This is a genomic window from Paraburkholderia sp. BCC1884 (genome assembly GCF_900996225.1).
In the GTDB taxonomy this organism is placed as follows: Bacteria; Pseudomonadota; Gammaproteobacteria; order Burkholderiales; family Burkholderiaceae; genus Paraburkholderia.
Map to the genome: position 1 here is coordinate 1 of NZ_CAAJGL010000068.1, position 57,671 is coordinate 57,671.

The 57,671-nt window shown below is 61.6% G+C and carries 47 protein-coding genes and 1 pseudogene (1 of these 48 running past the window's edge); 24 read left to right on the forward strand and 24 right to left on the reverse strand.

Annotated features, from left to right (window positions below; all coding sequences use genetic code 11):
* The 4 genes from FQ705_RS06910 to acnA form a co-directional block, all read left to right on the forward strand.
* Positions 1-429 (forward strand): citrate/2-methylcitrate synthase (locus tag FQ705_RS06910; protein WP_313955661.1); only part of this gene is annotated, 429 nt, incomplete at its 5' end.
* Positions 430-533: 104 nt separating this feature from the next.
* Entirely contained in the window at positions 534-1,040 is a 507-nt protein-coding gene (locus tag FQ705_RS06915; RefSeq protein WP_144138732.1) for a hypothetical protein, read from the forward strand.
* A gap of 23 nt (positions 1,041-1,063) precedes the next feature.
* Positions 1,064-2,515: a bifunctional 2-methylcitrate dehydratase/aconitate hydratase gene (locus tag FQ705_RS06920; RefSeq protein ID WP_144138735.1), complete on the forward strand. Its 1,452-nt coding sequence runs from the start codon at positions 1,064-1,066 to the stop codon at positions 2,513-2,515.
* Between the two features lie 40 nt (positions 2,516-2,555).
* Positions 2,556-5,273 (forward strand): aconitate hydratase AcnA, encoded by a 2,718-nt coding sequence (gene acnA / locus FQ705_RS06925; protein ID WP_144138738.1) that lies wholly within the window; start codon positions 2,556-2,558, stop codon positions 5,271-5,273.
* 148 nt (positions 5,274-5,421) lie between these two features.
* On the opposite strand, the gene FQ705_RS06930 is transcribed toward acnA, so the two are convergent.
* The 6 genes and pseudogenes from FQ705_RS06930 to FQ705_RS34920 all read right to left on the reverse strand — a co-directional run.
* Entirely contained in the window at positions 5,422-6,285 is an 864-nt protein-coding gene (locus tag FQ705_RS06930; RefSeq protein WP_144138741.1) for a hypothetical protein, read from the reverse strand.
* Positions 6,282-7,061 carry a hypothetical protein gene (locus FQ705_RS06935; protein WP_144138744.1) on the reverse strand — a complete coding sequence of 260 codons (780 nt, stop codon included), beginning with the start codon at positions 7,059-7,061 and terminating at the stop codon, positions 6,282-6,284. The genes FQ705_RS06930 and FQ705_RS06935 overlap by 4 nt, the downstream gene beginning before the upstream one ends.
* 304 nt (positions 7,062-7,365) lie before the next feature.
* The gene (locus tag FQ705_RS06940) at positions 7,366-7,974 is read right to left on the reverse strand and encodes a response regulator transcription factor (RefSeq protein ID WP_144138747.1); all 609 of its coding nucleotides are present in this window, start codon (positions 7,972-7,974) and stop codon (positions 7,366-7,368) included.
* 247 nt (positions 7,975-8,221) lie between these two features.
* Positions 8,222-9,304 (reverse strand): OmpA family protein, encoded by a 1,083-nt coding sequence (locus tag FQ705_RS06945; RefSeq protein ID WP_144138749.1) that lies wholly within the window; start codon positions 9,302-9,304, stop codon positions 8,222-8,224.
* 94 nt (positions 9,305-9,398) lie between these two features.
* The gene (locus tag FQ705_RS06950) at positions 9,399-16,121 is read right to left on the reverse strand and encodes a YadA-like family protein (protein WP_409934708.1); all 6,723 of its coding nucleotides are present in this window, start codon (positions 16,119-16,121) and stop codon (positions 9,399-9,401) included.
* A 426-nt stretch (positions 16,122-16,547) separates the two neighbouring features.
* Positions 16,548-16,685: pseudogene (locus FQ705_RS34920) on the reverse strand (ESPR domain-containing protein); the annotation flags it as partial.
* A gap of 548 nt (positions 16,686-17,233) precedes the next feature.
* Here FQ705_RS34920 and FQ705_RS06955 point away from each other — a divergent pair.
* The 13 genes from FQ705_RS06955 (at position 17,234) to FQ705_RS07015 (ending at position 29,309) form a co-directional block, all read left to right on the forward strand.
* On the forward strand, positions 17,234-17,515 hold the full coding sequence (locus FQ705_RS06955) for a Flp family type IVb pilin (protein ID WP_144138755.1): 282 nt from the start codon (positions 17,234-17,236) through the stop codon (positions 17,513-17,515).
* Between the two features lie 24 nt (positions 17,516-17,539).
* The gene (locus FQ705_RS06960) at positions 17,540-19,060 is read left to right on the forward strand and encodes a pilus assembly protein TadG-related protein (protein ID WP_144138758.1); all 1,521 of its coding nucleotides are present in this window, start codon (positions 17,540-17,542) and stop codon (positions 19,058-19,060) included.
* Between the two features lie 2 nt (positions 19,061-19,062).
* Positions 19,063-19,953 carry a hypothetical protein gene (locus FQ705_RS06965; protein WP_144138761.1) on the forward strand — a complete coding sequence of 297 codons (891 nt, stop codon included), beginning with the start codon at positions 19,063-19,065 and terminating at the stop codon, positions 19,951-19,953.
* Complete coding sequence (locus FQ705_RS06970) at positions 19,950-20,663, forward strand: hypothetical protein (RefSeq protein WP_144138764.1); 714 nt, start codon at positions 19,950-19,952, stop codon at positions 20,661-20,663. The genes FQ705_RS06965 and FQ705_RS06970 overlap by 4 nt, the downstream gene beginning before the upstream one ends.
* A gap of 1 nt (position 20,664) precedes the next feature.
* Positions 20,665-20,847 carry a hypothetical protein gene (locus FQ705_RS06975; protein ID WP_144138766.1) on the forward strand — a complete coding sequence of 61 codons (183 nt, stop codon included), beginning with the start codon at positions 20,665-20,667 and terminating at the stop codon, positions 20,845-20,847.
* Between the two features lie 20 nt (positions 20,848-20,867).
* Positions 20,868-21,944 carry a Flp pilus assembly protein CpaB gene (gene cpaB / locus FQ705_RS06980; protein ID WP_144138769.1) on the forward strand — a complete coding sequence of 359 codons (1,077 nt, stop codon included), beginning with the start codon at positions 20,868-20,870 and terminating at the stop codon, positions 21,942-21,944.
* Between the two features lie 23 nt (positions 21,945-21,967).
* Positions 21,968-23,668, forward strand: coding sequence for a type II and III secretion system protein family protein (locus tag FQ705_RS06985; RefSeq protein ID WP_144138772.1), 1,701 nt, complete (start codon positions 21,968-21,970; stop codon positions 23,666-23,668).
* Between the two features lie 21 nt (positions 23,669-23,689).
* Positions 23,690-25,564: an ATPase, T2SS/T4P/T4SS family gene (locus tag FQ705_RS06990; RefSeq protein ID WP_144138775.1), complete on the forward strand. Its 1,875-nt coding sequence runs from the start codon at positions 23,690-23,692 to the stop codon at positions 25,562-25,564.
* A 10-nt stretch (positions 25,565-25,574) separates the two neighbouring features.
* Positions 25,575-26,423: a type II secretion system F family protein gene (locus FQ705_RS06995; RefSeq protein WP_144138778.1), complete on the forward strand. Its 849-nt coding sequence runs from the start codon at positions 25,575-25,577 to the stop codon at positions 26,421-26,423.
* 3 nt (positions 26,424-26,426) lie between these two features.
* Positions 26,427-27,308, forward strand: a complete 882-nt coding sequence (locus tag FQ705_RS07000) for a type II secretion system F family protein (RefSeq protein ID WP_144138780.1) — start codon at positions 26,427-26,429, stop codon at positions 27,306-27,308.
* The gene (locus tag FQ705_RS07005) at positions 27,305-27,655 is read left to right on the forward strand and encodes a DUF192 domain-containing protein (protein WP_144138783.1); all 351 of its coding nucleotides are present in this window, start codon (positions 27,305-27,307) and stop codon (positions 27,653-27,655) included. The genes FQ705_RS07000 and FQ705_RS07005 overlap by 4 nt, the downstream gene beginning before the upstream one ends.
* Before the next feature lie 62 nt (positions 27,656-27,717).
* Entirely contained in the window at positions 27,718-28,464 is a 747-nt protein-coding gene (locus FQ705_RS07010) for a TadE family protein (RefSeq protein ID WP_144142247.1), read from the forward strand.
* Between the two features lie 188 nt (positions 28,465-28,652).
* Positions 28,653-29,309, forward strand: a complete 657-nt coding sequence (locus tag FQ705_RS07015) for a lytic transglycosylase domain-containing protein (protein ID WP_313955663.1) — start codon at positions 28,653-28,655, stop codon at positions 29,307-29,309.
* Between the two features lie 25 nt (positions 29,310-29,334).
* Here FQ705_RS07015 and FQ705_RS07020 read toward each other — a convergent pair whose 3' ends face one another.
* The 5 genes from FQ705_RS07020 to FQ705_RS07040 form a co-directional block, all read right to left on the reverse strand.
* Entirely contained in the window at positions 29,335-29,610 is a 276-nt protein-coding gene (locus tag FQ705_RS07020) for an Hpt domain-containing protein (RefSeq protein WP_186307807.1), read from the reverse strand.
* Positions 29,611-29,732: 122 nt separating this feature from the next.
* The gene (locus tag FQ705_RS07025; RefSeq protein ID WP_144138787.1) at positions 29,733-30,374 is read right to left on the reverse strand and encodes a response regulator transcription factor; all 642 of its coding nucleotides are present in this window, start codon (positions 30,372-30,374) and stop codon (positions 29,733-29,735) included.
* A gap of 43 nt (positions 30,375-30,417) precedes the next feature.
* Positions 30,418-31,476 (reverse strand): OmpA family protein, encoded by a 1,059-nt coding sequence (locus FQ705_RS07030; protein ID WP_186307808.1) that lies wholly within the window; start codon positions 31,474-31,476, stop codon positions 30,418-30,420.
* A gap of 228 nt (positions 31,477-31,704) precedes the next feature.
* On the reverse strand, positions 31,705-35,478 hold the full coding sequence (locus FQ705_RS07035; RefSeq protein ID WP_144138790.1) for a DUF748 domain-containing protein: 3,774 nt from the start codon (positions 35,476-35,478) through the stop codon (positions 31,705-31,707).
* A 239-nt stretch (positions 35,479-35,717) separates the two neighbouring features.
* Positions 35,718-37,136 carry a DUF1254 domain-containing protein gene (locus FQ705_RS07040; RefSeq protein ID WP_144138793.1) on the reverse strand — a complete coding sequence of 473 codons (1,419 nt, stop codon included), beginning with the start codon at positions 37,134-37,136 and terminating at the stop codon, positions 35,718-35,720.
* Between the two features lie 313 nt (positions 37,137-37,449).
* Here FQ705_RS07040 and FQ705_RS07045 point away from each other — a divergent pair, with 313 nt between their 5' ends.
* The 3 genes from FQ705_RS07045 (at position 37,450) to FQ705_RS07055 (ending at position 42,961) form a co-directional block, all read left to right on the forward strand.
* A complete protein-coding gene (locus FQ705_RS07045) occupies positions 37,450-38,103 on the forward strand; it encodes an FMN-binding negative transcriptional regulator (RefSeq protein WP_144138796.1) in 654 nt (217 codons plus the stop codon).
* A 129-nt stretch (positions 38,104-38,232) separates the two neighbouring features.
* Positions 38,233-40,827 (forward strand): heavy metal translocating P-type ATPase, encoded by a 2,595-nt coding sequence (locus tag FQ705_RS07050; protein ID WP_144138799.1) that lies wholly within the window; start codon positions 38,233-38,235, stop codon positions 40,825-40,827.
* A gap of 160 nt (positions 40,828-40,987) precedes the next feature.
* Positions 40,988-42,961 carry a methyl-accepting chemotaxis protein gene (locus tag FQ705_RS07055; protein WP_144138803.1) on the forward strand — a complete coding sequence of 658 codons (1,974 nt, stop codon included), beginning with the start codon at positions 40,988-40,990 and terminating at the stop codon, positions 42,959-42,961.
* A 31-nt stretch (positions 42,962-42,992) separates the two neighbouring features.
* On the opposite strand, the gene FQ705_RS07060 is transcribed toward FQ705_RS07055, so the two are convergent.
* The gene (locus FQ705_RS07060) at positions 42,993-43,646 is read right to left on the reverse strand and encodes a glutathione S-transferase family protein (RefSeq protein ID WP_144138806.1); all 654 of its coding nucleotides are present in this window, start codon (positions 43,644-43,646) and stop codon (positions 42,993-42,995) included.
* Positions 43,647-43,865: 219 nt separating this feature from the next.
* Between FQ705_RS07060 and FQ705_RS07065 the strand changes: the two genes are divergently transcribed.
* Positions 43,866-45,323, forward strand: coding sequence for a polyhydroxyalkanoate depolymerase (locus FQ705_RS07065; RefSeq protein ID WP_144138809.1), 1,458 nt, complete (start codon positions 43,866-43,868; stop codon positions 45,321-45,323).
* 13 nt (positions 45,324-45,336) lie between these two features.
* Here FQ705_RS07065 and FQ705_RS07070 read toward each other — a convergent pair whose 3' ends face one another.
* From FQ705_RS07070 to FQ705_RS07100, 8 genes are all read right to left on the reverse strand, one after another.
* The gene (locus FQ705_RS07070) at positions 45,337-45,771 is read right to left on the reverse strand and encodes a cupin domain-containing protein (protein ID WP_144138811.1); all 435 of its coding nucleotides are present in this window, start codon (positions 45,769-45,771) and stop codon (positions 45,337-45,339) included.
* Positions 45,772-45,888: 117 nt separating this feature from the next.
* Positions 45,889-46,500: a flavin reductase family protein gene (locus tag FQ705_RS07075; protein ID WP_144138814.1), complete on the reverse strand. Its 612-nt coding sequence runs from the start codon at positions 46,498-46,500 to the stop codon at positions 45,889-45,891.
* A gap of 220 nt (positions 46,501-46,720) precedes the next feature.
* On the reverse strand, positions 46,721-47,596 hold the full coding sequence (locus FQ705_RS07080) for a 3-hydroxyacyl-CoA dehydrogenase family protein (RefSeq protein ID WP_260854504.1): 876 nt from the start codon (positions 47,594-47,596) through the stop codon (positions 46,721-46,723).
* Between the two features lie 191 nt (positions 47,597-47,787).
* A complete protein-coding gene (locus tag FQ705_RS07085) occupies positions 47,788-48,081 on the reverse strand; it encodes a hypothetical protein (RefSeq protein ID WP_144138819.1) in 294 nt (97 codons plus the stop codon).
* Positions 48,082-48,516: 435 nt separating this feature from the next.
* Positions 48,517-48,675 (reverse strand): hypothetical protein, encoded by a 159-nt coding sequence (locus tag FQ705_RS34000; RefSeq protein ID WP_186307809.1) that lies wholly within the window; start codon positions 48,673-48,675, stop codon positions 48,517-48,519.
* A gap of 190 nt (positions 48,676-48,865) precedes the next feature.
* Positions 48,866-49,174, reverse strand: coding sequence for a hypothetical protein (locus tag FQ705_RS07090; protein ID WP_144138821.1), 309 nt, complete (start codon positions 49,172-49,174; stop codon positions 48,866-48,868).
* 231 nt (positions 49,175-49,405) lie between these two features.
* Positions 49,406-50,797: a hypothetical protein gene (locus FQ705_RS07095; RefSeq protein ID WP_144138824.1), complete on the reverse strand. Its 1,392-nt coding sequence runs from the start codon at positions 50,795-50,797 to the stop codon at positions 49,406-49,408.
* Between the two features lie 131 nt (positions 50,798-50,928).
* Positions 50,929-51,615, reverse strand: coding sequence for an MgtC/SapB family protein (locus FQ705_RS07100; RefSeq protein ID WP_144138827.1), 687 nt, complete (start codon positions 51,613-51,615; stop codon positions 50,929-50,931).
* Positions 51,616-51,785: 170 nt separating this feature from the next.
* On the opposite strand from FQ705_RS07100, the gene FQ705_RS07105 reads away from it, so the two are divergent.
* Positions 51,786-52,895, forward strand: coding sequence for an AGE family epimerase/isomerase (locus FQ705_RS07105; RefSeq protein WP_144142252.1), 1,110 nt, complete (start codon positions 51,786-51,788; stop codon positions 52,893-52,895).
* A gap of 53 nt (positions 52,896-52,948) precedes the next feature.
* Here FQ705_RS07105 and FQ705_RS07110 read toward each other — a convergent pair whose 3' ends face one another.
* Entirely contained in the window at positions 52,949-53,224 is a 276-nt protein-coding gene (locus FQ705_RS07110) for a hypothetical protein (RefSeq protein WP_144138830.1), read from the reverse strand.
* Positions 53,225-53,442: 218 nt separating this feature from the next.
* On the opposite strand from FQ705_RS07110, the gene FQ705_RS07115 reads away from it, so the two are divergent.
* Entirely contained in the window at positions 53,443-53,646 is a 204-nt protein-coding gene (locus tag FQ705_RS07115) for a cold-shock protein (RefSeq protein WP_007178724.1), read from the forward strand.
* Positions 53,647-53,757: 111 nt separating this feature from the next.
* Here FQ705_RS07115 and FQ705_RS07120 read toward each other — a convergent pair whose 3' ends face one another.
* Complete coding sequence (locus tag FQ705_RS07120; protein ID WP_144138833.1) at positions 53,758-55,380, reverse strand: methyl-accepting chemotaxis protein; 1,623 nt, start codon at positions 55,378-55,380, stop codon at positions 53,758-53,760.
* A 270-nt stretch (positions 55,381-55,650) separates the two neighbouring features.
* Between FQ705_RS07120 and FQ705_RS07125 the strand changes: the two genes are divergently transcribed.
* Positions 55,651-56,085: a PaaI family thioesterase gene (locus tag FQ705_RS07125; RefSeq protein ID WP_144138836.1), complete on the forward strand. Its 435-nt coding sequence runs from the start codon at positions 55,651-55,653 to the stop codon at positions 56,083-56,085.
* Positions 56,086-56,104: 19 nt separating this feature from the next.
* On the opposite strand, the gene FQ705_RS07130 is transcribed toward FQ705_RS07125, so the two are convergent.
* A complete protein-coding gene (locus FQ705_RS07130; RefSeq protein ID WP_144138839.1) occupies positions 56,105-56,953 on the reverse strand; it encodes an ureidoglycolate lyase in 849 nt (282 codons plus the stop codon).
* A 65-nt stretch (positions 56,954-57,018) separates the two neighbouring features.
* Positions 57,019-57,671: the 3' portion of an SDR family oxidoreductase gene (locus FQ705_RS07135; protein WP_144138842.1), read on the reverse strand. Its footprint extends 91 nt past the window's final position; the window shows 653 of its 744 coding nt (coding positions 92-744); the start codon falls outside the window, past its right edge — the gene reads right to left on this strand; it ends in the stop codon at positions 57,019-57,021.

A 57,671-nucleotide genomic window follows, 5' to 3' on the forward strand; every position in this document is an offset into this window, starting at 1 on the left:
CGCTATCAAACGCCGGACGAAGCCGAAGCGGACATCCGCAAGCGCGTCGACAACAAGGAAGTGGTGATCGGTTTCGGTCACCCGGTGTACACGATCTCCGACCCGCGCAACAAGGTCATCAAGGAGATCGCGAAGAAGCTCTCGAAAGAAGCGGGCAACAACAAGCTGTTCAGCATCGCCGAGCGGCTGGAATCGGTGATGTGGGAAGCGAAGAAGATGTTCCCGAATCTCGACTGGTTCAGCGCGGTCTCGTATCACATGATGGGCGTGCCGACGGCCATGTTCACGCCGCTCTTCGTGATCGCCCGGACGGCCGGCTGGAGCGCGCACATCATCGAACAGCGGATCGACAACAAGATCATCCGACCGAGCGCGAATTACACCGGACCCGAGAATTTGAAGTACGTGCCGCTAAATAGGAGAAAATAGCGGTCGCTGTGCGCTTTCATAGCGCGTGCAGTTCAACCTCGCGGTTGCCAGGACCGGTAGCCCGCGCAATGTTTAACTGAAACTAGATAGAAAGGTTTTCTCCCATGAAAAAATTGATGATCGCCGCCGTGATTGGCGCCCTGTCCACGACGATGCTGACCGTCGCGACTGACGCTGCCGCGCAAACGGCGACCACCACCACGAAGCCGGCGACCAAGGCGGTTGCAAAGCGCCCGCAGCCGAAGCGTCTGATCAAGCGCAAGGTCAATCCGGCCAAGGAAGCGAAGGTCGATCCGGTACCGGACGGCGCAGAAAAGTGGTCGTGCAACGAAGGCCTGTCTTTCGATCTGAAAGGCGACATGAAGCGTGACCAGATCGTCACGGTTCATTGGGCGAACAAGAACTACAACCTGCCGCGCGAAACGACCACCACGGGCGCTGACCGCTTCCACGACGCAGCATCGGGTATGGATCTGGTCGTGATCCCGACGAAGGCCATGCTGTTCTCGGACAAGGACAGCTCGCGTCTGGCCGACGAGTGCAAGACGGCAGCCATGACGGAAGGCGCACCGGCTCCGACGCAATCGAACGCAATCAACAAGAGCAACTAATTTCCCTCATCAGGAATACCTCGATGTCCGCTCCGATTTCCAACGTACGACCCGACCCGGACGCAGTCCTGGTCGATATCGTCGATTACGTTCTGGATTATCAGATCGACAGCGCGCTCGCGCTGGAAACCGCGCGGCACTGTCTGATCGACACGCTCGGCTGCGGACTCGAGGCGCTCACCTACCCGGCTTGCACCAAGCTGATGGGACCGATCGTGCCGGGCACGATCGTCCCCAACGGCGCGAAGGTGCCGGGTACGTCGTTCCAGCTGGACCCGGTTCAGGCCGCCTTCAACATCGGCGCCATGATCCGCTGGCTGGACTTCAACGACACATGGCTTGCCGCCGAATGGGGGCATCCGTCGGATAACCTCGGCGGGATTCTCGCGACAGCCGACTGGCTCTCGCGCACGGCCGTCGCAGCCGGCAAAAAGCCGTTGGCGATGAAAGACGTCCTGATCGGCATGATCAAGGCGCACGAAATTCAAGGCTGTATCGCGCTCGAAAACTCCTTCAACAAGGTCGGGCTCGATCATGTTTTGCTGGTCAAGCTCGCGTCGACGGCGGTGGTCGGCCAACTGATCGGCCTCACGCGCGACGAGCTGATCAACGCGGTATCGCAGGCGTTTGTCGATGGACAGGCGCTGCGTACTTACCGTCACGCGCCGAATACGGGCTCGCGCAAATCGTGGGCCGCCGGCGACGCCACCTCGCGCGCGGTGCGCCTCGCGCTGATCGCGAAGACTGGCGAGATGGGCTATCCGTCGGTACTCACCGCGAAGACCTGGGGCTTTTACGATGTCCTGTTCAAGGGCAACGAATTCAGGTTTCAGCGCCCCTACGGCGCGTATGTGATGGAAAACGTGCTCTTCAAGATTTCTTTTCCGGCAGAATTCCACGCGCAGACCGCCGTGGAAGCGGCGATGAAATTGCACGCGTTACTCGGGGTCCGGGGCAAGCGCATCGAAGACATCAGCAGGATCACGATCCGCACGCACGAAGCGGCGCTTCGCATCATCGACAAGAAGGGCCCACTGAACAATCCGGCCGACCGCGATCATTGCATTCAGTACATGATCGCCGTGCCGTTGATCCATGGCCGCCTGACGGCCGCGGATTATGAAGATTCGATCGCGCAGGACGCGCGCATCGATGTGCTGCGCGCCAGGATGACATGCGTCGAAGACGCGCAGTTCACGAAGGATTACCACGATCCTGAGAAGCGTTCGATCGCCAATGCACTGACGATCGAATTCAACGATGGGTCGTCATTCGAAGAAGTCGTAGTCGAATACCCGATCGGTCATAAGCGTCGTCGCGAAGACGGGGTTCCGTTGCTGGTCGAGAAGTTCAAGACCAACCTCGCGCGCCGCTTTCCGGTCAGGCAACAACTGGCGATTCTCGACGTGTCGCTGGACCAGGCGCGGCTCGAAGCCATGCCGGTCAATGAATACGTCGATCTGTACGTCATTTAGTTAAGTACTGTAGTTCCGCGATCAAACCAAGGAAAACACCATGGCCCACAACCTCCACAAAACGCTCAAGGAATTCGACAGCGGTTCCGGCAAAGGCAAGTTCTACTCTTTGCCGCAACTCGGTAAGGCACTGAACATCAAGATCGACCGCCTGCCGGTTTCGATCCGTATCGTGCTGGAATCGGTGCTGCGTAACTACGACGGCAAGAAGATCGCCGAAGAACACATCACGCAACTCGCGAACTGGAAGCCGACCGCTGCGCGCGTCGACGAAATCCCGTTTGTGGTGTCGCGCGTCGTGCTGCAAGACTTTACCGGTGTGCCGCTGCTCGCTGACATCGCTGCCATGCGCGGTGTCGCCAAGCAAATGGGCAAAGATCCGAAATCGATCGAACCGCTGGTCCCGGTCGATCTGGTCGTCGATCACTCGGTGCAGATCGATCACTTCCGCGAAAAGAACGCGCTCGATCTGAACATGAAACTGGAATTCCAGCGCAATAACGAGCGCTACCAGTTCATGAAGTGGGGCATGCAGGCATTCGACACGTTCAAGGTCGTGCCGCCGGGCGTCGGTATCGTTCACCAGGTGAACCTGGAATACCTCGCACGCGGCGTGCACAAGAAGGCCGAAGGCACGGATACGGTGTACTACCCGGATTCGCTGGTCGGCACCGACAGCCACACCACGATGATCAACGGCATCGGCGTAGTGGGCTGGGGCGTGGGCGGTATCGAAGCTGAAGCCGGCATGCTCGGCCAGCCGGTGTACTTCCTGACGCCGGACGTCGTTGGCGTCGAACTGAAGGGCAAGCTGCGCGAAGGCCTGACGGCAACCGATCTGGTTCTGACGGTGACCGAACTGCTGCGCAAGGAAAAGGTCGTCGGCAAGTTCGTCGAGTTCTTCGGCGAAGGCACGAAGTCGCTGTCGCTGCCGGACCGCGCAACGATCGGCAACATGGCACCGGAATACGGCGCAACCATGGGCTTCTTCCCGGTCGATGAAAAAACCATCGACTACTTCAAGGGCACGGGCCGCACGGACGCAGAAATCTCCGCCTTCGAAAACTACTTCAAGGCCCAAGGCCTGTTCGGTATTCCGAAGGCTGGTCAGATCGACTACACGAAGGTCGTCACGCTGGACCTCGGCACGGTGACGCCGTCGCTGGCCGGTCCGAAGCGTCCGCAAGACCGTATCGAAATCGGTCACGTGAAGTCGACTTTCAGCGACCTGTTCTCGAAGCCGGTGGCAGAAAACGGCTTTGCGAAGAAGGAAGCCGATCTGGACGCGCAATACACGACGACCAACGGCGTCGACGTGAAGAACGGCGACATTCTGATCGCCGCGATCACGTCGTGCACGAACACGTCGAACCCGAGCGTGCTGCTGGCCGCTGGCCTGCTGGCGAAGAAGGCTGTCGAAGCTGGTCTGACGGTCGCTCCGCACATCAAGACGTCGCTGGCGCCGGGATCGCGTATCGTCACCGAGTACCTGACGAAAACCGACCTGCTGAAGTACCTCGACAAGCTCGGCTTCACGCTGGCCGCTTACGGTTGCACGACCTGTATCGGTAACGCGGGCGACCTGACCCCGGAACTGAACGAAGCGATCACGAAGAACGACATCGTCGCGGCGGCTGTGCTGTCCGGCAACCGTAACTTCGAAGCGCGTATTCACCCGAACATCCGCGCCAACTTCCTGGCCTCGCCGCCGCTGGTCGTCGCTTACGCAATCGCCGGCAACATCACGCGCGACCTGATGACCGAACCGGTCGGCAAGGGCAAGGGCGGCAAGGACATCTTCCTGGGCGACATCTGGCCGACCAGCGAAGAAGTCAACGAACTGCTCAAGTTCGCGCTGGACGCCGACGCGTTCCGCAAGAACTACGCGTCGCTGACCAAGAAGGGCGACCTGTGGAGCAAGATCGAAGGCGAAGAAGGTCAAGTCTACGACTGGCCGAAGTCGACCTACATCGCCGAGCCGCCGTTCTTCGGCAAGGACTTCTCGATGACGCCGGCTGACAGCATCGCTGCGGTCACGAACGCGCGCGCGCTGGGCATCTTCGGTGACTCGGTCACGACCGATCACATCAGCCCGGCTGGTTCGATCAAGGAAGACTCGCCGGCAGGCAAGTGGCTGAAGGCAAACGGCGTGCAGAAGGCCGACTTCAACAGCTACGGCTCGCGCCGCGGCAACCACGACGTGATGATGCGCGGTACGTTCGCGAACGTCCGGATCAAGAACCTGATGATCCCGGCGAAGGCAGACGGCACGCGTGTTGAAGGCGGCCTGACGATTCACCAGCCGAGCGGCGAACAGGAATCGATCTACGACGCAGCAATGAAGTACATCGACGCCGGCACGCCGACCGTCGTGTTCGCCGGTGAAGAATACGGCACGGGCTCGTCGCGCGACTGGGCAGCGAAGGGTACGCAACTGCTGGGCGTGAAGGCCGTGGTCGCACGCAGCTTCGAGCGGATTCACCGTTCGAACCTGGTCGGCATGGGCGTTCTGCCGCTGCAGTTCAAGGGCTCGGATAGCGTGCAATCGCTCGGCATCACCGGCGAAGAAACGTACGATATCGAAGGCCTGGGCGCGGACTTCAAGCCGCAACAGGAAGTGACGCTGGTGATTCGCGGCAAGGACGGCAAGGAAAAGCGCGTTCAGGTGCTGCTGCGTATCGACACGCCGATCGAAGTCGATTACTACAAGCACGGCGGGATTCTGCCGTTCGTGCTGCGTTCGCTGCTGGCTGCTTAAGCTCAGCGCTCACGCAGACGGCTTAGCTGTTTTGCAGGGGCTGCATCCTGTGGAGGATGCAGCCGACTTTGGAAGCCCGACCTTTGGTCGGGCTTTTTTTTCGGCCATTTGGCGGGGTGATTCGGACTGGCTCGTGTTGGGTTGATGGCTACTTTTTCGCGCGGCCGGTTTGGAAGGCATCGGGGTTGTCGGTGATGCGCTGCTGGGTCATGCGGGTGCTCCAGTTTTCGTCAGGCGATCTGGCGACGCGAACCATTTGCGCGCGATGGCGTTGCTGGACTGCCCAGTTCATCAGCGCGGCCTGTTCGGCTGCGTCATTGTTTCTGACGGATTTCGCGGGCCATTCTGGTTGCACGGAGGCCAATGGACGCGCCTTGGCCCGCATGACATGGCTGGTGGCGATCCGCTGCGCTGCATGGGCTTCGGCGATGCGCTGGGGTTTCATCGCCCTCGGCCGTGTTAGCTGCTTTGCGGCGGAGTAGTCGGGAGCGGCGGCTACTGCGACCTTAGGTGTCGGCGCAGGGAGGAGTGGTGCGCTCGCGATCGGGGCGGCGGTCGTCGAAATGACCGGCCTTTCAGGAATTTCCTTTTCCTTGTTTGCCTGGCGTACCGAGCAACTGACCAGCAGCCAGGCCAGCACGATGCTGCATCCTGCGACGATCGCAGCGCCGAGCATGTAGTCCGACCGGGTCGAGCTCGGCCGAGCCGGACCGATGGCCAGATAGCGCTTGGCTTCCTCAAGCGCCGCGTCGATGCTGCGGGTATCGACGCGGCGTTGCACCGGCGCCTTGTAGAACAGAATGTGCTTCGGAGCTGTCGGCGCCGCGCGTCGGCTGGCGTGTGCGGGGCGCGGCGGCGGTTCAGGAGGTCGTGCGGGACGGGCCATCCACGCCCCTTCGCTCGCGCGACCGTCGGCTTGCCACGACCTGCCGAACGGTGGCGGCAAGCCACCGGTTTTTGGCGGCGTCGGCAAAGCCAGCTTACCCTCGACCAGAAGGAGCGACTGCGTCATTGCCGGTCGCTCCCGGCGGTTTTCGCGGCTTCGTCGAGTTGCGTCATGAGCGTTTGCAGGCGGGTGGTCAGGACGTCGATCGTGCAGCCTTCCGGCTCGGCAGATGTTGCGCCGGCCTCACGCAGCGCGGTTGCCACACTCTTCGCCCCCACCAGTCCCGTCGCGCCGCTCAATTTGTGCAAGGTTGAACGCATCGCAACGCGATAGTCGTTCCTGCACGCGCGCATGCACGCGAGATCGTCCTGCATCGCCCGATGCCAGCCGCGCAGAAATGTCTTTAGATCGATGCCTTCCTTGACGAGCGCATCGAGATAGGAACGATCGAATAATTCTTTGGACGGCGATTCATGCTTCGCGGACGGCGACACGACACTTCGACTCTCCTGTTTCGCGGACGGACCGTCGATAGGCATGTCAAGCTGCTTGATGGCGTGGATGGTGAACGGCGCTTCGAAGGCGGCATGGCCATGCTCGACGCGCAGGGTGCCGCGCATGCGCTCCGCGAGCATGCGGCAAAAGGCGAGCGCGGGATCGAATGCGGAATCCGCCTGCCTCGTGGAGGCGGGAGCGGGTGCGAGATGAAGCCCGCTTACGTCGATCAGAACGCGCTGCGAGCCGGCGTTGAGCGGCTCAGTGCGCACGGCGACGATGACGTCTCGATTCTCACGCGACGCGAGCACCGTATCGATCATGTGAAACACAATCTGACCGAGGCGGCTTGCGTCGGCCAGAATAACGGGGGATTGTGAGCCATCCAGATTGACGCTCGGCTTCACGCACCCGTGTTCTGGGGATGACTGGAACAATGCCGTAACGGCATTGATTAACGGCAGTAGATCCGTGGCGCTTTCGTCCAGAGCAACCGAAGGCGACGCGTGCGACTCCAGCACAAGCGCGTCTCGTACCACCCGGGACCAAACCTGGACGGCGGAGCGGATCATGACAATGACGGCCCGCTGGGTATCCGAAGCCGTCGCCGGGTCAAGCGAATTCACTAGCGCGCTCAAGGCGGATAAGGGCGGCAAAACGTGCCCCAATGACAGCCCCGGCGGGCACCCCATGTTCATTTCCGTTACTCGCTCAATCGATCAGCTTATGGAGCGACGCGAACTCGATCATTCCGGCGAGTGAGGACAAGCCAAGCTTTTCCTGGACGCGAGTTTTGTAGGTACTGACGGTCTTGTCGCTCAAGCCAAGATTGGCCGCGATATCTCTGTTACTGACTCCACGCGCAAGATATTGCAGAATTTCGACTTCGCGTGGAGACAGGCTGCTCAGGCCTGAGTTTTCAGCCCGGCCGACGGCGTCTGCGGGAAAACAGTCGTAACCATACAGGACCGTTTTTGCAGCGGTGACCAGCTCGCCTATTTCGCGCGATTTGCCCACATAACCATTAGCGCCAGCCGCTCGCGTGTATTTGGCCATGACATTTTCCGGCTTGGCCGACAAAACCAGAATGCGCACTTTACCGTCCTGCAGACGAATACGTCGAATCATGGACAATCCATCCAGACGCGGTAAATCGAGATCGAGAATCACCAGATCCGGACTGATATCGAGCGTCATTTTCAGACCCTCTTCACCATCACCACATTCTCCGACCACCTCCAGTTCGGCGTCCTCCCGGAGCACAGCGACGATGGTCTCGCGGATCATCGGATGGTCATCGATAATCAAAATTCTTTTCATGTCACTGCCTCAATCAGCGTAATTCACCATTCTACTTAATCATCGTCCAATCGATTTCCCCCTATATCGTCGACATTTGCCAATTTAATTATCGATTTATCCGACCAAATATGTTGAATCTTCCCAAGCGGAATGAAGACAGCATTCAGAATGTCGTCAATTAAAAACCCGTTGTGACGTATTAATACGTCACAACGGGCGAATAAAGCAACGCGGATAAACCGCTAAATCCGCGACTTGTGACTTGTTATTGATCCTGGCCGGGCTTGGCAACGGCACGTTTTCCGCCGCGTGCAAAATCAAGTTCCACTCGACGGTTCGGCGCAAGGCAATCCACCAGCGCCTGATGGCCCCGGTTACTACACTGCACGAGCGGGTTGTCTTTGCCCATACCCGTCGCGGTCATCGGGATCGTCACGCCGCTGCTTTGCAGATAACGTCGCACCGTTTGCGCCCGTTTCGTCGAGAGTTGGCGGTTGTACGCGTCACTGCCAAGACGATCCGTATAACCGTCGATACGGATAGCCGTAACGTCGTCAACCTGCTTGAGGTCGTGTACCAGTTGATCCAGCTTGCCCTTGCCCGCCGGCAACATGCCTGCCAGGTCGCCACGATCGAACTTGAAAGTGGCGTCGGCCGACAATGTCATCTTCTCCGGAATAGGAGAGGCCAAGGGAGCTGCGACTGGCGGCGGAGTACACGCCTCAAGCGCCGCGCCGATTGCTGGCAGGCCTTTTTCGACGCCATCCACAATGCGTTGGCTCGCGTCGAAGTCGCGTGTCCATGCTTCGTGGCCGGCGTGGATCAACTCGACTTCGGAACACGCCGTCAGGCGTTGCGCTTCCGGACATTGCGCGAACCTCGGCGACGTTTTGGCCGCCAGCACCAGCTTCCACAGATCGGGGCGCACCACCGCGCTCGTACGCAACTCCTGATTGTCGACGGACAGACCCTGACTGGTTTCCAATGCAGTAGTCAGCCGGTTCGCCTCGAGTAGCGCCTCCTCGACGAAACCCCAGCCATCGTGGCTCGAACGTTCGTCGCGAGCCGCGTTGACCCAGCATTGCGCCTTGTCCCCAAAGTAGTTGTTTTTGCGTTCGCCAAGCGCATTCAGGCGTGTCTGGATCGACGTGAGCGCCGCGCCGTTCTTCGCGCCGCCGTATGTTTTGATCCACGCGTCCGTGACAGCGCCGGAGGGCTGATCCTGCGACGCGCTAAATCCGGTCTGCAGAACCGTAGGGTCCTGGATCTGCAGCCGGTCGCGCGTCGCCGACGACGAACATCCTGCGACCATCGCGGCAAGCGCGATAGCAATCAATGAATACTTCATGTCTGTTTCTCATAGAAAGAGGGTCGCACGGAAGCTTCCCGTGCGACCCAGACAGCTAACGTCTCAAGTTCTAGTCAAGGCCAGTTGGCCAGGCTTAGTTGCCGAGGACGATGCCGATGCCGGCGCGGACGATGGTGCTATTGCCGCCCGAGGTGGACACGCCCAGGTTGTAGTTGATCGTGCCCTTCTCGTTCCAGCGCGACACGCCCAGACCAACGGCCTGGAAGCCACGATAGTTGGAGACACCCGCGTTCACCGTCGTGCGGCCCGGCAGATACGGCGTCACGATGTTCAGTGCCGATGCCGAAGCAATACCCTTGGCTGCGCTGCGATCCACGTTCTGGATGGATTGACTCATTCCACCCATGGCGTTGTTCAACTGATTCAGGTTGACCGCATCGGTGCCTTGCGTACCGGCCGCGACGTTGGTGATCTGACGCTCCGCTCCGGCAGAACCCACCGAGACCGAGTTGTCGCGATCCGTCGTCGAATTCGCACCCAGCGCGACCGCATTGGTATTCGGAGCCGAAGCGCCCGCTCCCATCGCAACCGAGTTGTCGCCCGAGGTCACCGTGTCCTTACCGATTGCAATCGAGGTCGCACCGGTTGCCGCAGCACCGTTGCCGATCGCAATCGAATCCGAACCGGAAGCGACCGCCGCCGTACCGCCGTCAGCCGGCACGTTGATGTTGACGAAGGTCGTGTTGCCCGCCCCGCCGCCCGCCAGATTGTTCACCTGGCTTTGCAGGCTCGAGAACTGCGAGTAGTTGACCGCGTCGGTCGCGGTCGAACCCGCGGCGACGTTGGTCAACGTCACCGGCGTCGAGGAACCCGCGCCGCCCAGGGTGACCCTGGACTTCGTCGAATCGTCGTAGGCCACTGCGTTCGCCGTACCACCGCCGCTGCCCGCGTTGTCCGCAACGTACTTCTGCATCTGGCCGAAGTTGACCGCGTCGGTCAGGTCGGTTGCGCTGGCCACGTTCTTCAGCTGGGTCGGCGCACCGCCCGCGTTGAAGGTCACCGTACCCTTGGTCGAGTCGTCGTACGCAATGAACGAGTTCGTCACATTGCCGGACGGATCGACGTTGAGACCGGCTTCCTTCAGTTGCCGGAGGTTCACTGCATCGCCATCGGCCTTTGCGTCAGCCACGTTCGACAGTTGCACCGGCACCGACGAGTCCGCGCCGCCAAGCGTGAGCTTGTTGTGCAACGACGAGTCGTACACGACACCGTTTGTCGAACCGGTTGTCGCCTTCGCGTCCACCGCGGCCAGTGCCGAGCCGACGTCGTTGAAGGTGTTGCCGTCGAGCGTGTAGGTCGGCTTGGAGAGCTTGCCATCCGTACCGACCGTGGTATTGCCGCCCAGCGCCGTTGCAGCGCTGGTCATTGCGCCATAGAGCTGCGAACCGTTGATTGCATCACGGCTGCTCGACGTCACCTGGCCCACGGCGACGTTTGTCAGGATCACCGGTACCGTCGAACCGGCGCCACCGAGGGTTACTTTGCTCTTCAGACTGTCGTCATACGCAACGAATGCACCCGTCACGTTGCCGCTGCTGTCGATGTTCGCGCCCATGGCCTTCAACTGCTGCACGTTCACCGCGTCGTTGTTGGCCTTGCCGTCAGCCACATTGGCCAACGTAACCGGCACGGTCGACTTGGCGCCGCCCAGCGTCAACTGGTCGTGTGCCGAGGTGTCGTACACCACGGCATCCGCCGAGCCACCGCCGCTCGCCATCGCAGCGACCGCGCTCAACGCGGAACCCACATCGCTGTAGGTGCCGGTGCCGAGCGTATAAGTCGGCTTCGACAACTTGCCGTCCGTACCGACCGCCGAGTTGCCACCCAGCGCTGCGGCCACCGAGCTTGCCGTGTTGAAGAGTTGCGTGCCGTTCACCGCGTCGCTGCTGCTGGACGTGATCTGCCCCGCTGCCACGTTCGTCAAACCGACCAGGTTGGTCGTGCCTTTACCGCCGAGCGTCAGCTTGTTGTGGGCCGAGGTGTCGTAAATCACCGCATCAGCCGAACCGCCACCCGCGACCGAAGCAATCGCCGCGTTCATCTGCGAAAGATTCACTGCATCGGTGTCTTGCGTGCCGGCTGCCACGTTGACGATCTGACGCTCTGCGCCGGCTGTACCCACTGAGATCGTATTGGCTCGATCCGACAGAGAGTTCGCACCCAGTGCCATTGACCCATCGGCCTTGGCATACGCGTTGGCTCCCAGCGCAACTCCATTCGCCGCGTTCGCGTCCACTTGCGCGGAGGTGCCCAGCGCCAATGCATTATTGGCCTCGGCGTTCGAGTTGTAACCAATCGCCACGGCGCTGTCTGCCTTTGCGCTGGTCGATGCACCCGAGCCAATCACGGTCGTGTTCGCCGACGCCGACACTGCGCCCGATCCCACCACTGTGCTGTAAGCCTGGAACGTGGACGCTGCGGTACCAACGGCAACCGAGGTATCACCCAATGCCGTTGCGCCCGGACCGATAGCCATCGAGTCCTTGCCGGTCGCGGTTGCGGCCGGCAAACCAGGCGTGAGATTCGAGCTGACCGCGATGTAGCTCGTGACCGGCAGGGCATCGCCTAGCAGCGATGCACCTTGCAGCATCGACTTCACGCCGCTTTCCTGTTGCGACAGTTCGGCCTTCAGACCAGTCGTCTGTTGGGTAAGCTGGTTTTGTAGCGCAGACAACTGGCCAAAGGTAGCTGCGTCCGTTGCCAACGTACCATTCGCCACGTTCATGATCCGGCGCTCCGAACCCCGCGAGCCGACCGAAATCGTGTTCTCGACCGTTGCGACGGAATTCGATCCAAGCGCCACCGAATCGCCGAACTGCGAGCGTGAGCCTGCGCCGATCGCCAATGAATTCAGACCGCTGGCATAGGCACCGCCGCCGATCGCCACCGCTTCACCGCCGGACGCAATCGCAGCCGACGACCCGGACACCACCTTGATGTACTTGGTCGTCTCCGCGATGTTGTTGTTGATCGAGCTGACGCTCGAATCAATTGCGCCAAGCGCTGAACCAACGTCCGTGTAGGTGCCGCTCGACAGGGCGTAGCTTGGCTTCTTGATGCCGCCGTCAGCGTCGACGCCAGCGCCGCCACCCAGTGCGTTTGCTACGGTGTTCGCCGTGTTGTACAGCTGCGCACCGTTGATCGCGTCCTTGCTGCTGGTCGTCACAGCGCCCGCTGCGAGGTTCGTGAGCGTGACAGGCAGGCCGGTTGCGCCACCCAACGTGATCTTGTCGTGGGCACTGGAGTCGTACATCACGGCATCAGCGGTTGACGAGCTTGCCGATTGCGTCACGGCAGCTTGCAACTGGCTCACGTTGACCGCATCGGTAGCTGCTGCGCCCGCGGCCACGTTGGTCAAGCGACGCTCCTTGCCCGCTGAACCTACCGAAACTTCACCCGCCGGCGTGATACCCGACAGCGTGCCGCTCGACAGCATGTAGGCGGGTGCAATCAGGTTCGTGGTGGTCGTGGAGTTCGCGCCCAGTGCGACCGAATTGCCGGCCGTCGCCTTGGCATTGCCGCCGATCGCCACCGCATCCGCACCGGTCGCCGACGAATCCGCCAGCGTCGAATTGGCGTGGAAGTACTTGATGCCTGCGCCGCTGCCGTTCGTGATGTTGTTCACCACGTTCGTCAGGTTCGTCACGTTGCCTGCAACGTTCGCCACGTTCTGATTCGTCAAGTACAGCTGCGTACCGTTGACCGCGTCCGTGCTCGTTGCCGACAGCGTGCCCTCCGCCAGGCCCGAGATCTTCGTGCCGGTGGCGCCCTTCAGCGTGATTGCGCTCTTCGACGTGTCGTCGTACGAAACGAAGGCATTGGAGATATTGCCCGACGAGTCGATGTTTGCGCCCATCGCCTTCAGTTGCTCGACGTTCACTGCATCGTTGTTGGCCTTGCCGTCAGCGACGTTGGCGAGCGTCACGGGGGTGGTCGAACCCGTGCCGCCGAAAGTCACCTTGTCCTTCGACGTGCTGTCGTAGGCGACAAACGCGTTGGAGATGTTGCCCGACGAGTCGATGTTCGCGCCCATCGCCTTTAGTTGCTCGACGTTCACTGCATCGTTATTCAACTTGCCGTCAGCGACGTTGGCAAGCGTCACCGGTGTCGTCGAACCCGTGCCGCCCAGCGTGACCTTGGTATGCGAAGTCGTGTCATAGGCAACCGAATCCGAACTGCTGCCCGTCGCGGCCGCTGCAACGAGAGCCGACCCGACGTCCGTATAGGTCTTGCCGCCAATCGTGAAGCTTGGCGCCTTGATCGTGCCGTCGCTGTTGACGCCCGTGCCGCCGCCAATGGCCGCCGTTACGCTCGACAGTTGCTTGACGTTGACTGCATCAGTATTCGCCGTACCAGCGGCTACGTTGATAACCTGACGCTGCGACGTGCTGCTGCCCACCGAAATCGCGTTCGCGCGATCGGCAACCGAGTTGTAGCCGATGGCGACCGCGCCGGCGATGCCCGCATTCACCGTAGCATTCGAACCAATCGCCATCGAATTGCTTGCACCCGTCGCGACAAATGAGTTCGAACCGAGGGCAACGGATTCCGCCGCATTCGACTGACTGCCTGCGCCGAGAGCGAGTGCGTCAGTGTTTTGGGCATTGGCGTTGTAGCCAATCGCCACGGCATTGTTTGCCGAGCCGCTCGTGGAAGCGCCGGCGCCGATCACGGTAGTGTTCAACGACAACGCCGCAGCGGCTGTGCCGATTGCCGTCGAATTCGCGAGGGCCGTGCCCGATTGCGCGCCGATGGCAAGCGAACCCGCACCAAGCGCAGTCGCCACCGGACCGATTGCCATGGCGTCCTTGCTATTGTCGGTGCTGGTGCCGCTGCCTTGACCGGTCGTGACAAGCGTGGAGACCGCGATGTAGTTGGTAACAGGCGTGGCGCCCAGCAGGGTGCCGCCGCTCTGGAGCATCGACTTGACACCGTTCGTCTGCTGCGTGAGCTGGCTTTGCAAAGCGGTCAACTGAGCCACGGTGGCTGCGTCGGTACCGAGTTGGCCGTTCGCGACGTTCATGATGCGCCGCTCACTGCCTTTCGAACCTACCGAAATCGTATTCGCTACCGTTGCGACCGAATTTGAACCCAGTGCCACTGAATCAGCGAACTGGGCGCGCGAACCGAAGCCGAAAGCCATTGCATCCGCACCGCTTGCGTAGGCCCCGCCGCCAATCGCCACCGATTCACCGCCGGACGCGATCGCCGCAGAGGATCCCGACACCACCTTGATGTACTTGGTCGTATCAGCGATCGTGTTGTTCATCGAACTGATCGAGGAATCCAGCGAGCCTAGTGCCGAACCGACGTCGTTGAACGTGCCGCTCGACAAACCATAGGTCGGCTTCGTAACCTTGCCGCTGGCGTCCACGCTCGAACCGCCGCCGAGTGCCGCGGCCACTGAGCCTGCTGTGTTGTAGAGCTGCGAGCCGTTCACAGCGTCCGTGCTGGACGACGACACCGCGCCCGTCTTCACGTTGGTCAGTGCGACCGGGGTCGTTGCGCCGACACCGCCGAGGTTGACGGAGTTCTTGGCCGTGCTGTCATAAGCGACGAATGCGCCTGTCACGTGACCGCTCGTGTCGATGCTCGCGCCCATCGCCTTCAACTGCTCGACGTTCACTGCGTCGTTGTTCGCTTTGCCATCTGCCACATTGGCGAGCGTCACCGGCGTTGCTGAAATCGTGCCACCGAACGTCACCTTGTCGTGTGCGGAGGTGTCGTACTTCACGCCGTCGGAGGAACCCGTGCCGGCCTTCGCATCGACTGCTGCCAGTGCTGCGCCGACGTCGGTGTAGGTGTTGCCATCCAGCGCGTAAGCGGGTTTGACGACCTTGCCCGTGGTGTCCACGCTTGAACCACCGCCGAGTGCTGCTGCAACGGAGTTAGCCGTGTTGTAAAGCTGCGAACCGTTCACAGCGTCTACGCTGGAGGACGACACCGCGCCTGCCTTCACGTTGGTCAGGGCAACCGGAGTCGTTGTACCGGCGCCACCGAGTGTGACGGAGTTCCTGGCGGTGCTGTCATAAGCGACGAATGCGCCTGTCACGTGGCCGCTCGTGTCGATGCTCGCGCCCATCGCCTTCAACTGCTCGACGTTCACTGCGTCGTTGCTTGCCTTGCCGTCGGCGACGTTGGCGAGCGTGACCGGCGAGCTTGCGCTCGTGCCGCCCAACGACACCTTGTTATGCGAGGTCGAGTCGTACAACACTGCGTCGACGCCGCCCGCGCTAGCGATCGCGGCATTCAACTGGTTCATGTTCACTGCGTCGGTACCCGCAGAACCGGCCGCGACGTTGATGATCTGCCGCTCGCTGCCCTGTGCGCCGACGGAAACCGAGTTGGTTCTTGCCGCAACCGAGTTGGCACCCAGCGCGACAGAATTGCTGACGAGCGCCGATGCCTTATTGCCAATCGCCACGCTGTTCGAATTGGCCGTCAATGCGCTGTCGCCAAGCGCGATCGAGTTGTCTCCGGCTGCGGAAGCGCCCGGACCAATGCCTATTGCTTCGGCGCCAGCTGCCGTCGAACCGGCTGCCGTCGAGTTGACGTGGAAATACTTGATGCGACCTGCGATCAGGTTGAAAGCGTCGCCGGCGTTGTTGTAGGAGAGGCTGCCGTCGTCGAACTTGTAGGTGGGGGGTGTGATGGAGCCATCGCCCGACACCGTCGCGCCGCCACCTATCGCCTGCGTAACTCCCTTAAGCTGGGATACGTTGACCGCGTCAGTATCAGCCGTACCGGCAGCCAGCTGATTGATCTGATTTCCGGACATCAATACGTTATTCATCATGGTGACGCCGGCGGTAGCCTTCAGCCACAAATGCCCGTCAATCGAACCGATGACATAAGTATTATTATTATTCCACTCCGTGGAATTGTCTGTGAATAAACCAAATCCTTGATTGATGCCGAGCTGAGTGGACAACGTACATGTAGCGTTGCCATTAATCATCCCGTAGTGCGACCCACATGCCTCCATTCCAGCAGAACCGGAATCCCCATTTGCATATGTATAAGGAATATAAGGCGCCGGGACGTCAGCAGTTCCGTCATCTGCCGATGCAGCATAGCTGGACGACACGCCACCGAATACCCCGACCATCGACAGCGCGAGTAGGGCCGGCACCTTCATCCGTATCGCCCTCGCGGCAATGACTGGATGATTGACCGCACCGCTTTCGCCTACTAGATCTGCCGTCGTTGCAAGCTCGATACTCCGTGACGCTTTCCCCTTTGCCCTGGTCGTCTCAGCCGCGGCCACGTACGTACCCGCCGACGCATTCCATACCGATTTGTATACCTTGTTCATTCCTCTCGCATTCCCCAAAAAAAGCAAGCGAACCTGCTTACACATCAATTTGTGAACCGTGACTGAAGATCGTCAAAAATCCGGTCTTTTAATCCGGTTTTCGAAACAGCCTTTTCACGCGTCGCAAATTTAACTGTCTCGCTCATCTCTTAAAATACGATCGAGATCGAATGTGTGTAGGAATAACTCCGAGACTCTGTCGGAATAAACGAAAGCGCCAGCATTTATGGGGTGTTGCGCATGGATATTTTTTATTTTTCCAATAATTACATATTGTTTACCAAGCCACTACCTCCCCATGGCAATGGGCCGCCGGCTCCAGATTCAAGCCAGCAAAACCAGGCCCAGCCGACACGTACAGCCAATCAACAGGCAAACGACCCAAAATTAATACTTCAGAAAATCACCTTACCCCCTAGGAAATTTCGCCCGCCATTGTCGACGTCATTATTCATATACTGCGACGCTGTGTGATCTTCCGCGTTTGTCGATTATTTATCTGAAGGTACACATATTTAAATAACACTTAAACCAGAAAATCCATGCAATGCAAAACCAACTTCCCGGACACTTTTAAATCTATTTTTCCAACGATGAAAATCTCTCAAATCGACCTCAAAAATAAGCAACGCGGCCAGGGCATGACCGAGTACATCATCATCGTCGCGCTGATCGCCGTTTCGGCAATCGGCGTCTATTCGCTGTTCGGTCAGACCTTGCGTAACCAGACCGCCGGTCTCGCCGTCGAAATGTCCGGCAAAGACGCACAGAGCAATATCCAGACGTCGCAGCAGAACGCCGCTACCGCCACGACGAACGCGAACAAGACCAAGAACATGGGTACGTATAACGACAGCAATAACGTCGGTAACTGATCGCTTCGTATACGGATAAGCATCATGAAACGCTCTGCCCTCACGGGCAGGGGCAGGGTCGCCGGCGCTAGCGGGCAGGCGCTGGTCCCTGCACTTCTGTTTCTGCTGATCGGATGTATCGGCCTATATGTGGCGTTCAACTCGTTCCAGATGACGAGCGCCAAAATCAAACTGCAGAACACCGCCGACGCCGCCGCGTATAGCGCGGCCGTGCTGCAGGCCCGCGACTACAACTTCTCCGCGTACACGAATCGCGCAATGGTGGCCAATCAGGTCACGGCAGCCCAGATCGTGGCGCTGAAATCGTGGATCGACGATCTCGATGCAACCTATAGCCACTCGGACCTCGACGAGGTGGTCAGTGCATTTGCGGATCACGCCGACCAATGGAACGCTCCGAAGCGCCAAGGCAAAATCGATATCGCGCCGTTACGCGCAACCCTGGACGCGTTACTGCCCGGCGTAGCAACCGGCGTCGGCTCGATCATTCGGGCGCTCAGCGTCGCCCAGGCCAGCTATCACACTGCGGTGTTCACATCCGTGCCGGATACGGCCGACGCGATCGCGCGACAAAATCAACCCGACACGCACGTCACGGCCGGTTACTTCACGAGCACCCGCAACGGCACGCAGCTCGCCGCATGGCGGTCCTATACCACCACGATCACGCCAGCAGGCACTGCGGGCCCCGACGATTTCGCCGACGTGGTGACAGACCCGGCCACACTCGACAACTTCGTCAAAAATCGCGATTCGACGCGAAGCGTGGCGCCGAACTATCAGCAACTCAACGACACCGCGAATACCTTCTGCAAGCCGAGCGGCACGATCACCGTCAATGTGACGCACGACGGCGGCACACAACTGCGTAGCGACAAAACCGGCTGGGAATCAATCGACGCAAGCACCGCGCATGTGACGATCAGTTGCGTCGGCCCGATGGATACCGAAGCTGGTTTCGGCGGCAGCGCAAACGGCAATGTCGCGAACTTCATGACCCATCCCCCGTTCGCAGCCTGGCAAGACTGGGAAGGTTACGGCGGCTACTTCAACTTCGGTTACAAGGGCAGTTCGACGCCCGGCTGGCAAGTTCCGGACGCCATGGCGGAGCAATTCAGAGTCGGCCCCGGCACGCCCCTCGATCCCACCAACGGCGGCCTGCTGCCCTACCAGAACACCGTCGGCACACCGGTCATCGCAGCGGCTCCGCGTATCACGATCGAAGTGGAGCGACTCGACAACACCCTCGTCAAAACGAAAAACCTTGCTGGCGGTGGCCGCCTCGAGGTCGACTTCAACGGTGCCGGCCAGGCGATGCGCGCTTTGTCGAGTGCCAACGCTTACTTTGCGCGCCCCCAGGAAAGCGCAACGGCTTCACTTGCAGGCTCGTTGCTGCATGCGAGCCAATGGGCCCGCGACGACGGACAGTCCGAGTACCCCAGTCTGTTTAGCCCTTATTGGCAAGCCACGCTTGCGCCGGTCAGCGCCAGCGAACGCAATTCCGCGATGGCATCGCAGATCTCCACGAACAGTCCGGTGCGCTAGCGATGAAACTCTTTCTATTGAAAAGCAAAGCGCAGTCCGGCCAGGCGATTGCCGAGATGCTGGTCGCCACGACGTTCGTGATGAGCGTCCTGCTTCTCGCAATCGTCATGCTTGGCAAGTTCAACGACGTACGCAACAAGACGTTGATGGGCTCACGTTATGTCGCATGGGAACGCACCGTGTGGTTAGACAGTGCCGTCAGCGGACCGAACTCGGGCGTCGGCAGCAACCAGGACTGGTCGAAACAATACGGTGACTCAGCGCTGACCGTCAGCAAAAGCGACGCTGAAATAAAAAACGAATTCCTGCAACGAACACTGTCAGCTAATGGCACGGCCATCCTCGGCTCCGATCGCCGCATTGCTCAATTGCCGTCTACGCAGCAAGCCATGTGGCGCGATTACAGCGGCACACCCTTTGTCAGTTCGACCGGCGATATAGTTGTGAGCACGAGCACGAGTGACGACCCGCCCTCTGGCGCGTCGAGCAACACTGGCGCGTTCGGCAAAATGCCAACTGCCAGCGGCGGCGCCTATGCGACGTCGATGAATTTGCCCACGCACAACCTGCAGTCGGGCACGCTCAGCGTCACGGTCGCGGACAGCAGCGAGGCACTCAAGCGCCTCTGGAAAAACTTCGGCGGCCTCACGTTCCAGGACACCAATGTCCTGCTGACAAACACGTGGCTGCCCGACGGCTCGATCAAAGCGAAGGCCCAGTTCGCTCAGGCCGTTCCCGCTGCGAATGCCACCTTGGTCGATCCCTCGCTCTACATGGGCATGCAAAAGTACGCACCGGAGATCGGCACCACGGCAAAGATCGAATTCGGCCGCATTCAGCAAGATGTCGTGCCGAACAACCGGACGTATCAGCCGTATCGAGCGGACCGATGAGCATCATCCGTTCAATCGCACAAAGCTGCGGGTTCGCATGCGCACTTCTCTGCGGCGAAGCGATAGCCGATACGGCCTGCAACAAGCAACCCGTCAAGGCAGAACATGTTGAGGCCATCGGCCGGGACATGATCGTCAACGGCGTGCCCACGTCCATGCTTGGTCTGCAGTTCGCTGCCACCGCGACGGATATCGCGAATGAATTCCGCGACTTCTGGAAGCAGGAAGGCGTACCGGCGAAGGCCCAGCAAGGCGCGTCGGGACTCTTTCTCAGCGCGCTCGACGACACCTGCAGTTACGTCCTCACGATCCCGGCCCAAGCCGACGGCGGCCCTGTCAAAGGCATGCTCAGCGTCATCCGCCTATCGGGCGAACCCGCGCGCCATCAGATACCCGACAGTGCCCTGCCATTGCCGGACGACGGCAAAGTCATCTCCGACATCGAAAGCCACGATCCGGGTCAAGCGGGGCGAACGTGGCTCATCGCACTCGGCGGCCGCTCGACAGACAACGCCAACCGCTACCGCAACAAGCTCGCGGGACAAGGCTGGGCGAGCGTCACCCAAACCTCGGCCGACCGCCGGGGCATCTCCCGGTCAGCCCGAAGCGCCGCCGTCGTCATGCAGCGCGGCAGCGACCGCGTCGATGCCATTTTTTCCGACCACGACGGACAAACCGATGCTGTCGTCAACGCAACAAGGAATCGCTGAAATGAAACGTCTTAACGGCCAGTTCGCGTGGCAACGCGGTCAGGCCTACGCCGAATATCTGGTTGTCACCTCCGCGATCGCAACAGCGCTGCTCGTGGGCCCTGACATTTTTCCGATCCCGGATCTCGCCGCGGCGTTCAAATCGTTTTTTTACGCTTACAGCTTCACTCTCTCGCTTCCCTGACCCGACAAGGTCGCTTTGTTATGTTCAAGAAAATCAAATTCCGCTCGCTGCTTGGAAATTCCTGGGTTTTGCTGGTTCTCGCCGTATTGGTGGCAGGCGGCCTCACCTTCCTGCTATACAAATATTTGACGGATCGCGAGACCAAGCTCAAGGCCGAAATGTCCGCCAATCGCGTGCGCGCGGGCATTGAAGTCGTCGTGCCAATGCGCGACGTGCCGGCCGGCACTCCGCTTTCGAGTGGCGATTTCGTCTCGCGCGAAATCTCGCAGGATCTCGTCTACGACGACATGATCCGGGTCGACGATTTCCCCTCCTATCGTCCGGCGAAACTCGTTCGGGCCGTGCGACGAGGTTTGCCATTGCGTGCCGGCGATATCGATGCGCTACGCGGCCGCGACTTCTCCGACATTCTGCCAGCGGGTCAACGCGCCCTGACGCTGGAAATCGACACCGTCAATTCGACGGCCGACATGGTGCGTCCGGGCAATCGTGTGGATATTTATTGGCTCGGCAAAGTCAGCCGCCAGGGACAGTCCACGTCCGACGACGCCAGAACCGTGCAACTGATGATGCCCAATGTGCTGATTCTTGCGACCGGTCAAGACGTTCGTCCCCGTGACGCCGGCGAAGCACGCGACAGCAGCAACAGTAATCCGCCTGGTTTGCCGGGCAGCACGAGTTATTCGACGGTCACGGTGCAAGTTCCCGTTTCGGAAGCGCCACGCATCGCGCTGGCTCAAAAGTTGGGATCACTGCGCCTGATCCTGCGCAATGCGGACGACACCGGCACGGACATCCCGAAGGCAATCAGCGAAAACACGCTATTCGGTCAGGGCGGCGGCGATGCCGGTCCGGTCGTCGAATTGATCACGGGCGGTGGCGTGGCCAACACGCTATTGACGCCGGACAACGGACCCGCCAAGCCACCAGGAGTGGCGGCTGCCGCTCTGGCCAACGCGGACCCGTCCACCGTGCCGCTCATTCCTTCAATGAACCCCGTCAACGGGGCCGCACAGCCGAGCGTCCGGGAGCAAGCCAATGCCATCGCGCAACAACTGCAAAAAGCGATCGCCGCGCGCGCGTCGAACCGGAACTAAGTAACGAGCACAGATTTCACCAAATGAAAGTTAAAAACAATGCGACGCTCTGGCGTCGCCGGGCCTTGTCGTCCCTCCTCATCGGTGTCATGTTGTGCGACGCCGCGCCCGCGGCGCTCGCGCAAACCGCGTTTTCACCGGCTGCCGGCGAAGCGCCGGCAAAAGCGGCTGTCCTCGAAATGTTCCGCGGCGAAGTCCGCATTCTGCATTTGCCCGGAACGATCAAACGTATTGCACTCGGCAACGGCAAGCTGCTTACGGCGAACGTTGTCGACGGCAATCTGATGCTGCTGGGCGAACAGCCCGGCGTGACCTCGCTGGTCGTCTGGAATCAGAAAGGGATTGCACTTCAAACCACCGTGCGCATTGCGAAAGGCGAGGTGAATGCCTCGCTCGAGCAACTACGTGCGGTGTTGCGGCCCGTCGCGGGCCTGCGCATCGAAGCAGTGGGTTCGAACATCGTGCTCTCCGGCGTCGTGCACAAGAACATGGTCCCGGTCGTCAAGGCAGCAACGGAAGACCTGAAGAACCTTATCGACACCACCACCGTCGATGAAGGCGACGCGCTCAAAAAGACCGTGCACTTCAAGGTGCAGATCATGGAAATCACACGGACCGGGCAGAAGAACCTCGGGATCGCGTGGGACAGTCAATTCGCAGGGCCGCAAATCGGCGGCCAGGCTTACGCTGGCACGGATGCGTCGAGAGTCAAATCGAACACGCTCGACGGTATGGTAGGCAACTACTTCCTCGCGGGTATCGCGTCGAATATCACCTCGCGGATCAACTTCGCGGTCGAGAACGGCGACGCGTATATCCTCGCCGCCCCCGAGCTCAACACGAAAAGCGGCGGCACCGCGACATTCCTCGCCGGCGGTGAGGTGCCGATTCCACGCGCGGGCGCGCTCGGCACGACCGACGTCGAATACAAACCGTACGGCATCAAGCTGAACATTCAGCCGACCGTCGACGCCAACAACATCATTTCGGCTCATCTCGTGACTGAGATTAGCCAGATCGATCCGTCGGTCACCTACGGCGGCATGCCGGGCTTCCTGACGCGCAACGCGAGTTCCGACATCTCGATGCGCGCGGGGGAAACGCTGGCCATTTCTGGTCTAGTGAGCGCCGACGCATTGGGTGACAGCACGGGCATGCCGTTCCTCGGCAGGCTGCCGATCATCGGTCAGCTGTTCCGTTCCGATAGCTTCCGTTCGAAGAAAAGCGATCTGGTGATTTTCGTGACGCCGGTCATCTCCGATCCAGCAGCTTCGCCGAATACGGACTTGCTGGCTCGCGCCGACAAGTTCGACCAGCGATATCGCGCCGAGTATGGCGACCCGAGTCCGTTGGTCGATTCGGAGCCGCAAGCGACGACACCGGCAACGCGGCACCCGATTGGCCCGACCCCTGCGGTATTGCCGAGCCCAACGCGCAGTACGCCGCAACAACCGGAGGCCGCGGCTGCAGTCTCGATACCGGCACTTACGCCGATGCGCCGTCCCACGCCAGTGCCACTGCCTGAACAACCGCCGGCGCCGGTGCAGCTACCCATGCAGGCGCCTACGTCGTCGCCCCCGATCGGTGTCGCCGAAGCATTACGCAGGTTGAGTACCGCACAGCAGCCACTCACGGGTCCGAGAACAACTGAGCCCAACGCCCAAGCCACGACCAACGGCAAGGTGCCGGCGCAACAGGTTGGCGTACTCGGCTCAGGCAACTGACCGGCAACACGGAGAAGCAAGATGCTGAATCTATATGTTCAGGCGCGAAATGCCCCCGTGCGGTCGTTCGAGATCGACCTCGGCTGTACGATCGGCAAGGATGCGAGTTGCGATATCGTCGTGAAGGGCATGCTGGTCGGGAAGGTTCACGCGCGGATCGTGCGTGAACACAATGCCTACTATATCGAGGACCAGGGCGGCATCGCTGCCACCCTCGTCAATGGCTCGCCCGTCACGCGATACGGTCCGCTCGGCGAGATCGACGAAATCGAAATCGGGACGACAATCATCAGGATTGCTCGTAGCGGCAACAGTCAGGTCGCCGTGCCCACGACATCAGCGGCGCCGCCTAACGGCGCGCTGGAACCACGCTTCGCGCAAGCCGTGGCCGCTCCGTCGAGGGAGCAAGCTGGAGTCTCTACCGCAGCGGGCGCCTTGTCGTCCGCCGACCATCCGCAGTCCAGTGCGCGAACGGTAGCCGCCAACGCTATGCCAGCGACAGTTCGAGGGGCGCCCGCGGTACTAGCCAGGAATCCCGCAAGCTCCGAGGCTCCGCTGCGCACGCAACCGCCGCGAGTCAGAAAGACCAGCGCACCGCAGTTCGCGCTCGCATCGATCAATAGCCCCAGCGGTATCGAGTTGCGCAAACGGGCGCACATGAAAGTGATCGCCGCGCTCGACCTTCGCCGTTTGAACGTCGCACGCATGGAAGACGACGAACTGCGCAAGACGGTCAGTTCCGCTCTCGATGAAATTTTCAGCCACGACGCCAGTTTCCGTACGCCCGACATTGCGCTGGACGTGTTGAAGAAAAGCGTCTTCGACGAAATCATCGGCCTGGGCCCGTTGGAAGAACTGATCGCCGATCCGACAATTTCGGAAATCATGGTCAACTGCCACGACGAGATCTTCGTCGAGCAGTCGGGAAGATTGACGCGCTCGCCCGTGATTTTCACCGACGATCACGCCGTGCTTGGCGCCATCGAGCGGATCGTGACGCCGATCGGCCGGCGCATCGACGAAAGTTCGCCGATGGTCGATGCACGTCTGGCCGACGGCTCACGCGTGAACGCAGTCATCCCACCGTTGGCGCTGAAGGGGCCAAGCATCACGATCCGGAAATTCTCCCAGCGCAAACTTGCTGGCGAAGACCTGGTGCAGTTCGGCTCCATGTCGGCGGACATGCTCGACTTTCTGCACACCGCTGTCGAACACCGCGCCAACATCATAATTTCGGGCGGCACGGGGTCGGGAAAAACGACGCTCCTCAACGTCTTGTCGAACTACATCCCCGATGACGAACGAATCGTCACCGTGGAAGACGCTGCGGAACTGCAACTGTCCCAGCCCAACCTGGTGTCTTTGGAGGCTCGTCCGGCCAACATGGAAGGCAAGGGCGCGATCCACATTCGCGATCTCGTGAAGAACTGTCTGCGCATGCGCCCGGATCGCATTGTCGTCGGCGAGTGTCGCGGCGGCGAAGCGCTCGACATGCTGCAGGCAATGAACACCGGCCACGACGGCTCGCTGACGACGGCTCACGCAAACGCACCGCGAGACTGTATTGCTCGCCTGGAAGTGATGACCCTGATGGCCGGTCTCGATCTGCCCGTGCAGGCGATCCGCGAGCAGGTGTGCTCCGCGCTCGACATCATCGTGCAGCAAACGCGTTTCTCCTGCGGCTCTCGTCGCGTGACGCATATCACCGAAGTGAGCGGCATGGAGTCGGGCATCATCACGTTGCAAGATGTTTTCGTATTCAAGGAAGAAGGCTTTGGCGAGGACGGAAAAATTCAGGGCAAGTTTGTACCAACCGCCTACATTCCCGATTTCTATCAGGATCTGATTCGCCGCCGCATTCCGGTGAACACCGACATCTTCACGCGTACGGACTAAGAGCTCGAGCATGAATCTATTCGTTATTCTCGCGCTGGTCTTCTTTGGCAGCATATTCGTGATCTGGATGATTGCCCGCACGGGTCGTTCCACGCTAAAGGCCAGCTCCCAGCATATGGCTGGTGAGATCGAGTCGTCGCTCGCCGACGCTTTCGTGTTCGTGAACCGTCAAAAAACCGTGGCCTGGAGCATGTTCGCGATGATCGGGATTCCCATCATTGCGCTGCTACTCACTCACAGCTTTCTGATCGCTGCGGCGACCTTGCCGATTGCGCTCACCCTGCCGAAGAAGTTTTTGGCACGGATGCGCAGCAAGCGCATCGACGCGCTCGAACAGCAATTGCCCGATGCGCTGTTGATGATGGCCGGCGCCCTGCGTGCCGGTGTGAGTTTCCCCGTCGCGCTCGAAAGCGCCGTGCATGAATCGGCGCCGCCCATCTCTCAGGAATTCGAGCTGCTTATGCGAGAAATTCGCCTCGGCATCGATCTCGATGTCGCGATGCGTAACGCCGAACGCCGCATCCCTGTGCCGGACTTCATGATGGCGACAGCCGCCATTACGATTGCTCGCGAAGTGGGTGGAAACCTCGCGGAGGCGCTCGAGTCCGTCGCCAATACATTGCGAGCCAAGTTGCAGATGGAAGGGAAAATCAAAGCCTTGACGTCGCAAGGGCGCATGCAGGGAATTGTCATGACTGGGCTGCCGCTGCTCGTGATGGCCGCACTCTTTTTTCTCGAACCGAAGGCAATGGGGCCGCTCTTTCACGAACCCGTCGGCTGGGCCACCCTGGCCGTTATCGCCGTGATGGAATTTCTCGGCTACAAGTCGATTTCGAAGATCACTAACATCGACGTGTGACCCATGCTTCTGCTTATTGCTTTTCTCATTAGCGTCGGTGTCCTGGTCGTGCTGGCACTCGCGTTCAAATCCTTTTCGGGCTTGACCTCGGCAGTCAGCGATGAAGACCGGACTTACCTCGACCCGCTACCGAAGCTACTGCGTTTGCTGTGGCCACTGGTTAATTTCGTGGACCACCATTTTGGCGGCAAATATAGCCCCGAGTCGATTGCAAAAACAGAAGTACAGCTTCGCGTGACTTCACTGCTATTTCTGATGACCGCTCGCCAGTTCATTTCGCTGACGCTGATCTCCACGGTGATCGCCACGCTGATGGCGCTCGGTTCGATGCTGGCACTCGGCATGTTTTCCGTGTGGGTTCTGTTCGGTGCTGCATTGCTGGGCTATTACTATCCGCGAATCTGGACTCGCGGTGTACGTCTGCGTCACGTCGCAAACATTCAGCGCCACTTGCCCATCTTTCTCGACTTCCTCACATTAGGTGTCGAGGCGGGTCTGAATATCAACGGAGCCATCCAGAAAGCGGTGGAGAAAGGACCGGAAGGTCCGCTGCGGCGCGAGTTCGAACATGTGCTGCGCGATCTGAAGTCCGGTCTGAACAGAACGGAGTCGTTGCGGCGCTTCGACGAGAGGCAAAAAATCAAGGAAGTGACCAACATGGTCGGCGCGATCGTGCAGGCCGAACGGATGGGATCGGGACTCGCCAAATCACTCCGTTTTCAATCCGACCAACGTCGCACGGAACGTTTTCAACGTGCGGAAAAGCAGGCCATGGAGGCGCCCGTCAAACTGGTCTTTCCGCTTCTGGTTTTCATTTTTCCGATTACCTTTATCGTGCTGGGCTTTCCCATCGTCATGAAGTTCGTGCAGGAGGGCCTGCTTTGAAATTCGCCCGACTGATCGTCCAGGACTGCGACAGCAGCGTGCGCGTATCGATTACGGAGAGCGCGCGCGAGCGTATGCGCGGGCTGCTCGGTCGTGACAGTCTGGCCGGCAATGAAGCGCTACTGCTGCGAGACTGCCGGTCCGTCCATACGTTCGGCATGCGGTTTCCCATCGATATCGTCTTTCTCGACCGGCACAACCGTGTCGTCGCCATTCGTCATGCGGTCCGCCGACGCCGTGTACATCTCAGTCTCCGCGCGATGCACACGCTCGAAATGGCGGCGGGCATGGCCCGATTGCATCGGATGAAAGTCGGCAGCCTTCTCGACTTCGGAACAACGCCGTGAGCGATATAGACAAAACGGCGCGGCGTCGCTCCGCTCTCAAAATCCGTCAACTGGGCCAGGCGATGACGGAATTCCTCGTTATCGCCCCGCTGCTGCTGTTCTTTTGCTTTGGCACCATCCAGTTCGTCCTGTTGTATCAGGCGAAATCGACGCTCGACGTCGCGGTGCTGGAAGCTGCCCGCGAAGGCGCCGTGAATCACGGCTCCATGACGGCGATGCAAGCCGGCCTGGCACGCGGCCTTGCACCCCTCTATGCACGCCGGGCTACGGTTGAAGGCGTACAGGCCGCGCAGTCAAAGGCAGCGGTCGATCTGGTCACCGCCAGCCAGATCAATATCGTAAGTCCCACCCCGGCGATGATTTCCGATTTTGCCCGCCCGCGCTATTACCCCGAAGAAGGGGCGTACGAAGTCGAGATTCCCAACGATACGCTCATGTATCGCAGCTCCGCGCTGGGCTCTGCATCCGGCGTCGATATTCAGGATGCGAATCTCCTGAAGATTCGCGTTCACTATTGCTACAACATGTATGTCCCGCTGGTTAATAAGGTGATCTATTACGTCACCAATGTGATCGGCACGATCGGTACCGGCGGGATTCTGACGCGCGAGCCTGGAGACTATATCGAGTACCCGTATGGCGAGCCTCAGCATCCCGACTTTCTATGCAAGGTTAAGCTGGCCGACGGCATGGCAACCGACCGTTGGCCGCTGCCGCTCGAGTCGGAGGTCATCGTGCGCATGCAGTCGCCCTATCGAAGTCAGTCAGGCGACGTCACACAAAACACAGCTCGCCTGCGCACGCCATGATAAGTGTCCGATCGATCTACGCGTACAGGTCGTCGCTCGATATGGAGCGCGGAGGGACCGCGCCCCTCCGACGTAAGACGAGAGACGCGACGCTTGCGATCATGCTTATAGGAATGGCCTGCCTCGCGCAACCGGTGCTCGCGGCCTCGACTCAAAGCTCCCATGTCCGTGGGGCCACGCACGTCTTGATGATGGTTGGCGGAATCGCGGCAGACGAGAATGAAACCCCAGACACGGCAAACGCGCAGACCACTGAAAACACTGCTGAGCAAGATGTCTCAACCGAGGATGCCGGTAAGTCATCAATCGTGGTCCTGCCTGGACGGCCACTCTTGGAGGGCCCGGCATTCCCTGCAACTGTCGCCTCGCGCGTGTTGGCGCTCGCACCGCTAGTGCGCGAAGCCGCTCGCGCCGCCCAGATCGACAGCGCGCTGCTTATGGCAGTGATCGATGTCGAATCGGGTGGAAATCCCCAGGCAGTCTCGCCGAAAGGTGCAACAGGACTCATGCAACTGATGCCAGAAACGGGCGCGCGCAACGGTGCGTCGAATCTGTTCGATCCGCGCCAGAACGTCGCAGCGGGTGCGCGTTACCTGAGTCGACTAATGTCGCAATTCGGCAATGTGCAATTGGCGCTTGCCGCCTACAACGCCGGGGAAGGCGCTGTGCAGAAATATGGTGGGCAGATCCCGCCTTACGCGGAGACGATCGATTACGTGCCGCGCGTGCTGCAGCGCTACTGGCACTATCGGAACATAGATGCCGTGGCTGCGGGGAAGCTTCGAAGCGAATCAAGGAGTGGGCGCTTTCTCCTGGTCAGAGAAGACGCTGGTGGGATTGATTGACCGAAGGCAATCCAAGGCGAGAGCCTCACGGATGCGCGGCAGAGTCGAACAGCTTTTGCAGTAGAGCCAGCAGATGCCCGAACGATTCGACAATGCGGGGGAGATGGGATCGGGCGTCGTCGATCTCGCGTGCGCGGATGGCTGCTTCGAATCGCGACATCAGATCGATTAAGCGCGCCTCGTCGAGCATTCGTAGCGAACCTGTGATGCGATGGGACGCCGTCGCTGCAGCATCCCAGTTTGAAGCGTGAAATGCATCGAGCAATGCTTTGAGCGTGGCGGTGTCGGTATCGATCAGCAAGCGAAGGAAAGGCGGCACGAATGTTTCGTCACCACCTACGAGTTCGAGTACTTTGCCGCCAAGCGCTTCTGTCGCCGAACTCGCGATCGAAAAGGATCGTTCAGAAGCTCGAATTTGCGGCCTCATTGGGTCGAGGCGACGCGACAGCGTCGTGCAAAATCCACCAGTGCCACCAAGGAGTTAACGCTCAACTTGTGCATGATCCTGGTCTTGTGGCTACTCACGGTTTTGTTACTGATGAACAGCGCATCCCCAATCGCCTTATTCGACAAACCCTTCGCCAGCATCTGCAAAATCACCAGTTCCTTATCGGATAACAGTTTAAGTTTGTCGTCTTCAGTGCGCGTTGCCGCGGCATGTCCCGCGCCTCCCGTATTCACGCTCATCGGAAACACCGAATAACCCGCCAACACCGCTTCCACGCCGCGCACAATTTCCTTGATGTCCTGCGATTTCCCGACGAATCCCTGAGCTCCCGCGCGCATCGCCCGCGCGGCGAACGTTGCGGGATCGTGCCCGGATAGCACCAGCACGCGGATCGACGGATGCGCGAGCTTCAAACGCGGGATCACATCGAGCCCGTTGATACGCGGAATGTCGAGATCGAGAATGGCGAGATCCGGTGTCAACTGGCGCGCCAGTTCGACAGCGACCTGTCCGTTATCCGCTTCGAACACTTCGGCAATGCCGAGCAGTTGAGAGAGTTGCGTCTTGATCACCAGCCGCATGGCGGGATGATCGTCGACAATCAGAATTGTGGTCATGAATATTTCCCGATAGGAAGTGAGCGAAGGACGTGAAACAGCATCAGCTGCCGTCACGCAAAAATTCGATTTCCACGCGACGATTCGGCGCGAGGCAGCCGACTAACTGGTCACGCTTTCTCTGTGTGCAATCGACGATGGCATCAGCCTTGCCGCGTCCTTGTACGGACATCGGCAACGTGACGCCGCGACTGCGTAGATAGTGCTGGACGGTTTGCGCGCGCTGGAGGGACAGTTTCTGGTTGTACGCATCGTTGCCCAATCGATCCGTATAACCCTTAATAGTCAGGCCGCGAACATTCGTGACTTTCTGCAAACCCACTGCAACCGCATCGAGTTGTGCCTTGCCGCGCGGCAGCATGGCCGCATCATCGCCGCCGGCAAAACGGAATGACGAATCGGCTCTTAGCGTCACTTTCTGCTCGACAACCGGTGCGGCCGGTGTCGTCTTTTGCGATGCGCACTGAAACACCGTTTGGGCTGACTTCTGCAAACTGCTCTGAATACCCGGCAGCGTTTTTTCAGCGGCAGAAAAATTGCGGATCCACGCGTAGTGGCCGGCCTGCATCAATTGCACCTCGGCGCATGCCAGCGGCTGTTGCGCTTGCGCACAGCGCGCGGTCTCGGGATCGGATTTGATGACGTTGACGATCGCCCACAAGTCCGGGCGAACCGTGGAAACCGTGCGCAGTTCAGGATTCGCCGCCGACGGCGTCGTGCCGCTTTCCAGCCCCGCCACGATCACTGCAGCCTGGCCAACAGCCTCCTCGACGAAACCCCATTGATCGTGATGCTCCCGCTCCAGTCGAGCGGCGTCCACCCAGCATTGCGCTTTCGCGTGGAAGTAGCTGCGCTTGTCGTCCGGCAAGGTGTCGAGTTGCTGCTGCAGCGTTTCAAGCGCCTGCGCCCGGTTCGCGATCGGAGCGTAGGTGTTGATCCACTCGGAAGTCGGCGCGCCGGCAGCGGCGCTCTGCGCCGCACCCAGGCCTCTTTGCAGCACCGTGGGGTCTTCAATACCCAGACCGTCGCGCGTGGCCTGCTGGCCTACGCAACCGGCAAGAGCCAGGGCGCACACCAACAGCGGCAATTTAATTTGATTCATCGTTATGCTCAAATTATTCTCTTTTTGAAGAGTCATTGAGCATAGAGAAGCGTCGCCAGCGCTGGAATGGGAAGATTCCTAGAGTTCTGTCGTACGCGAGACTTCGAATCCGCCGAGTCCCATCGACTGAAGCCTTTGGCGACCGCAGAATTCAGACAATTTTCTTTGTCGACGCCCGAACCAGGACACCGCGCGCACCGCCGCGCTACAACTTCCCTTGGGCAGGCTTCACTTCAACCCGAAATCGACACGCGTAGTGGCGCCCTTGTCCTTGATGCCGTCGGCGTTGAGCTTTGGCGCGACGATGAACACGCGGCTGCTGTCGATCTTGCCGTCGAGATATTGCTGCACGCTCTGCGCCCGTTGCTGGGCAAGTTCGCGCAAGCTGGCGTCGTCGATCGGCGCGTTCGTGGCGATGGCGTGCTTCATGTCGTCGTCCGGCACACTCTTGGTCAGGCCGACAAAGTTTGTCGGCTTCTTGAAGTCGGCGGATTTGTAGGCCTTGGTCAGATACTTGTCGTAATCCTTGGGGTCCACCGTGACGGTCGAGAGATCGACGCTCTCGCCGTTGCCCACCACGTCCTTGATCTTCTGCTGCTTGACGAGTTTATCGACGTACTGCGTACGCAACGCGGGTTCGTCGACGGCCGGATCGACCCGGCCGATCAGATCCATGCGAACCGATGTCTTGTCGGCCAGCGCCTTCACGATCGTGTCGAGTTTGCTGATATCGGCATCCGTGAGTTTTGCCGAACCCGGCTCGAACTCGACATAGCCCAATTCCTCGCCGCTGCCGCCGAATGCGTTGGCGATCAGCGAGAACGGCGCGGTCACTGCCCTTTCCAACAAATTGAGCACCGCGTGCCAGATCAGACCGCCAATGCTGAACTCGGGGTTCGACAATGAGCCCGACACCGGCAGGTTCACATCGATTTCCCCGCGCGAATTTTTCAGTAGCGAGATCGCCAGACGCACCGGCAATTTAGTCGCGGTGTCGTTCTGGACATGATCGCCGAACGTCAGCTGATCGATGAACAGGTGATTGTTCGCGTTCAACTGATCGTTGTCGAGCTTGTAGTGCAGGTCGACGTTCAGCTTGCCTTTGGTAATCGGATAGCCGGCATATTTCGCCGAATACGGCGTGAGGTTGGTCAACTCGATGTCGTGAGCGCTCGCGGTCAGATCGAGCGCGGGCTTGGCAATCAACGGATTGACCGTGCCGCGAATCGACAGCGGTCCATTGGCGGCCAGTTTCGCGGCGATTTCGACCGGTGCGGCGGTGGTCGATTGCGTGCCGAACGCGCCGACCGTGCCTTGAATATCGACCAGGTTGGCCGTGAAGTTCGGCTTGATGAAGTTGTCGGTGTAAGTCACGCGACCCTGCTGCAGCACCAGCTGCCCGAAGTGCAATTTCACCGGACTTTGCGGCGCGGTCGCGGCCGTCACCGTGGCGGGCGTCGCCGACGAGGCCGGCGCCACCACCGCCGGCGCCGCCGGTTGTGGCGTCAACGGCACGGGCTCGGCGCCGCTCTTGTCGCGCGTGAGCGACTTGGCGGTGCCGCTTTCTTGCGCCACGACATCTTTCAGGTTGAGCTTGCCTTGCGCGTCGAGCAGCACGCGTCCGTAGAACTTCGAGAACGTGACGCGTCCCGCGTCCACCACCGTACCGTGCTCGTCGTAATCCGCTTTGAGGTTCGACAAGGCAAGCGAGCCCCATCCGGCGAACGGATCCGAGGTGGCCTTATCGAGCATGCGCACGTCGACGAGCGCCACGTCGCCGCGATAGCTCGCTTTCAACGCCTTCGCCTGACTCAGTTGAAGGTCGCCGCTCGCATTGAGCAGCGCGCTCGCGATCAATGCGTTCAGCTTGTCGCCGAAGTAAGGTTCGAAGGCCGCCGCATCGAGCCGGTTCGCGTTGACCTTGACGGCCACCTTGAGCGGCGTCGCTGTGACGTCGCCTTTCACGCCGAGCGTGCCTTTCCTGTTCAGCGTGGCCTGCAGATCGATCGGCAGTGGATGGCTCAGGTCGTCGCTGATCTGCTGCACCTTCAGTTGCATCGGCGTGATGCTCAGCTTCACCGGGCGCGCGGTGGTGTTGTCGGTGAACTCGGCGGTGGCGTCTTTCAGGTTCAGTTCGCCGATCTTGTAGTGCCATGCGGGCCCTTCCGCCTGTGCCTTCCTGACGGCATGAATCGCCGTGCGCTGTTGCGCGACTTCGTGCTGACCGGCAAGCGAGGCAAGATTGATGCTGCCGTCTTTCAAACGTTGTGCGTCCACCATCAAGCCAGTCGTGTCGACGCTCGTCACGTCGGCTGTGCGAGCGGCGACGTCGACCTGTTTGACCACCACCTGACCCTGCGCCAACGCGACCACCGGCGCCTTGCCGCCCCGTGCGGCAATCTTCACCGATTGCATATCGAGTTGCGTGTCCGAGACCATCACGGCCACGGGCGACTTCGCCCAGTTCGCACCGACATTCACCGTAGCCGACAGTGAGCCGTCGGTGATCTGCGCGGCCGTCGCCGTGTCGATATAAGGTTGCAGCAGCGGCAATTTCAACGACTTCAGATCGAGCCTGGCACTGGCCGTCCTGTCGACGAGACCGACCGCGCCGGCGGCGGCCAACGAACCGCCGCCGTCCTTGAAGTCGGTGTTCAGCGTGTAGTGCGCGGGTGCGGTGGCGAGCGTCGAGAAATCGGTGAGCGAGACGGCCAGTTTCTGCAAGCCGAGATCGACCGGTCGCGAGGCGGCCTCGTCGTGAACGTTGACCGTGCCGTCGTTCAGCGCGAAACGCTTGATCGACAGATCCAGCGGTTGCGCGGGCTTTTCCGTGGCGGTTGCGCCAGAAGCCGCGACCGGCGCGCTCGCGGTGTTTTTGTCAGCCGCCGGTTGCGACGCGGGCGCCGATGCCGCAGCCTTGTCGGCAGTCGCGGGCGCAGGCGCGAACATCCGCTCGACGCTCAACACGCCGTCCTTGTCGCGCGTGAGACTGGCGCTCGGCGCGTCGATGCGGATCTCGTCGAAGTGATAGAGGCTCTTCAGCGGCTCCAGCGTCGCTGCGGCCACGTGGACTGCGCGCGCCGCGAAGAACGGTGCCTTGCCCTGATCCCGCACGTCCACGTCGTTCAGATCGACGGTGCCTGCCACGCGCAACGAAGGCGCGTCGTTCGAGATGACGAAGTTGAGCTTGAGATCCGTGGAAAGCTTGCCCGACTGCACGATCACCGGCAGCCTGGTCGGCGCGTAGGACATGAGTCGCGGCACATCGAGCCCGTCGAAGCGCAGCGACACTTCCGACTCGCGCGACGCGGCAAACGGCTTGGTCTTGCCATCGATGGCAAGCGGACTGCCGTCGATCCGCGCCCGCAGCAAAGGCTCGACGAAGATATCGGTCTTGGAGGGCAGCGTCGCGATGAACGGAATGCCGAGCTTCCACTGATCGATCACGTGGGTGGCGCCGAGCAGCTTGTCGTCGAAGGTAATCTGGCCGTTTTCGAGCCGGATATTCGACACGGAAAACTGCGCGGGTTTGCTATCGGGCTTGGCCGGCTGCTTCGAAAATTTCTCGATCAGGTCGCTGAAATTGAAGCGCTGCGCATCGTAGCGAACGATATGAAAGCGCGGTGAATCGAGCTGCACTTCGTCGACGATCGGCGCCGCGCGAAACAGCGAACTCCACGACGCCTGCACGATGAGCCGCGAGATATCCACGAAGTCGCCCGCGCCGCCGCGCTCGCCGATGTGCACGCGGTCGGCTTCGAGTCGCAGCGTATAGGGATTGAGGGCAATGCGGCCAATCGTGGCCGGCCGGTCGAGTTGCTTGCTGAGTTGCTGTTCTGCGATGTGCCGGATCAGCGGCGGCGCAGCGAAAAAGCCGAGCAGACCGAACAATACGAGGAAGATCAGCAGACCGGTGATGCCACGCCGGGTGCGGCGCGACTGCGCGACATCGCGCACGGTCCGCATGGAAGATGCCAGTGAGGCTTTATTGAGGCTTGCCATGCTCGGTCTTGGGTAATGCGGCGGCAAGCCCGCCGCGAAAACGAAAATCCCGCAAGCGGCAGTATAAGTCGTGAATCTTCGATGGGATAGGAATGTAAGCCGCGGCTTACACATTCATCCGCCCTACTGAGGATACGGTCCGCCGCGACGAAGCGGCGGACCGTTCAAGCTGGCTGCATCAGCCGCGCGTAACTGTCACATCACGGACGCATTTCGCCGATGCATTTCAACGACGTGCTTCATTGACGCACCACGGCCGGCGGTTGCCAGCTACCGTCGGTGGCTTGCGGCTTCGGGGCGTACAGACGCAACACCAGTTGCAGATCGGCGCGCGGCGCCGGTAGCCAGTTCGCGCTTTTGGCGCGAGCCGACGACACCGTCACGTCGAGCGAACCGTCGCGATTGCGGCGTGCCCCGTTGCGATCGCCGACTGCCAGACGCGCCGGCGCGCTTTCGCCCAATGCGCCGTCCCTGGTATAAGCGGTGATCGACCAGAAGCCGCGCGCCGGCGGCAACTGGTTCGGCGCAAAGTGAATCACATAGCGGTTGGCGCCGTTGAGCGCATGACCGTCGCTATCCTGCGTCACGACCGCGCGCACTTCGTCGTCCTTCGTGCCGATGCCGGGCTGGACAGCCGCAGCGTAGGCGCGCATCGCGTAGTCGGGACCGTAGTTGCCGACGCCGTCGCCGAACCAGCTCCAACCGTTGCCGCTCAGCAGATTGGACGGCGGCGTAACCACGCGCTCGTGACCGTCGGCGAGACCGGCCGTGATGGCTTCGGGCGCGTTCGGCAACTTCACCGGTTCGTCCGGCGTCACGCCGAGGTCGGACAGGAATTTGAGCGCATGCGGATCGGCCGGAGTAGGCGGATTGTCGGGCAAGGCCTGGGCCAGGCGCGTGAAGAAACCGTTGGCGTCGAGCGCGGCGACCTGCGCAGCCGGCGTGCCGGAGGCGCCAATGGCGGCGTCGGCGGCATAGCTGTGCGGCGGCGTAATCGATGCCGAGCGCGTGTCGCCCGTGTACACCGAGAGCGGCGCGACGCGAATGGCGCGCTGCAGCTTGCGCACCGCCGTCAGGTCGCGCGTTCCGTTCGACTGGATGCGTACGCTCACCCAGGCGTTGCGAGTCGGCACGTCGACGCGCTTCACGCCCTTGGGCAAGTCGCCCTGCCAGCCCGGACCGACAAAGGCGAGGGTTTGCGCCTTGATGCCGGCTGCACGGGTGGCGAACTGCGGCGCGGTCGACCACACCACATTGGTCCACATGTCGAGCAGGCGGGCGTCGACGTAACGGCCATGCGAGTCGGGCAAGGACACGATCACGGGTTCGCTGCCGACGTCCAGCCAGCCGGTCGAGTCGAGCGTATCGAGGCTGGGCTGCATCGGATTGGCCGCGCCAATCGGCGGCAACGCCTGAGCGTGACGCAACGTGTTGAGCGGCGCCTGGCCCGGGTCCGTGCCGACGGCGGCATCGCGCGCGACGCCCATCAACACCAGCGGATAGCCGAAGACGTACGAGTCGGCGACTTCGTCCTTGATCCAGCCCGTAGGTTTTTGTGTCAACGACGGTGCGGACGCGCAACCAGCCAGGAGTGCGAGGCCTGCGAACGATGCGCAGGTCCAATGAAACGAAAACGGTTCTCGGCGATTTTTTATCATTCGTTCAGGTGGCGGAACGTGCGGTCCTAAGGGATACGTCGGCACGTAGCGATATCTGCGCTGCGTGGGTCTCCCAATACCCGGCGCAGCCAGTCCGCAGTTCGCGATGCCGACACCATCGGGTTGTATCGTATCCTTGCTCACCAGGCAAGCGCAAAGGCAGGAATTGCGCGTTGTCGCCCGCGCGCGCGGCCCATTTGCGGTACGGTTGACGCTTTTTGACGCACATCGCCGATAATTCGCGCGCGGTGGCCGCACGTCGCGGGCCGCCCACTATTTCTTGTCCCCCGCCCTTTTGTATCCGGAGCGCTTTATGTACATGCCCGCCCAATTTGAAGAGAACCGTCCAGAGGTTCTCCAGCGCCTGATCGCCGAGCAGCCGTTCGGCGCGCTGATTACGAACGGACCGAACGGGCTCGACGCGAATCACGTGCCGTTCGAATTCGAAGCAGCCTCGGGCGCGGCGGGCGAGTCGCAGGGCATCCTGCGCGCGCACGTCGCTCGCGCCAACCCGGTCTGGCAGGAAGTCGCCGGCAACCCCGAGACCCTGGTGATCTTCCAGGGGCCGGCCGCCTATATCTCGCCGAACTGGTATCCGAGCAAGCACGAGGCGCATCGGCAGGTGCCGACTTACAACTACATCGTGGTCCACGCTCACGGCCGTATCACCGTGCGCGACGACGAGTCGTTCGTGCGCGGCGTCGTCGCCCGACTCACGCGCAAGATGGAAGCCGGCCAGCCGGTGCCCTGGAAAATGGGCGACGCGCCCGCCGACTTCATTTCGCAGATGCTCGGCGCGATCGTCGGCATCGAAATCGAGGTGACGCGGCTGGTCGGCAAGTGGAAGCTCGGCCAGAACAAGGCCGCCGCCGACCGCCGCGGCGCCGCCGAGGCCCTGCTGGCAAGCCAGGATGACGGACAACGCGCCGTGGGTCAGGCTATGCTGGACGCGCCGCCGGCGTTTTGACCGGGTTCGCGAGCCCCGCCGCGGCGGCGCTTTAACGCCGCTGACGAATCGCTCCTTGACCTTCCAATCATGGGAAGGTCGATAGTGAGGTCATGACGCGGCCTAATGCCGCCTTGAGGCTTGCCTAGCATGACCGAACTTGCCCATCCGCAGCGCCCCACGAGCGCTGACGCTGTCCCCGCCCGCACCGCCGAACTCGACATCGGCGGCATGACCTGCGCGTCGTGCGCGATGCGCGTCGAGAAGGCGCTGGCCAAAGTGCCCGGCGTCACGCGCGCGTCGGTGAATCTCGCCACTGAGCGGGCGCGCGTCGAAAGCGACGCCACCGTCGACCTCGAAATGCTGGCTAACGCCGTGCTCAAGGCCGGCTACGAAGCCAGCCCAGCGGCCAATGCGGAGGTTGCGACGACGGCTCCCGCCCAGCAACCCACGGAACTGGCGATTGGCGGCATGACCTGCGCCGCCTGCGCGATGCGTGTCGAAAAGGCGCTGGCCAAGGTGCCGGGCGTCGCGGGCGCGGCGGTGAATCTTGCGACCGAAACGGCTTCTGTCAAGCTAACCGGAGAAACCGTTGTGACTGCGGATACGCTGGTTGCCGCCGTCAAGAAAGCGGGCTACGACGCGACCCTGATCGTCCCGCCGGAGGCCCCGCCAGCCAACGACACCTCCAACAACGCCCACGCCGCCAACCCCGCCGACCGCAAACGCGACCAGGCTCGCCGCGAACTCGCGGCCGTCCTCATCTCTGCCGTCCTGACGGTGCCGCTGGTCGTGCCGATGGTCGGCGACTGGTTCGGCGCACATGCCATGCTGCCGCCGTGGCTGCAGTTCGGCCTCGCCTCGCTCGTACAGATCGTGTTCGGCGCGCGCTTCTATCGCGCGGCGTATCGGGCGGTGCGGGCCGGCGCCGGCAACATGGACTTGCTGGTCGCGCTCGGCACGTCGGCGGCGTATGGCGTGAGCGTCTATCAATTGCTGACCCATCCGGGCGATGTGACGCATCTGTATTTCGAAGCATCGGCGGTCGTGATCACGTTGGTGCGCTTTGGCAAGTGGCTCGAAGCACGGGCAAAGCGCCAGACCACCGACGCCATCCGCGCACTCAACGCGCTGCGCCCCGACCGCGCGCGCATCCGCGTCGGCGGTGAGGAACGCGACGTGCCGCTTGCACAGGTGCGAGTCGGCACGGTGGTGATCGTGCACCCCGGTGAACGCGTACCGGTGGACGGCGCCGTGCTCGAAGGCCGCACGCACATCGACGAATCGCTGATTACCGGCGAAAGCCTGCCGGTGCCGAAACAGCTCGACGACAAGGTGACCGCCGGTTCGATCAACGGCGAAGGCGCGATTGCCGTGACGACCACCGCGATCGGCGCGGAAACGACGCTCGCACGGATCATTCGCCTCGTGGAAAGCGCGCAGGCGGAGAAGGCGCCGATTCAGCGGCTGGTCGACCGCGTCAGCGAAATCTTCGTGCCGGCCATTCTGGCCATCGCGGCGCTCACACTGGTCGGCTGGTTGATCGTCGGCGCCGGTGGCGAAACCGCGATCCTGAACGCGGTGGCCGTGCTGGTGATCGCTTGCCCATGTGCGCTCGGACTGGCTACCCCCGCCGCCATCATGGCCGGTACCGGCGTCGCAGCGCGGCATGGCGTGCTGATCAAGGACGCCGAGGCGCTGGAAACCGCACATCGCGTGACGATCGTGGCGTTCGACAAAACCGGCACGCTGACGCTCGGCCAGCCGTCGGTGACGGCCTTCGAGCCGATCGGCGGCATCGACCGCGACGAGGCGTTGGCGCTGGCCGCCGCCGTGCAACGGCACAGCGATCATCCGCTGGCGCGGGCGGTGGTCAAGGCGTATGAGGCCGCCGAGGCGCGCCACCCCGAAATGGCCGGCATCGCTGATGGCATGTCCATGACGCCGGCTAACCGCGAAGCGACGCCGGTCCAGGCGCGCGCCGTCGCGGGCCGCGGCGTCGAGGCCGAAGTCGATGGCCGCGCTCTGGCGCTCGGCAGTACGCGTTGGCTCGATGAACTCGGCATCGCTCTGCCACCCGAATTCGCCGACCGCGCTCGCGAACTCGAAAGCGCCGGCAACACCGTCTCCTGGCTGATGCAACGCGGTCCACGAGCGCCTGCTGCGCTCGCGCTGATCGGATTCGGCGACACGGTCAAACCGACGGCACGCGCCGCCGTCGAACGACTCAGGCAAATGGGTATTCGCAGCGTGCTCATCACTGGCGACAACCGCGGTAGCGCGGCAAGCGTCGCCACGGCGCTCGGCATCGACGAATTCCACGCCGAAGTCCTGCCCGACGACAAAGCCCGCGTGATCCGCGACCTCAAAATCCGCAGCGCCGGCATCGTGGCAATGGCGGGCGACGGCATCAACGACGCCCCCGCGCTCGCCGCCGCCGACATCGGCATCGCGATGGCAACCGGCAGCGACGTCGCCATGCAGGCGGCCGGTATTACGTTGATGCGCGGCGATCCGGCGCTGGTGGCCGACGCCATCGACATCTCGCGAAAAACCTGGCGCAAGATCCAGCAGAACCTGTTCTGGGCGTTCGTCTACAACCTGATCGGCATCCCGTTGGCGGCCTTCGGCTGGCTCAATCCGATGCTGGCCGGCGCGGCGATGGCGTTTTCGAGCGTCAGCGTCGTGACCAACGCACTGTTGCTGCGCACCTGGCGCGGCGCACCCGGACGCGTGGAAAGCTGAAGTCGAGCAGTTGAACGCCCCTCGGGCGTTCAGATCATTTACGAATCGCTTTCAAAAACCCTAAAGAAAACGGTCGATGCCGCCGTTAACAGGTCATTCGATGCCGGACATGCCCACCATGATCCGTGCATCGCGTGTCCTTCTTACTCCGTCATCGCCAATGGAATTTCTCTCTTTGCGCCGCGCAAGCGTCGGCGCCCGCCTTGCCGTGTTCTCTTGCGTGTTGGTGGCATTAATTTTTGCCGCTTTTACGTGGGCGCTCACGCGCACCGCCGGCCAGCAAGTCAGCGATCAGGTGCTCGGCCGCATAGCCGACCGCGACCGCTCGATCGCCGCGATGATCTCGTTGTTCGATAAGGCGCTGTCCGCCGAAGTCGACCGCTCCATGTCGCTGTTCGCGAGCTTCCTGCCCACCGGCTTTACGCTCGACGAGACCCAGAAAATCGATATCGGCGGCGTCGCCACCCCGACCATCAAAGCGGGCGACAAGGTCCTGAACATGGACTTCAGCATCCCCGACCAGTTTCTCGAGCGCAGCGGCGCCGTGGCCACTGTCTTTGCGCGTAGCGGCGACGACTTCGTGCGTGTGACCACCTCGCTGAAAAAACAGGACGGCTCGCGGGCGATCGGCACGCTGCTCGACCGCAAGGCGCCGGCCTACGCACTGATGATGGCGAACAAGCCCTATACGGGCCTTGCCGCGCTGTTTGGCAAACGTTTGATCACGCAATACCGGCCGATCACCGATGCCAGCGGCCGCGTGATCGGCGCGCTGTTCGTCGGCGTGAATGTGGACAAGGAAATCCAGTCGGTCGAAGACGGCATCCGCGGTCTGAAGATCGGCGACAGCGGCTATTACTTCGTGGTCGACGCGTCGAAAGGCGCGGAGCGCGGCAAGCTGATCGTGCATCCGGCCGCCGCCGGCCAGATGGGCGACGACGCCAACGCACCGTATCAGCAGATGCTCGACATGAAGGAAGGCCAGCTCGAATACAGCTCGGCCGACGGCACGCTCGGCGAGCACAGCGCGCACGACAAATTCGTCTCGTTCGTCACCGTGCCGGAATGGCAATGGCTCGTAGGCGGCGTCGCGCCGCGCAACGAAGTGATGGCCGATGTCTATTCCGCACGCAACGCGTTCCTGGTGCTCGGCCTCGTGCTGGTCGGCCTGTTCGCGATCGTCTTCCTGATGGTCGTGCGGCGCCTCGTCAGCCGTCCGCTGGACGAAGCCGCGAAAGCGTCCGAGCGTTTCGCTTCGGGCGATCTGAGCGTGCGCGTGGCGCGCGACGGCAAGCTGCGCGCCGACGAGATCGGCCGGCTGATGAAGTCGATCGACGGTATCGGCGAAGGTCTCGCGCGGATCGTCTCGCAAGTCCGTCATGCATCCAGCGACATGTCGCTGGGCACCGAGAAAATCGCCACCGGCAGCGGCAACATCGCGGCACGTATCGCCACCCAGGCGAGCAGCCTCGAGGAAACGGCCGCCAGCATGGAACAGATCACCTCGACCGTGCAGCAGAACGCCGATCACGCGGGCCAGGCCAACACGCTCGTGACCCGTGCCGCCGACGCTGCCATCGAAGGCGGCCGCGCCGTCGACCGCGTGGTGTCGACGATGGGCGAGATCAGCCGCTCGTCGCAGAAGATTGCCGAGATCACGACGGTGATCGAAGGCATCGCGTTCCAGACCAACATCCTCGCGCTGAACGCGGCGGTCGAAGCCGCGCGTGCCGGTGAGCACGGCAAGGGCTTCGCGGTCGTGGCCTCGGAAGTGCGAGCGCTGGCGCAGCGCAGCGCGGCAGCGGTGAAGGAAATCGAAGAGCTGATCGCGACGTCCACAGCGACCGTGCAGAGCGGCTTCAAGATTGCCGAAGAAGCCAGCTCGACGATGCAAGGCATCGTGGCGCAGGTCGGTCAGATCCGCGCGATCATGGGCGAGATCAGCGTGGCGTCGCGCGAACAATCGGGCGGCATCGAACAGGTCAATCTCGCCGTCACGCAGATCGGCGAAGCGACCCAGCAGAATGCGACGATCGTCGGCGAAGCAGAACTCGCGGCGGCTGAATTGCGCGATCAGGCCGCGCGTCTTGCGCAGCTGGTCAGCGTGTTCACCCTGGAAAGCGGACGCGGCTGAGAGACGATTCGGGCCGCAGCGCCCGACTCCATCAGAACTCCACGTCGAGTTCGTCGATCTCTTCCACTTCCTGCTGCGCGTCGGCGATCCACTCCTGCATCTCGGGCAGCGCCATGATCCGCTGCCCGTAATCGACGATCTCCGGATCGAGCTTGACGTCGTAAGTCACGAAACGTGTCACGACGGGCGCGTACATCGCATCCGCCGCAGTGCGCTCGCCGAACAGAAACGGGCCGCCATACTGCTTCAGGCATTCGCTCCAGATGGTCACGATCCGGTCGATGTCCGATTGCGCGCGCGCCCAGACCTTGAAGGCGGGAAAGTGCGCCTTGAGGTTCATCGGCAGCGCCGAACGCAGTGACCCAAAACCCGAATGCATCTCGCCGCAGATCGAGCGGCAATGCGCTCGCGCGCGCACGTCTTTCGGCAACAAGGCCGCCGCCGGTTTCAGTTCGTTCAGATATTCCGCGATCGCCAGCGTGTCCCAGATCTTGATGCCGTCGTGGACCAGGCACGGCACCAGAATCGACGGCGAGAGCAGCAGCAACTCGGCGCGCGCCGCCGGATCGTCGATCGACATCACGATCTCCTCGAACGGCAGACCGCTGAACTTGACAAGCAGCCAGCCGCGCATCGACCACGAAGAATAGTTCTTGCTGCTGATAGTGAGCGTGGTATTCGCCATACGTTTCTCCTCCAGATGAGGCATCCGGTCGACGCCCGGCGCCTTGCATGCACGCTGCCGTGCGCGCACGCACCAAAGCGCGGCAGTTCCGGCCCGTCCGTCTGACCGGCGCAAATGCTATGCCAACCTACAGGCATGGGCGGCCCCGTGCATTGGCCCGATTGGCACATGACTTGCCTCTGTTCGAACTCCTTCCCTCTTTGCATTCGTGCGAAGGTTATGAACCTGTTCGCATATCCCACATACCAGGCCTTCGCCGACATGATGTTGCCCATGCGGCACGGCGCGGCACTGATGAACCATTCGCTCGACGCATGGCCTGCGCTCGGCGAAACGCCGCACGGCCGCTCGATGCGCGCGGCTTGCGAGTTATTGACGCTGGCCGGATTGACGCCGGTGCGGCCGCCGTTCGGCATCGACAGTGTGGTGACGGAAGGCAAGCAGGTCGCGATCGTCGAGGAAGTCGCCGCGCATACGCCGTTCTGTTCGCTGCTGCACTTCCGTAAGGACACCCAGCTTTCGCATACGCAACCGCGCGTGCTGGTGATCGCGCCGATGTCCGGCCACTTCGCCACCTTGCTGCGCGGCACGGTGCGCACCATGCTCGCCGAACACGACGTCTACATCACCGATTGGCACAACCCGCGCGACGTGCCGCTGAGTCAGGGACGCTTCGGCTTCAACGAGTTCGTGCAGCACGTGATCGACTTCACCGAGAAGATCGGACCCGGCGCGCATCTGCTGGCCGTGTGTCAGCCGACGGTCGCCGCTCTCGCCGCGGTCGCCCTCATGGCCGCCGACGATCACCCCGCGCAACCGGCCAGCATGACGCTGATGGCCGGGCCGCTCGACACGCGCATCAATCCGACGCGCGTCAACGAGCTGGCCAAAAGCAAACCGATCGAGTGGTTCGAGCAGAATCTCATCAGCGCGGTGCCGTTCGGTTTTGCGGGCGCGCATCGGCGTGTGTATCCGGGCTTCGTGCAGTTGACCGCGTTCATGTCGATGAACCTGAACCGCCACCTCGATTCGTTCGAGACGATGTACTACGAGCGCGCCAAGGGCGACCCTGCGAAGGCCGACACCATCCATACGTTCTACGAGGAATATTTCGCGACGATGGACCTCACGGCCGACTTTTATCTCGAGACTGTCGACACGGTTTTTCAGCGGCACGCGCTGCCGTTGCATGAACTCGAAGTCGCAGGACGTCTCGTGGAACCATCGAAGATTCGTCGAACGGCGCTACTGACTGTCGAAGGCGAAAAGGACGATATCTGCGCTGTCGGGCAAACGCTCGCCGCACAGGACATGTGCGACAAGTTGCGCCCGTATCTGAAGACGCATCACGTGCAAACCGGCGTCGGACACTATGGCGTGTTCAATGGGCACCGTTGGGAGCGGCATATCTATCCACGCGTGCGCGCCGTGATTTACGACAACGAGCCGCGCGCCGTGCTGGTAAGTTCGCGGGCACGCACGATTCAGCCGATGGCGCCGGTACCGGTGGCTGTTCCCGCCGCCGCGGCCGCCGAGATGACAGCCGCGGCGCCGGTCGCGGCGGCGGTGGTCGAGGTGGCGGCGAATACGGCGTCAGCAGCAGCCAATGGCCGGTCGACGACGATCAAGCCGCAAGCGTCGCGCTCGCCGCGCCGGCGCCCGCCGGCGACGCAGTAAGCGAGTCCCGGCGTCAGGCCGTGACGCTCTTCCAGGGCTTCACGGCCGGCACTTCGCACGGGCCTTCCGCATCGATCGATTTGAAATCGGCGGGCGAGACGATTTCGATGTACTCCATGTCTTCCGAGTAGTCGAACAGATAGTGGACGATGCCCGGCGCCTGATGCACGCAATCGCCGGCGGCGACGAGCGTTTCCTTGTCGCCGTACATGAAGCGCGCCCAACCCTTCAGCATGATCACAATGTGGAAATCGGCCTCATGTCGGTGCCAGCCGGTGCCTTGCTCTGGTGCGTGATTTGCCTTGACGAGTTGCGCGAGCACCTTGCCGCCGGTCGCTTGTGCGATGCCTAAATCGCGGTAGAGGAAAAAATCGCGTAAGCCCTGATCCACGTAGGACGTGTCTTGCGGACGGACATGGCTGAATTGCGTGGCGAATTCGGTGGACATGATCGCGCTCCTGGGGAGTGAGCCGGCAATGGAAAACGACGCGTTGGAGCGTCGATTGCAAGCATCAAGCGGGCCAGTTTGCGCGGCGCCTCGAGGCCGCTATTTCCCCATGCGCATTCACGAGGTCGGGCGGAACATCTCGAACATCTCGCCGATCTCGGCATAGTCGCCGCGATAGCCGGCGCGCATGATCGGCTGCGCCGCGTGCGTGTCGAACAACCCATCTTTCAGATACGCCTCGTTGATGTGAACCCCCACCACCTGACCGAGCGAGAGGTAGTTGTCCATCGGCGTGCCGTCGAGCGAATGCAGACGGATCACTTGCAGCAGCTTGCATTCGAGCGCGGCGGGCGATTCGGCGACGTGCGGTACCGCGACGTTGCGCCCTGGCGCCGGCGTGAGGCCCGCGAGTTCGAATTCGTCGACGTGCGGCGCGACGGGCGCGGACGAGCGGTTCATCTGCTCGGCGAGCGGTTTCGTGGCGAGGTTCCAAACGAATTCGCCGGTCGCTTCGATGTTGCTGACGCTGTCTTTGCGGCCTTCGCTACAGAAGCCGATGATCGACGGAAAGGTCGCGAACGCACCGAAGAAACTGTAGGGCGCGAGGTTGAACGTACCGTCCGCGGCGCACGAGGAAATCCAGCCGATCAGGCGCGGCGCGACGATGGCTTTGAAGGGATCGTGCCGCAGACCGTGGCCGGTGGCGGGGTTGTAGAAGTAGTGGGACATGGGGTGGGCTGGCGCTTTGCGGGTGGGCAGAAGAGGTAGTTATACCGCAGAGTGGCGAAGCTTGAGTTGCGGGAATCCAGACGGCGTTGCGGCTGGCCATCGGTGTTCTATCGGTTTTCTATCGGCGTTCTGGTGGTCATGTCAGGGCGCGACGATCGACTGAGCGAAGGCCGCCAGTTCCGCGTAGCCAGGCGGCGCACCGCCTGTACGCCGATTCCAATCACCCGCGGCTAATTACGCGCTTACGCCCCGCCTTGACCTGCGCGATATGCGCGTCGTCCCAATCGTAGAAACCAGCGCCGCTGCGCAAACCCACACGGCCTGCATCGACTTGTTCGCGCAGCAGATCCAGCACATCTTCGTCTTTGGCGAGTTCCGGCATCAGATGCGAGGAGATGTCGAGGAAGGTATCGAGCCCGCCCATGTCCGCACCTTCCAGTGGTCCAACGATGCCCCAGCGCCGGCCGAGCGACGCCTTCATCACCCGGTCGACCACGTCGGGCGTCGCCGCGCCCGAGCGAACGATGTTCAAGGCCTCGCGCAGCACCGCAAACTGCAGGCGGTTACCGACGAAACCCGGAATCGCTTTCGCCAGTACCACCGGTTCCATGCCGATCGCGCTCATCAATGCCGCGGTCTGCCCGGTCACTTCCGGCGCCGTCGCGGTGCCCGGCACGACTTCCACCAGCGGGATCATGTGCGGCGGATTCCAGAAATGTGCGATCACGAAGCGCTCTTTTGCTCGCAGCGGAGCCACGAGTTGATCGGGCGGAAATCCGCTGGTGTTGCTGGCGAGAATCGCGTCAGCGGACAGCAGGCCGGCCAATTCCGCATAGAGACGGTGTTTCAGTTCAAGGATTTCGGGGATTGCCTCGATCACGAATTGCGCCGACGCCATCACGCTGAGTTCAGCATGCGTCTCGATGCGTGCAAGCGCCGCCTGCCTGGCGGTATCGTCGATGCGCCCGGCGTCGATCAGTTCGTCGAGCACGGCTTCCGCTTTCGACGCGACGCTGGCCAGGCGTGCCGGATCGACATCGTGAACGATCGTCCTGTGTCCGTGCAAAGCGGCCTGCGTCGCAATGCCGACGCCCATCAATCCCGTCCCCACCACGCCAATCACTGCCTTGTTCACGCCCGCTCTCCTGGTGCCGTCGATGAAAGCTTCAAAGCATAGCGCAGCCGCCTGTTTCATGAGCCTGAAAGCAACAAAGCCGGTCTTCCGTGGGGAAGAACCGGCTTTGCCGACTACGCGCCGCCCGAGGCGGCGCCGTCATGCCACGCGTATTAGTAACGTTGCGGCGGACGATGGTCGTCGTGGTGATGCGGGTCGTTGTCGTGCGGATGATGGCGCATCCAGTCGTCATGAGCCCAGTAGCGATGGCCGTCGTAATAACGATCGCCATGCCAGCCGATGTTGACCGACACGCCCACCGGCATCATGTGCGCCTGGCCGTACATGGCAGGACCGTTTTCCACTACCACCCGTTCCTGGGCAAAGGCGCTGCCGGCTGCGAGCAGCGCGCCGCCAGCCAGCAACGTTGCAATGATCGAACGCGATGTCTTGTTAAAGGTTTTCATAGTGACCTCCCATCAGAGTTTGTGTTCAAGCCAGCGTCCGTGCTCGGTCAGATCTGAACCACACTCAGACTCGAACCAGACGCCGTACGCCTGGAACAAACTTTAGCGGCCACAACGGCGTGAATACGTGAGCACTTGTAAGCGCTCGTTTCAATGAAGGGGTCGGATTGTGCGCGCCCTGTTTCGCGTTCGACGCCCGCCCGTAAAGGCATGCGCGATGAATCTACCTATTCGCGCGTCAGCGTTCTGTCAGCCGCCGTTACATTCATTTCGGCGTCGAAATATTCAAAGACACGACAGGCTTGCGAAAGCGTCGCCCAAAACAAAAAGCCACGGTACGCGTTTCGCGAACAGTGGCTCAATAATAACTTCGACGCACCCGAAGTGCGCGCCCGTACGCGGTGATCCGCGCTCAGGCCGGTACAGCTAGACTTTTTAGTCGCTCAGCTTGACGCCGAACAACGTGGACTGTGCTCTGCGCACGCGTTCCGCTTCGCGGCTACGGGCTGCATACGAGTAGTCCGAATCCAGCGGCAAGTGGGGCGACGCAAAGAGGTCGCTGACCTTTTGGAACAATGCAAAGATGAAGCTCATGGCGACTCCCGGTTGGTTACTGCGTTTGCTAGGGTTTTCCCTTAAGAAGAATTATAGGGTTTTCCCTAGGCAAAAGCTAGTGCGATGCAGCAATTTTCCGGGTGTGGTGCGTTGTCACGGGCAAATTCTCCATGGTGCGTTGCATCATTACAACAGCCCTTTTTTTAAGGCTTCAGGTCGAAACGGCCAGTTATTGCAGCGTGGTGGCGAGTGGCTTGCGGCTACGCACGGGTTTCGCGGCCGTGGCGCTCGTGCGCGGATTGACGGCGGCGGCATCGACCGCGCCTGCGGCCGCCGCGTCGGTGCGTAGCAACATCGCGCTGTTGACGGAGACGATCAGCCCCGGCAACGTGCGCGCCGGGTTGTCCTGCGGCTTGACCGCTGCGCCCGTCGCGGAAAACTCGATGTTGAGCGCCCAATAACCCTCGTGGATGCCCTGATCGCGCAAGAGCGCGCCCAGTAGGTCCTCGATGGAATATTTGTGCTGGCTGGCCGGCATGAGAGGCTCCCGTCAGAAGATGCGCTGGCGTATCCGATCCGGCTTCGCAACAGCAACGAGAGTGTAGAACGCGCGATTCGGCCTGCGACGGGCCCGCGGCAATCGGCGCCTTACCGTACCTAACGATGAAACAGAGGGAAAGGAAGCGTGCTGCGGCGGTCGCGCGAGCGAAGACGAGAGAAGCGACACGAGAAACTGCTGCCGGCTCATCGCCGGCGCGGTAGTCCCCGCCTAATGTGAGCTGGCGACGGGCTTCGGCTTGTGCACGTGCTGCTGCAGTCGCGCGACGCGTTTGGCATGAACCGGCGCAGAGCCTGCTGGTTGAGGCGCAGCAGGCGTCGCAAGCGTTGCCGCCACGCTTGCGGGAGCGGCGTTGGCCGCCGCCGCATTGGCCACTGCGATATGGCTGTCGAGCAAGCTGGCCATCGCCGCCTGCTGGTTCTGCATCATCTCTTCGATGCGATGCTGCTGCGCGGTGGTTTCTCGCGTCAGACGCATCAGGAGCAAGGTCTGCGTGATGCCGATTGCGACCGTGACCAGCAGCGCACCGACAACGATCGACAGCATCCACTTCATGCGCCGCGAGTGATCGGTCGCCGCGTGGCGCTGATCGGCGATCACGCCATATAGCGCGTCGACGGTGTCGGCGAAGGCGGTGGCCCGCGCACGATCGAGTTCCGGCGCCAAACGCAACGCTGCCGCGGCCGCGTCTGCGCGTTGGGCCTCGCGCGACGATGCGGCTAACGCGGCGTTGGTCTGCACCGGGTTCGCGGGATTAACACACGCCTGCGAGTCATCCGGTTTCGACTCGACAGGCGGGCTCGCGGAGCGGGACGAAGCGTTTTCGGTCGACGTGCTTTGGGCGTCAACCGCGTTCGTGACCGACGCCGCCGACCCGGCCGCCTGCCGCGAAGCCGACGCAGCCTTGGAAAAAGTCGCGGCAAAACGCTGCGTCGACTTCGCGCCAGCGAGGGCCGAGGTCGAAGTCGGCGCCGAGGCAGATGTCGTCGCCGGATCCGTCGCCGTACCCGGTTCGGCCGCCTGACGCAGCGCCGTGATACTGCGAGCGACAGTCGCTGCCGCCATGGCCGGAGTCAGCGCCGTTGTTGCCTCGCGCGCGAACGCGGTCGATTGCTCTTCCACCCTCGTCGTCTCGCCAGCGGCTTTGTCATCGTCGGAAGCCAACTCGGCTGCCGGCGCAGCCGTCGGCATCGACGGTTCGATTTCAAGCCCGCTCAACACCGCATTGACCGAAACGGGCTCCTCCGCCTTCGCTGCACGCGGCGCGCGCCGCCCCGCTTTCGCGTCGGGCGACGCGCCATCGGCGGGATCGATCGCACCGACTGCGGCCAACACCACATCCGGCAATTCGAAGCCGTGCAGCGTGCCTTGCCGGACGTCGATGTTCATCGCCTCCAACGTGGCGCGGGTGGGATCGTCGGGAAACAGGTCGAGGGTGCTGTCGTCGCGCGCGGCGTCGCTCAGTTGCGCCAGGCGTTGTGCCGAACGCGCCGCACGCGCCAGCTTGTTTTCGGTTTCGGTCGAGACGGCGGCCTGACGCCGCTTCGTCTTCGAAGCGGCGCGCGGAGGCTGGGACTGCGTGGATGCTACGGAATCTGCCATAGAGGAAAAAGCGGTCGTCGCCGGACAGCGGGCGCCGGGCACCGCTCGTCAATGCCGTGGGAATTTTTTGAGACCGCATTGTCGCATGGCGGCCCGTCGGCTCGAAGCCATTCACCGACGATTTTCCGCATTCAGGACGCCGCGCCATCCTGTCGGAACTGCTTGACGCCATGCAGTTGACGCAAGCGCGAGCAGATCGCCTCATATTCGATACTCGACACGCGATGAAACGTGATGATCACTTCATCGCACTCCGGCGCGTCGTCGCTTTGCTGCATCACGAACTGTTTGACACGCGGACTCGCCGCGCCGAGTTCGTCGTGCAGCGAATGAAAAGTCATGGTGCCGCGCTCGACGAGCATCGTCACCTGACGCCGTTGCTTGACGGTGATGAAGCGGCGTTCGAGCGGCTTGATGCCGGCCAGAATAATCAGAATGATGATGGTCGCCGCGATCGATGCCGTGTACAGTCCGCCACCCACGGCAAGCCCGATCGCGGCCACCGACCAGAGGCTTGCCGCCGTAGTCAGCCCGCGCACGATTTCCCCGCGCAGCAGGATCGAACCCGCGCCGAGAAAGCCGATACCCGACACCACCTGCGCGGCCATCCGCGAAGGATCGAGCACGACGTGATCGCCGGTGAGCACTTCGGCAAAACCGTAGGCGGACACGATCATGATGAGCGCCGAACCGACGCACACGAGCATATGCGTGCGAAGCCCTGCGGCCCACGAAAGTCGTTCCCGCTCGAAGCCGATAACGCTGCCCAGCGCTGCGGCCAGCACTAGCCGGGAGATGAGTTCGAGGTTTCCCAGCATGGGTTGTTCTCCTTGTCTGAAATGTTTTGAAGTATTTTCGGCAGCAGCGCCGCTGTGTCAGCGGGACCTGTTTGCTTTATGCTAAGCCGCACGCCGCCGCGCCGGTCGGATGAGTGAAAACCGAACCGAGACGTGAGCGCTTCGAGACACCGCGTTTGATCACATTGACTATGCCGAGCATCAACCCTCCCGCCGCTTCGACGATCGCCCTCGCTACCGCGCTGCGCGATCATTTCACGGGCGTCGTGTTGCCCATGTGGCGCGGCCCGGGTTTCAACACCGCATTGAAGCTGCCCTACGAAGCGTTTAGCGCCGAAGAACATCAGCCGATGCCCGCCGAACGCTATCGCGCGATGGCCTGTGCGCGTCAACTGTTCGTGTTTGCGCAAGCCGGCGATGCGGCACACGCGAAAACCTTGTTCGACTCGCTGGTGCACACTTTTCAGGACTCGCGTCGCGGCGGATGGTTCTATAGCGTGGACGCAGAAGGCGTACCGCTCGACACTACCAAAGATCTCTACACGCATGCCTTTATCGTCTTTGCGTGTGCGGAATACGGCCGACGCTCCGGTAATGGCGACGCGCTGGAAATCGTGCATGGCACGTCGGCGCTGATCCAGTCTCACTTCGCCGCCGACGACGATCTGTTCAACGCCTCGCTCAGCGCGGACTTTGCCAGAGTCACCGGCACGCCGATCCAGAATCCGTTGATGCATTTGACCGAAGCCTGGTTGGCGGCCCGCGAGGCCACCCACGACCAGGCTTTCGACGCCGCCTTGCAACGCCTTGCCGGCGCGATCGCGCGTCGCTTCGTGCATGCGCCCACCGGTTGCATCGCCGAATTGCCGATCGGCGCGGACGACAACCGGCTGGAACCGGGTCATCAGTTCGAATGGTTCTGGCTCGTCAAGCAGGCAGGTGGCTTGTTCGACGGCACGGGTCTCGCGGAAGACATGCAGCGCGCATTCGGCTTCGCGCAGCAACATGGCGTGGATCGGCACACGGGCGGCGTGTGCGCCTCGCTCGATGAAACCGGCGGCGTGAAGGACGCGACCCAGCGAATCTGGGCGCAAACCGAATATTTGCGCGCGCTGGCAAGCCACGACGCGCCGCAAGCGCTCGAGGTTCTGCCGCGGCAGATCGCGCTTTTCCAGCAGCGGTTCCTGCGTCCCGAAGGCTGGTTCGAGAGCAAGACGTCTACAGGTGACGTGGCGCGGGCCGACATGCCGTCGACCACGCCTTACCACCTTGCAACCGCTTATGAGGCGCTGCCGGGCTAACCGCCGGCCGGTGCCTCGTCCGACGTCGGCGCAAAAGCCGACCGACGGGTCAATCAATACTCTTCACGCTGCCAGGGGCCCCAGCCGGTGTCGGCCGATTTAAAACGCATATAAGTTGCGCTTTGTCCGGTGGGGGTGTCCGACGTGTCGCCGAGCGGCTTCTGGTCGGTGGTGTGGAGGGCGAAAGCCTGGCGCTCGTCGGTGTCGACCGTGATACGGCCAACCGGGTCCAAGGTGCCTTCCTGAGGAGATTTAGACTCCAAAATCGCCAGATAGGGGGTCAAACGACTCCAGAACGAGGTGAGTTCCTCTTGCAAATAATGTGTCAATGTTTTTCCTGGAAGAGTAATACAAGCAGTTTACCCTACCCGCTGGTGCACCCTTCGAAATGCTTTCCGAGCCCCAAAAAGGCGGGAGCCGGGGAATACCCGAATGCCTAGAGATTGGCGTCCAACATTAAGACGTGATACAACTCCTACTTCGCGCTCGATCTCACGTTGAGAACTAGCGGTCGCGAATGCAACACACAACATTTACTGGATTAAAAATGGCAACAGGTACTGTGAAGTGGTTTAACGATGCAAAGGGCTTTGGCTTCATCACGCCGGACGACGGCGGCGAAGACCTGTTTGCGCACTTTTCGGAAGTTCAAGGCAGCGGCTTCAAGTCCCTGCAGGAAAACCAGAAAGTGACGTTCGAAGTTAAGCAAGGCCCGAAGGGCAAGCAGGCTGCGAACATCCAGCCGGCCTAAGTACCTTCAGGTACTTCAGGCAGCTCTAGGCGCTTGCGTCTAATGCAAAATGGCCCGCTTTAGCGGGCCATTTTCTATTGTCTGACGACTCCTTGTCGAGCGCTGCGCTGCTTAAATTGCGTGCATCTCCGACAAGGCAAACTCCGCCGATCGTCCTCGCGGCTCGTCAAAATGTTGCATCCGCAACACAGTTTCAGAAATTTCGAAGACCGACACCGCCTGCTTCAATTGCTGCGTCTGCTGATGCAGTGAAGACGCCGCTGCCGCCGCTTCTTCCACGAGCGCCGCGTTCTGCTGGGTCATCTCGTCCATCTGCACCACTGCCTGATTGACCTGCTCGATGCCCGTGCTCTGCTCGAGCGACGACGCGCTGATCTCGGCCATCATCTGCGTGACGCGGGAAATCGAGGCGGACACGTTGCTCATAGCCTCGCCGGCGTGCTCCACCAGCGTCGAGCCGCCCTGAATCTCGGCAACCGATTCGCTGATCAGGACCTTGATCTCCTTGGCCGACTGCGCGCTGCGCTGCGCCAGACCACGCACTTCGCCCGCCACCACGGCAAAGCCGCGACCCTGCTCGCCCGCACGCGCCGCTTCCACGGCCGCGTTCAACGCGAGAATGTTGGTCTGGAAGGCGATGCCGTCGATCACCGAAATGATCTCGGCGATCTTGTCCGAGCTTTGCGCAATGCCGCGCATCTTCTCGACCACTTCGTTGACCACTTCGCTGCCGCGCGAGGTGGCTTCCAGCGCAGTCTCGGCGAGCGTATTGGCTTCGCGGGCGTGATCGGCGTTCTGACGCACGGTCGCCGTCAGTTCTTCCATGCTCGACGCCGTTTCTTCAAGCGACGCCGCCTGGTTTTCCGTACGCGCCGACAGATCGGCGTTGCCGGTCGCGATTTCGTTGGCGCCCAGGTGGATCGAGTCGGCGGATTCGCGCACGGTTTGCACGGTGCGCGCCACGCTGGCCTGCATTTTGGCCAGACCCGAGAACAGACGGCCGATTTCATTGGTGCCGCGCGCTTCGATCGGTCGATCGAGGCGGCCTTGAGCGATGCGGTCGAAGTGACGGCCGGCTTCTTCCAGCGGCGCCACCACGCCACGGCGCAGCGCTGCGTACACGCCGACCGTGCCGGCCACCAGCACCAGCAGGATCACGATGCTCACGGCGCGGAAGGTCGACATGCGCGCATCGATCGAATCGAGCGACGTACGGCTCGCCGCCTTGCCGAACTGCACGAAGTTGTGCGACTCGTTGAGGTAAGCGTCCTGGAACGACTGTGTCGGCTGGTCGAGGAAGGCCTGAATATTGTTCGCATCGAGGAACTGCGCCAGCTCCGTCAGCGCGTCGTGCAGCTTCCTGTAGCGCTCGGCGAGGGCGGCGGCACGGGTGCTGTTCTCGTCGCTGGTCTTGGGCGCGCTCGTGAACTCGGCGAACGACTGGTCGGCCGCCGCCAGCTGCTCGCGAGCGTGCTGCACGATATCGGTCGGCTCGGAGCCGCCGCGCACCATGCGCGTACCGGCGCGGGAAAGGTTGATTCGCGCGTCCATCAGACGCTGGGTCGTCTCGTCGACCGCGTCGACCTGCTTCAACGCCACGTTGGACAGATTGCCCACGTCGTCATGGGTGCTCGTGAGCGACCAGAAACCCAGACCTACCGTGACAAGCTGGAAAACGCAAAACGCGGCCAACACACACAACAGGCCGGATGCGACCTTGATCTTGCTGAACATCGTGAATACCTGAGGACAAAGAATATCGGGAGCTACGTCAGGGTTAACGGCAAGCCCGCGATCGGCTTAAGGCCAAATTGTCCAAAGATCGTCTTACCACCCCTTTTCATCGGCCAACTTCGAAACTCTCGTCATTTTTCACAATAATGTCCTGCGTATATTTCCGATTAACCTTGACGCCATACGTGAGCGCTTCCTAGAGTGGGTAGGGATTGCACACGTAAGGCCGTGCAACTCCCACCACTGCGGGCCACGCCCGAAGGACTCACGATGACCGACCTCCTCGACCGGGCGCGCGGCGCTTTGCATGCCCAGCCGTTCAGCATGCTGTTAGGCGCTGAGTTGATGCACACGGGCACCAGTGAATTGACGCTGAGCCTGCCGATTCGCGACGAGCTCAGGCAGCAGCATGGTTTCGTGCATGGGGGAGTCATCAGCTATCTGGTGGATAGTGCGCTGACGTTTGCCGGGGCGCTCTCGCTCGGGCCGAAGGTGGTCACGGGCGAATACAAGATCAACTATCTGCGTCCCGTGATGAACGGCACGCTGATCGCGCGGGCGAAGGTGGTGTTTGCAGGCCGCCATCAGGCGACCTGCCAGTGCAACGTCTATGTGATGGATGGCGACCGCGAGAAGCTGGTCGCCGTTGCGCAAGGCACCGTCAATCGCATCGGCGAAAACGGCGAGCACGAGCCGGCGGGCTGACGCCGGCGTTGCGAGAGGCTTACTCGGCGGCGTAAGTCTTCTGGGTCTGCTCGCCGAGGCCTTCGATACCGAGGCGGATCGTCTGGCCCGGCTTCAGGTACACAGGATTCGGCTTCACGCCCATGCCGACGCCCGGCGGCGTGCCGGTCGAGATCACGTCGCCCGGTTGCAGACTCATGCACTGCGAGACGTACGAAACCAGCTTGGCGACGCCGAACACCATCGTCTTCGTGCTGCCGTTCTGGTAACGATGGCCGTCCACTTCGAGCCAGAGGCCGAGGTTTTGCGGATCGGCGACTTCGTCGCGCGTGACGACCCACGGGCCGATCGGGCCGAACGTGTCGAAGCCCTTGCCCTTATCCCACGTGCCGCCCTTTTCGATCTGCCATTCGCGTTCCGACACGTCGTTGATCACACAGTAACCGGCGACGTAATCGAGCGCGTTGGCTTCGTCGATATATTTCGCGGGCTTGCCGATCACCACGCCGAGTTCGACTTCCCAGTCGCACTTCTTCGAGCCGCGCGGAATTTCCACGTCGTCGTTCGGGCCGCAGATCGCGCTCGTCCATTTGTTGAAGATGACCGGTTCGGCCGGCACCGGCAGATTCGATTCCGCCGCGTGGTCCGCGTAGTTCAGCCCGATGCAGATGAACTTGCCGATCTTGCCGACGCACGGACCCATGCGCGGATTGCCTTCCACCAGCGGCAGCGAAGCCGGATCGATGGCGCGCAGTTTGGCGAGGCCTTCATCGGTCAACGCAGCGCCGTCGATATCGCCCACCACCTTCGACAGATCGCGAATCTTGCCCTGCGCGTCGAGCAAACCCGGTTTTTCCTGGCCTTTCGGGCCATAACGAAGCAGTTTCATCGTTGCACTTCCCTTTACGTTCAGTGGTACTCGGTTCGTGTTCGGTGTGACTCAAGCCGCGTGCGTCAGTTCGACCAGCCGCCGTCGATCACATGCGCATGCCCCGTCGTGAACGACGATTCGTCCGACGCGAGATACAGCGCCAGCGCCGCGATCTCGTCCGGCTTGCCGATGCGGCCCATTGGCTGACGCGCCACGAAGGCCGCCTGCGTGGCCTCCAGCGTCGCGCCCTGCGCCTGAGCCTGGGCGACGATCCGCTGTTCGAGCGATGGCGAAGACACCGTGCCCGGGCAGATCGCGTTACAGCGTACACCACGCGTGATGAAGTCCGCAGCAACGGACTTGGTCAGCCCGATCACCGCCGCTTTCGACGCGCTATAGGCAAAGCGGTTCGGCACGCCCTTCACGCTCGACGCCGCCGACGACATGTTGATGATCGACCCACCACCCTTATCGAGCATCGCGGGCAGGAACGCGCGGATCATGCGGTACATCGCCTTGGCATTCAGGTCGAAAGCGAAGTCCCAATCTTCTTCACTGCATTCGAGGATGTTGCCCGCATGCACGAAGCCGGCGCAATTGAACAGCACGTCGATCGCGCCGAGTTCGTCGGCGAGCGTCTTGATGGCCGCGCCGTCGAGCACGTCGAGCTTGCGTGCTTCGACCGGCTTGCCGGCGAGTCCGTCGATGCGGATGTCGGTGGCAATCACGCGCGCGC

Bases quoted from the DNA above. Each gene is read 5' to 3' on its own strand.
- FQ705_RS06915 (WP_144138732.1), top strand. From the start codon at position 534: ATGAAAAAATTGATGATCGCCGCCGTGATTGGCGCCCTGTCCACGACG.
- FQ705_RS06920 (WP_144138735.1), top strand. From the start codon at position 1,064: ATGTCCGCTCCGATTTCCAACGTACGACCCGACCCGGACGCAGTCCTG.
- acnA (WP_144138738.1), top strand. From the start codon at position 2,556: ATGGCCCACAACCTCCACAAAACGCTCAAGGAATTCGACAGCGGTTCC.
- FQ705_RS06930 (WP_144138741.1), bottom strand. From the start codon at position 6,285: ATGACGCAGTCGCTCCTTCTGGTCGAGGGTAAGCTGGCTTTGCCGACG.
- FQ705_RS06940 (WP_144138747.1), bottom strand. From the start codon at position 7,974: ATGAAAAGAATTTTGATTATCGATGACCATCCGATGATCCGCGAGACC.
- FQ705_RS06945 (WP_144138749.1), bottom strand. From the start codon at position 9,304: ATGAAGTATTCATTGATTGCTATCGCGCTTGCCGCGATGGTCGCAGGA.
- FQ705_RS06950 (WP_409934708.1), bottom strand. From the start codon at position 16,121: ATGATGAATAACGTATTGATGTCCGGAAATCAGATCAATCAGCTGGCT.
- FQ705_RS06955 (WP_144138755.1), top strand. From the start codon at position 17,234: ATGAAAATCTCTCAAATCGACCTCAAAAATAAGCAACGCGGCCAGGGC.
- FQ705_RS06960 (WP_144138758.1), top strand. From the start codon at position 17,540: ATGAAACGCTCTGCCCTCACGGGCAGGGGCAGGGTCGCCGGCGCTAGC.
- FQ705_RS06965 (WP_144138761.1), top strand. From the start codon at position 19,063: ATGAAACTCTTTCTATTGAAAAGCAAAGCGCAGTCCGGCCAGGCGATT.
- FQ705_RS06970 (WP_144138764.1), top strand. From the start codon at position 19,950: ATGAGCATCATCCGTTCAATCGCACAAAGCTGCGGGTTCGCATGCGCA.
- FQ705_RS06975 (WP_144138766.1), top strand. From the start codon at position 20,665: ATGAAACGTCTTAACGGCCAGTTCGCGTGGCAACGCGGTCAGGCCTAC.
- cpaB (WP_144138769.1), top strand. From the start codon at position 20,868: ATGTTCAAGAAAATCAAATTCCGCTCGCTGCTTGGAAATTCCTGGGTT.
- FQ705_RS06985 (WP_144138772.1), top strand. From the start codon at position 21,968: ATGAAAGTTAAAAACAATGCGACGCTCTGGCGTCGCCGGGCCTTGTCG.
- FQ705_RS06990 (WP_144138775.1), top strand. From the start codon at position 23,690: ATGCTGAATCTATATGTTCAGGCGCGAAATGCCCCCGTGCGGTCGTTC.
- FQ705_RS06995 (WP_144138778.1), top strand. From the start codon at position 25,575: ATGAATCTATTCGTTATTCTCGCGCTGGTCTTCTTTGGCAGCATATTC.
- FQ705_RS07000 (WP_144138780.1), top strand. From the start codon at position 26,427: ATGCTTCTGCTTATTGCTTTTCTCATTAGCGTCGGTGTCCTGGTCGTG.
- FQ705_RS07010 (WP_144142247.1), top strand. From the start codon at position 27,718: ATGACGGAATTCCTCGTTATCGCCCCGCTGCTGCTGTTCTTTTGCTTT.
- FQ705_RS07015 (WP_313955663.1), top strand. From the start codon at position 28,653: ATGATGGTTGGCGGAATCGCGGCAGACGAGAATGAAACCCCAGACACG.
- FQ705_RS07025 (WP_144138787.1), bottom strand. From the start codon at position 30,374: ATGACCACAATTCTGATTGTCGACGATCATCCCGCCATGCGGCTGGTG.
- FQ705_RS07030 (WP_186307808.1), bottom strand. From the start codon at position 31,476: ATGAATCAAATTAAATTGCCGCTGTTGGTGTGCGCCCTGGCTCTTGCC.
- FQ705_RS07035 (WP_144138790.1), bottom strand. From the start codon at position 35,478: ATGGCAAGCCTCAATAAAGCCTCACTGGCATCTTCCATGCGGACCGTG.
- FQ705_RS07040 (WP_144138793.1), bottom strand. From the start codon at position 37,136: ATGATAAAAAATCGCCGAGAACCGTTTTCGTTTCATTGGACCTGCGCA.
- FQ705_RS07045 (WP_144138796.1), top strand. From the start codon at position 37,450: ATGTACATGCCCGCCCAATTTGAAGAGAACCGTCCAGAGGTTCTCCAG.
- FQ705_RS07050 (WP_144138799.1), top strand. From the start codon at position 38,233: ATGACCGAACTTGCCCATCCGCAGCGCCCCACGAGCGCTGACGCTGTC.
- FQ705_RS07055 (WP_144138803.1), top strand. From the start codon at position 40,988: ATGGAATTTCTCTCTTTGCGCCGCGCAAGCGTCGGCGCCCGCCTTGCC.
- FQ705_RS07060 (WP_144138806.1), bottom strand. From the start codon at position 43,646: ATGGCGAATACCACGCTCACTATCAGCAGCAAGAACTATTCTTCGTGG.
- FQ705_RS07065 (WP_144138809.1), top strand. From the start codon at position 43,866: ATGAACCTGTTCGCATATCCCACATACCAGGCCTTCGCCGACATGATG.
- FQ705_RS07070 (WP_144138811.1), bottom strand. From the start codon at position 45,771: ATGTCCACCGAATTCGCCACGCAATTCAGCCATGTCCGTCCGCAAGAC.
- FQ705_RS07075 (WP_144138814.1), bottom strand. From the start codon at position 46,500: ATGTCCCACTACTTCTACAACCCCGCCACCGGCCACGGTCTGCGGCAC.
- FQ705_RS07080 (WP_260854504.1), bottom strand. From the start codon at position 47,596: ATGGGCGTCGGCATTGCGACGCAGGCCGCTTTGCACGGACACAGGACG.
- FQ705_RS07085 (WP_144138819.1), bottom strand. From the start codon at position 48,081: ATGAAAACCTTTAACAAGACATCGCGTTCGATCATTGCAACGTTGCTG.
- FQ705_RS34000 (WP_186307809.1), bottom strand. From the start codon at position 48,675: ATGAGCTTCATCTTTGCATTGTTCCAAAAGGTCAGCGACCTCTTTGCG.
- FQ705_RS07090 (WP_144138821.1), bottom strand. From the start codon at position 49,174: ATGCCGGCCAGCCAGCACAAATATTCCATCGAGGACCTACTGGGCGCG.
- FQ705_RS07095 (WP_144138824.1), bottom strand. From the start codon at position 50,797: ATGGCAGATTCCGTAGCATCCACGCAGTCCCAGCCTCCGCGCGCCGCT.
- FQ705_RS07100 (WP_144138827.1), bottom strand. From the start codon at position 51,615: ATGCTGGGAAACCTCGAACTCATCTCCCGGCTAGTGCTGGCCGCAGCG.
- FQ705_RS07105 (WP_144142252.1), top strand. From the start codon at position 51,786: ATGCCGAGCATCAACCCTCCCGCCGCTTCGACGATCGCCCTCGCTACC.
- FQ705_RS07115 (WP_007178724.1), top strand. From the start codon at position 53,443: ATGGCAACAGGTACTGTGAAGTGGTTTAACGATGCAAAGGGCTTTGGC.
- FQ705_RS07120 (WP_144138833.1), bottom strand. From the start codon at position 55,380: ATGTTCAGCAAGATCAAGGTCGCATCCGGCCTGTTGTGTGTGTTGGCC.
- FQ705_RS07125 (WP_144138836.1), top strand. From the start codon at position 55,651: ATGACCGACCTCCTCGACCGGGCGCGCGGCGCTTTGCATGCCCAGCCG.
- FQ705_RS07130 (WP_144138839.1), bottom strand. From the start codon at position 56,953: ATGAAACTGCTTCGTTATGGCCCGAAAGGCCAGGAAAAACCGGGTTTG.